General features: G+C 70.8%; 53 protein-coding genes and 1 pseudogene (1 of these 54 only partly in view). 21 read left to right on the plus strand and 33 right to left on the minus strand.

Annotated features, from left to right (window positions below; genetic code table 11):
- The 5 genes from ACFCV8_RS03150 to ACFCV8_RS03170 form a co-directional block, all read left to right on the plus strand.
- Positions 1–2,041, plus strand: a 2,041-nt coding sequence (locus tag ACFCV8_RS03150; protein WP_376683515.1) for an MFS transporter, incomplete at its 5' end; no start/stop codon positions are given.
- A 107-nt stretch (positions 2,042–2,148) separates the two neighbouring features.
- The gene (locus ACFCV8_RS03155; protein WP_376683516.1) at positions 2,149–2,721 is read left to right on the plus strand and encodes a dihydrofolate reductase family protein; all 573 of its coding nucleotides are present in this window, start codon (positions 2,149–2,151) and stop codon (positions 2,719–2,721) included.
- A gap of 133 nt (positions 2,722–2,854) precedes the next feature.
- The gene (locus ACFCV8_RS03160; RefSeq protein ID WP_376683517.1) at positions 2,855–3,190 is read left to right on the plus strand and encodes a hypothetical protein; all 336 of its coding nucleotides are present in this window, start codon (positions 2,855–2,857) and stop codon (positions 3,188–3,190) included.
- Between the two features lie 325 nt (positions 3,191–3,515).
- Positions 3,516–3,905, plus strand: a complete 390-nt coding sequence (locus ACFCV8_RS03165; RefSeq protein WP_376683518.1) for a hypothetical protein — start codon at positions 3,516–3,518, stop codon at positions 3,903–3,905.
- A gap of 93 nt (positions 3,906–3,998) precedes the next feature.
- Positions 3,999–4,298, plus strand: coding sequence for a hypothetical protein (locus ACFCV8_RS03170; RefSeq protein WP_376683519.1), 300 nt, complete (start codon positions 3,999–4,001; stop codon positions 4,296–4,298).
- A 205-nt stretch (positions 4,299–4,503) separates the two neighbouring features.
- Here ACFCV8_RS03170 and ACFCV8_RS03175 read toward each other — a convergent pair whose 3' ends face one another.
- Entirely contained in the window at positions 4,504–4,836 is a 333-nt protein-coding gene (locus ACFCV8_RS03175; RefSeq protein WP_376683520.1) for a helix-turn-helix transcriptional regulator, read from the minus strand.
- Positions 4,837–6,344: 1,508 nt separating this feature from the next.
- Here ACFCV8_RS03175 and ACFCV8_RS03180 point away from each other — a divergent pair.
- Positions 6,345–6,685: pseudogene (locus ACFCV8_RS03180) on the plus strand (dihydrofolate reductase family protein); the annotation flags it as partial.
- Here the strand turns inward: ACFCV8_RS03180 and ACFCV8_RS03185 are convergent.
- Positions 6,654–7,277: a DJ-1/PfpI family protein gene (locus tag ACFCV8_RS03185; protein ID WP_376683521.1), complete on the minus strand. Its 624-nt coding sequence runs from the start codon at positions 7,275–7,277 to the stop codon at positions 6,654–6,656. The pseudogene ACFCV8_RS03180 and the gene ACFCV8_RS03185 overlap by 32 nt on opposite strands.
- An 88-nt stretch (positions 7,278–7,365) precedes the next feature.
- Here ACFCV8_RS03185 and ACFCV8_RS03190 point away from each other — a divergent pair, with 88 nt between their 5' ends.
- Positions 7,366–8,703 carry a PLP-dependent aminotransferase family protein gene (locus ACFCV8_RS03190; protein WP_376683522.1) on the plus strand — a complete coding sequence of 446 codons (1,338 nt, stop codon included), beginning with the start codon at positions 7,366–7,368 and terminating at the stop codon, positions 8,701–8,703.
- A gap of 137 nt (positions 8,704–8,840) precedes the next feature.
- Here ACFCV8_RS03190 and ACFCV8_RS03195 read toward each other — a convergent pair whose 3' ends face one another.
- Positions 8,841–9,341 carry an ATP-binding protein gene (locus ACFCV8_RS03195; RefSeq protein WP_376683523.1) on the minus strand — a complete coding sequence of 167 codons (501 nt, stop codon included), beginning with the start codon at positions 9,339–9,341 and terminating at the stop codon, positions 8,841–8,843.
- A 324-nt stretch (positions 9,342–9,665) separates the two neighbouring features.
- Between ACFCV8_RS03195 and ACFCV8_RS03200 the strand changes: the two genes are divergently transcribed.
- Together ACFCV8_RS03200 and ACFCV8_RS03205 are read left to right on the plus strand one after the other, a co-directional pair.
- The gene (locus tag ACFCV8_RS03200) at positions 9,666–10,517 is read left to right on the plus strand and encodes a helix-turn-helix domain-containing protein (RefSeq protein WP_376683524.1); all 852 of its coding nucleotides are present in this window, start codon (positions 9,666–9,668) and stop codon (positions 10,515–10,517) included.
- Between the two features lie 11 nt (positions 10,518–10,528).
- Positions 10,529–10,720 (plus strand): hypothetical protein, encoded by a 192-nt coding sequence (locus ACFCV8_RS03205; RefSeq protein ID WP_376683525.1) that lies wholly within the window; start codon positions 10,529–10,531, stop codon positions 10,718–10,720.
- 39 nt (positions 10,721–10,759) lie between these two features.
- Here ACFCV8_RS03205 and ACFCV8_RS03210 read toward each other — a convergent pair whose 3' ends face one another.
- The 17 genes from ACFCV8_RS03210 to ACFCV8_RS03290 form a co-directional block, all read right to left on the minus strand.
- Positions 10,760–11,146, minus strand: coding sequence for a YrdB family protein (locus tag ACFCV8_RS03210; RefSeq protein ID WP_376683592.1), 387 nt, complete (start codon positions 11,144–11,146; stop codon positions 10,760–10,762).
- Positions 11,147–11,258: 112 nt separating this feature from the next.
- Positions 11,259–11,792, minus strand: coding sequence for a TetR/AcrR family transcriptional regulator (locus ACFCV8_RS03215; protein ID WP_376683526.1), 534 nt, complete (start codon positions 11,790–11,792; stop codon positions 11,259–11,261).
- Positions 11,785–12,207 carry a DUF4260 family protein gene (locus ACFCV8_RS03220; RefSeq protein ID WP_376683527.1) on the minus strand — a complete coding sequence of 141 codons (423 nt, stop codon included), beginning with the start codon at positions 12,205–12,207 and terminating at the stop codon, positions 11,785–11,787. The genes ACFCV8_RS03215 and ACFCV8_RS03220 overlap by 8 nt, the downstream gene beginning before the upstream one ends.
- 145 nt (positions 12,208–12,352) lie before the next feature.
- Entirely contained in the window at positions 12,353–12,955 is a 603-nt protein-coding gene (locus tag ACFCV8_RS03225) for an OmpA family protein (protein ID WP_376683528.1), read from the minus strand.
- Between the two features lie 52 nt (positions 12,956–13,007).
- Positions 13,008–13,622: a hypothetical protein gene (locus ACFCV8_RS03230; protein WP_376683529.1), complete on the minus strand. Its 615-nt coding sequence runs from the start codon at positions 13,620–13,622 to the stop codon at positions 13,008–13,010.
- A gap of 31 nt (positions 13,623–13,653) precedes the next feature.
- Complete coding sequence (locus ACFCV8_RS03235) at positions 13,654–14,271, minus strand: pilus assembly protein TadG-related protein (protein ID WP_376683530.1); 618 nt, start codon at positions 14,269–14,271, stop codon at positions 13,654–13,656.
- The gene (locus ACFCV8_RS03240) at positions 14,271–14,501 is read right to left on the minus strand and encodes a Flp family type IVb pilin (protein WP_376683531.1); all 231 of its coding nucleotides are present in this window, start codon (positions 14,499–14,501) and stop codon (positions 14,271–14,273) included. The genes ACFCV8_RS03235 and ACFCV8_RS03240 overlap by 1 nt, the downstream gene beginning before the upstream one ends.
- A gap of 251 nt (positions 14,502–14,752) precedes the next feature.
- Positions 14,753–15,850, minus strand: coding sequence for a response regulator (locus ACFCV8_RS03245; protein ID WP_376683532.1), 1,098 nt, complete (start codon positions 15,848–15,850; stop codon positions 14,753–14,755).
- Positions 15,851–15,909: 59 nt separating this feature from the next.
- Positions 15,910–17,226 (minus strand): sensor histidine kinase, encoded by a 1,317-nt coding sequence (locus ACFCV8_RS03250; RefSeq protein ID WP_376683533.1) that lies wholly within the window; start codon positions 17,224–17,226, stop codon positions 15,910–15,912.
- A gap of 50 nt (positions 17,227–17,276) precedes the next feature.
- On the minus strand, positions 17,277–18,164 hold the full coding sequence (locus ACFCV8_RS03255; protein WP_376683534.1) for a DUF5936 domain-containing protein: 888 nt from the start codon (positions 18,162–18,164) through the stop codon (positions 17,277–17,279).
- 14 nt (positions 18,165–18,178) lie between these two features.
- Positions 18,179–19,117 carry a type II secretion system F family protein gene (locus ACFCV8_RS03260; protein WP_376683535.1) on the minus strand — a complete coding sequence of 313 codons (939 nt, stop codon included), beginning with the start codon at positions 19,115–19,117 and terminating at the stop codon, positions 18,179–18,181.
- A 10-nt stretch (positions 19,118–19,127) separates the two neighbouring features.
- Complete coding sequence (locus ACFCV8_RS03265; protein ID WP_376683536.1) at positions 19,128–20,465, minus strand: CpaF family protein; 1,338 nt, start codon at positions 20,463–20,465, stop codon at positions 19,128–19,130.
- Positions 20,466–20,523: 58 nt separating this feature from the next.
- The gene (locus ACFCV8_RS03270) at positions 20,524–20,922 is read right to left on the minus strand and encodes a TadE family protein (RefSeq protein WP_376683537.1); all 399 of its coding nucleotides are present in this window, start codon (positions 20,920–20,922) and stop codon (positions 20,524–20,526) included.
- Complete coding sequence (locus tag ACFCV8_RS03275) at positions 20,919–21,401, minus strand: TadE family protein (RefSeq protein ID WP_376683538.1); 483 nt, start codon at positions 21,399–21,401, stop codon at positions 20,919–20,921. The genes ACFCV8_RS03270 and ACFCV8_RS03275 overlap by 4 nt, the downstream gene beginning before the upstream one ends.
- Before the next feature lie 3 nt (positions 21,402–21,404).
- Positions 21,405–22,700: a CpaE family protein gene (locus ACFCV8_RS03280; RefSeq protein ID WP_376683539.1), complete on the minus strand. Its 1,296-nt coding sequence runs from the start codon at positions 22,698–22,700 to the stop codon at positions 21,405–21,407.
- A gap of 7 nt (positions 22,701–22,707) precedes the next feature.
- Positions 22,708–23,415: a Flp pilus assembly protein CpaB gene (cpaB, locus tag ACFCV8_RS03285; protein ID WP_376683540.1), complete on the minus strand. Its 708-nt coding sequence runs from the start codon at positions 23,413–23,415 to the stop codon at positions 22,708–22,710.
- A 75-nt stretch (positions 23,416–23,490) separates the two neighbouring features.
- Positions 23,491–24,375 carry a hypothetical protein gene (locus ACFCV8_RS03290; RefSeq protein ID WP_376683541.1) on the minus strand — a complete coding sequence of 295 codons (885 nt, stop codon included), beginning with the start codon at positions 24,373–24,375 and terminating at the stop codon, positions 23,491–23,493.
- A gap of 764 nt (positions 24,376–25,139) precedes the next feature.
- Here ACFCV8_RS03290 and ACFCV8_RS03295 point away from each other — a divergent pair.
- Complete coding sequence (locus tag ACFCV8_RS03295) at positions 25,140–26,876, plus strand: chitinase (protein WP_376683542.1); 1,737 nt, start codon at positions 25,140–25,142, stop codon at positions 26,874–26,876.
- 201 nt (positions 26,877–27,077) lie between these two features.
- Positions 27,078–29,366: a serine/threonine-protein kinase gene (locus ACFCV8_RS03300; protein ID WP_376683543.1), complete on the plus strand. Its 2,289-nt coding sequence runs from the start codon at positions 27,078–27,080 to the stop codon at positions 29,364–29,366.
- Positions 29,367–29,529: 163 nt separating this feature from the next.
- On the opposite strand, the gene ACFCV8_RS03305 is transcribed toward ACFCV8_RS03300, so the two are convergent.
- Genes ACFCV8_RS03305 through ACFCV8_RS03315 form a run of 3 tightly spaced genes read right to left on the minus strand, consistent with a single transcriptional unit; the run spans position 29,530 to position 31,745 of the window.
- Positions 29,530–29,940: a RidA family protein gene (locus ACFCV8_RS03305; protein ID WP_376683544.1), complete on the minus strand. Its 411-nt coding sequence runs from the start codon at positions 29,938–29,940 to the stop codon at positions 29,530–29,532.
- A 6-nt stretch (positions 29,941–29,946) separates the two neighbouring features.
- Complete coding sequence (locus ACFCV8_RS03310; protein WP_376683545.1) at positions 29,947–30,705, minus strand: IclR family transcriptional regulator; 759 nt, start codon at positions 30,703–30,705, stop codon at positions 29,947–29,949.
- The gene (locus tag ACFCV8_RS03315) at positions 30,702–31,745 is read right to left on the minus strand and encodes a sugar kinase (protein WP_376683546.1); all 1,044 of its coding nucleotides are present in this window, start codon (positions 31,743–31,745) and stop codon (positions 30,702–30,704) included. Before ACFCV8_RS03315 ends, ACFCV8_RS03310 begins: the two co-directional genes overlap by 4 nt.
- Before the next feature lie 413 nt (positions 31,746–32,158).
- On the opposite strand from ACFCV8_RS03315, the gene ACFCV8_RS03320 reads away from it, so the two are divergent.
- Entirely contained in the window at positions 32,159–33,421 is a 1,263-nt protein-coding gene (locus ACFCV8_RS03320; RefSeq protein WP_376683593.1) for an alanine racemase, read from the plus strand.
- Between the two features lie 39 nt (positions 33,422–33,460).
- Positions 33,461–35,089, plus strand: a complete 1,629-nt coding sequence (locus ACFCV8_RS03325) for an amidohydrolase family protein (protein ID WP_376683547.1) — start codon at positions 33,461–33,463, stop codon at positions 35,087–35,089.
- A 7-nt stretch (positions 35,090–35,096) separates the two neighbouring features.
- Here the strand turns inward: ACFCV8_RS03325 and ACFCV8_RS03330 are convergent, their stop codons facing one another.
- Entirely contained in the window at positions 35,097–35,957 is an 861-nt protein-coding gene (locus ACFCV8_RS03330) for a siderophore-interacting protein (protein ID WP_376683548.1), read from the minus strand.
- 95 nt (positions 35,958–36,052) lie between these two features.
- Between ACFCV8_RS03330 and ACFCV8_RS03335 the strand changes: the two genes are divergently transcribed.
- Positions 36,053–36,868 carry a TetR/AcrR family transcriptional regulator gene (locus ACFCV8_RS03335; RefSeq protein ID WP_376683549.1) on the plus strand — a complete coding sequence of 272 codons (816 nt, stop codon included), beginning with the start codon at positions 36,053–36,055 and terminating at the stop codon, positions 36,866–36,868.
- Between the two features lie 86 nt (positions 36,869–36,954).
- On the opposite strand, the gene ACFCV8_RS03340 is transcribed toward ACFCV8_RS03335, so the two are convergent.
- Entirely contained in the window at positions 36,955–37,818 is an 864-nt protein-coding gene (locus ACFCV8_RS03340; RefSeq protein WP_376683550.1) for a serine protease, read from the minus strand.
- 615 nt (positions 37,819–38,433) lie between these two features.
- On the opposite strand from ACFCV8_RS03340, the gene ACFCV8_RS03345 reads away from it, so the two are divergent.
- The 5 genes from ACFCV8_RS03345 (at position 38,434) to ACFCV8_RS03365 (ending at position 43,895) form a co-directional block, all read left to right on the plus strand.
- Entirely contained in the window at positions 38,434–39,645 is a 1,212-nt protein-coding gene (locus ACFCV8_RS03345; protein WP_376683551.1) for a pyridoxal phosphate-dependent aminotransferase, read from the plus strand.
- Positions 39,646–39,764: 119 nt separating this feature from the next.
- Entirely contained in the window at positions 39,765–40,163 is a 399-nt protein-coding gene (locus tag ACFCV8_RS03350; RefSeq protein WP_376683552.1) for a hypothetical protein, read from the plus strand.
- Between the two features lie 273 nt (positions 40,164–40,436).
- Positions 40,437–41,540, plus strand: a complete 1,104-nt coding sequence (locus ACFCV8_RS03355) for a hypothetical protein (protein ID WP_376683553.1) — start codon at positions 40,437–40,439, stop codon at positions 41,538–41,540.
- 29 nt (positions 41,541–41,569) lie between these two features.
- A complete protein-coding gene (locus ACFCV8_RS03360) occupies positions 41,570–43,261 on the plus strand; it encodes a substrate-binding domain-containing protein (protein ID WP_376683554.1) in 1,692 nt (563 codons plus the stop codon).
- A gap of 43 nt (positions 43,262–43,304) precedes the next feature.
- A complete protein-coding gene (locus ACFCV8_RS03365) occupies positions 43,305–43,895 on the plus strand; it encodes a hypothetical protein (protein WP_376683594.1) in 591 nt (196 codons plus the stop codon).
- A 159-nt stretch (positions 43,896–44,054) separates the two neighbouring features.
- Here the strand turns inward: ACFCV8_RS03365 and ACFCV8_RS03370 are convergent, their stop codons facing one another.
- Entirely contained in the window at positions 44,055–45,878 is a 1,824-nt protein-coding gene (locus ACFCV8_RS03370) for a phosphoenolpyruvate carboxykinase (GTP) (RefSeq protein ID WP_376683555.1), read from the minus strand.
- Positions 45,879–46,090: 212 nt separating this feature from the next.
- Between ACFCV8_RS03370 and ACFCV8_RS03375 the strand changes: the two genes are divergently transcribed.
- Both ACFCV8_RS03375 and ACFCV8_RS03380 read left to right on the plus strand, forming a co-directional pair.
- Entirely contained in the window at positions 46,091–46,789 is a 699-nt protein-coding gene (locus ACFCV8_RS03375; protein ID WP_376683556.1) for a hemolysin III family protein, read from the plus strand.
- Positions 46,790–46,851: 62 nt separating this feature from the next.
- Positions 46,852–47,523, plus strand: coding sequence for a TetR/AcrR family transcriptional regulator (locus ACFCV8_RS03380; protein WP_376683557.1), 672 nt, complete (start codon positions 46,852–46,854; stop codon positions 47,521–47,523).
- A 14-nt stretch (positions 47,524–47,537) separates the two neighbouring features.
- Here the strand turns inward: ACFCV8_RS03380 and ACFCV8_RS03385 are convergent, their stop codons facing one another.
- From ACFCV8_RS03385 to ACFCV8_RS03415, 7 genes are all read right to left on the minus strand, one after another.
- On the minus strand, positions 47,538–49,550 hold the full coding sequence (locus ACFCV8_RS03385) for a thioredoxin domain-containing protein (protein ID WP_376683558.1): 2,013 nt from the start codon (positions 49,548–49,550) through the stop codon (positions 47,538–47,540).
- Between the two features lie 90 nt (positions 49,551–49,640).
- The gene (gene cas6e, locus ACFCV8_RS03390; protein ID WP_376683559.1) at positions 49,641–50,309 is read right to left on the minus strand and encodes a type I-E CRISPR-associated protein Cas6/Cse3/CasE; all 669 of its coding nucleotides are present in this window, start codon (positions 50,307–50,309) and stop codon (positions 49,641–49,643) included.
- A complete protein-coding gene (gene cas5e, locus ACFCV8_RS03395) occupies positions 50,306–51,142 on the minus strand; it encodes a type I-E CRISPR-associated protein Cas5/CasD (protein WP_376683560.1) in 837 nt (278 codons plus the stop codon). Before cas5e ends, cas6e begins: the two co-directional genes overlap by 4 nt.
- On the minus strand, positions 51,139–52,332 hold the full coding sequence (gene cas7e / locus ACFCV8_RS03400) for a type I-E CRISPR-associated protein Cas7/Cse4/CasC (protein WP_376683561.1): 1,194 nt from the start codon (positions 52,330–52,332) through the stop codon (positions 51,139–51,141). The genes cas5e and cas7e overlap by 4 nt, the downstream gene beginning before the upstream one ends.
- A gap of 52 nt (positions 52,333–52,384) precedes the next feature.
- The gene (gene casB, locus ACFCV8_RS03405) at positions 52,385–53,029 is read right to left on the minus strand and encodes a type I-E CRISPR-associated protein Cse2/CasB (RefSeq protein ID WP_376683562.1); all 645 of its coding nucleotides are present in this window, start codon (positions 53,027–53,029) and stop codon (positions 52,385–52,387) included.
- A 26-nt stretch (positions 53,030–53,055) separates the two neighbouring features.
- Positions 53,056–54,636: a type I-E CRISPR-associated protein Cse1/CasA gene (gene casA / locus ACFCV8_RS03410; protein ID WP_376683563.1), complete on the minus strand. Its 1,581-nt coding sequence runs from the start codon at positions 54,634–54,636 to the stop codon at positions 53,056–53,058.
- Between the two features lie 170 nt (positions 54,637–54,806).
- Positions 54,807–56,556: the 3' portion of a CRISPR-associated endonuclease Cas3'' gene (locus tag ACFCV8_RS03415; RefSeq protein WP_376683564.1), read on the minus strand. Its footprint extends 1,082 nt past the window's final position; only the last 1,750 of its 2,832 coding nucleotides appear in the window; its start codon lies beyond the right edge, outside the window — the gene reads right to left on this strand; its stop codon occupies positions 54,807–54,809.

The following is a 56,556-nucleotide window of genomic DNA, read 5'->3' on the forward strand; positions in this document are numbered from 1 at the left end:
CGCCCGGGACTTCGGCCCGCTGCCCGAGCACTCGGTCCGCGTCCTCGCCGACCGGCTGGCCACCGCCCTGGAGTCGGTGCACGCGGCGGGGCTGATCCACCGCGACCTCAAGCCGTCGAACGTGCTGGTGACGGTGGACGGGCCCCGGGTGATCGACTTCGGGATCGCCCGGGCCATGGACAGCCTCGCCGGGGACAGCCTGCACACCCGCACGGGGATGCTGATCGGCTCCCCCGGTTTCATGTCCCCCGAGCAGGTACGCGGTCTCGACCTCACTCCGGCCAGCGACGTGTTCTGCCTGGGCGCGGTGCTCGTGTACGCGGCGACCGGCCGCCTCCTGTTCGGCGCGGCCGAGACCGGCCTGAACGCCCACCTCTTCCGCGTCGCCGAGGAGGAGGCGGACCTGACCGGCGTGCCGCCGTCCCTCGCCGGTCTCGTACGCGACTGCCTGCACAAGGACCCCGCCCGGCGCCCCACGCCCGCCGAGGTCTCCGCCCGGACGGCCACCGGCCCGAACGGCGCCACCGGATCGGACGGCGAATGGCTCCCGGGCACGATCCTGGCCCAACTAGGACGGCATGCGGCACAGTTGCTGGACTTCTCCCCGGAGACCCGGGGCGCCGCGTCCCCGCAGCCGTCCCCTGACCCGCGTGTCCCGGCCCAGCCCCGGCACCCCGCGCAGCCTCTGTCCCCCTCCCAGCCGGTGCCCCCTTCGCCCGCGTACACCCCGACCACACCGGCGGACCGGCAGCCCTCGCCACGGGTCGGCTCCTCGGCGGACGTGTCGCCCGGCACCCCGCCCCCCGGACGGTGGCGCGGGCTGGGTGTCGCGGTGGCGGCGCAGCTGCTGGTCATGATGGGCACGGCCTCCCTCACCACCGCGCTTCCCTACGCCTCCGTCGACCTGGGCGCGGCACCGCGTCTGTTCGCCTTCAGCACCGCGCTGGCCTTCGCCCTCGTGCTGCTGTTCGGCGGGTACCTCACCGACCGGCTGGGGCGCAAACGGGTGCTGGCCCTCGGCCTGACCGGTTCCGCGGTGTCCTTCGCGCTCGGCGGGCTCGCCGTCTCCACCAGCGCGATCATCTGGTCCACCGCCCTGGTGGGCGCGTGCGCCGCGCTGGTCTCCACGGCCGCGCTGGCCCTGGTGTCCGCCGACTTCACCGAACCCCAGGAGCGCGGGAGGGCCTTCGGGCTCTACGCCGCGGCGGCGGGCGGCGGCACCGCTTTCGGCGCCTTCACCGAGGGGTGGCTGCTCCAGGCCGCGAGCTGGCGCATCGGCATGTACGCCATCGGCCTGCTCTCCGTGGTCCTCGCGATCGTCACGGCCGCGGTGGTGCGCGACCGTCCGGCCGACGCACCCGTCCGCGCCGACGTGCCGGGGCTGCTCCTCGGCACCGCCGGGCTCCTCATCGCGGTCAGCGGCTTCGGCTTCGCCGGAGAGATGGGCTGGACCACCCCGTGGGCCACGGTGATCGGGCTCCTCGGCGTCCTCCTTCTCCTGGCCTTCGGGAGGCGGCAGCTCCGCACGGACCACCCGCTCGTACCGGCGCACGCCCTCAAGGAACCGGACCGGCTCTGTGCCGGACTGGCCCTGCTGGCGCTCGGCACGCCACTGCCCCAGCTCTGGTCGTACCCCTTGGGGGACCTGCTGCTGATGGCTCTCACGGCCCTGCTCACCGCCACGCAGGTCTCGGCCCGCTTCCACCACCGGATGGACCCCCGCGCCCTCATCGTGCCGGGGCTGGTGACGTGGGCGCTCTGCACGGCACTGCTCACGTCGGGCGTCGTCGCGCCCTTGTCGGTCCTTCCGCCCATGGGCATCGCCCTCGGTCTGGCCCTGGCGCCGCTCTACGCCACCGCGACCGGCCGGATCGCCCCGCGCCACGCGGGAGGCACCTCGGCCCTGGTCCTCGCCGCACCCCTGATCGGCGGCCGCTTCGCCCCGGGCTTTCCCGGCGAGGTCGTGACCGGGTACGTGACGGTCGGTCTCACCCTGCTCGCGGGTGTCCTGCTCATCAAGGCGAGGCCGGCGCGGACGTAGTCCACCCGACCGGCCGGACGGCCGATGAGTTCTGCCGCGGCCCGCAGTCGTACCCGTAGAAGAATGCTGCTGCACCACGCACACCACCTGTCACGGGAGACTCCGACATGCGCACCCTGATCAGCACCGCCTTCATCTCCCTCGACGGTGTCGTGGAGGCCCCCGGCGGCGAGCCCGGCTACCGGAACGCCGGGTGGACCTTCAAGGACATCGCCTTCGTACCGGAGGCCTTCGAGATCAAGGGCCGCGAGCAGCAGGAGGCCACCGCGATGCTCCTGGGCCGGACCAGCTACGAGGCGTTCAGCCAGGTCTGGCCGGACATGGCGGAGTTCGCCGACTACAAGCCGATGCCGAAGTACGTCGTCTCCACCACCCTCACCGAGAACGACCTGGTCCGGAACTGGGGCGAGACCACGATCCTGCGCTCGCTCGACGAGGTCGCCGCGCTGAAGCAGACCGAGGGCGGCCCGATCATCATGCACGGCAGCGCCTCCCTCAACCGCGCCCTCTCCGACGCCGGCCTCATCGACCGCTACCACCTGCTGGTCTTCCCGCTCCTGCTCGGCGCGGGCAAGCGCCTGTTCAGCACCACGGACAAGGACGCCCAGAACCTGAAGCTCGTCGAGCACGAGGCCTACTCCAACGGCCTCCAGAAGAACGTCTTCGATGTCGTCCGCTGACGCCAACTCTCCTGCCCTGCATCAACCTTGACGTTGATCCCGACGTCTGTCGTGATGAATGCGCCCCTGTGCGCTCGGAGTGGCACAGGGCCCACGGCAGACAACTGCGGACCACGGGAAGGTGAGACACACCATGGAACAGACCCAGCCGAGCCCCGAGCACACGGCACGGGGAGAGAAGAGCACCACCGAGACGCTCTACGAGGCCATGTGGGGCCTCCCCATCCCCTTCGCCGTCCTTTCGGTCCTGCTGTACGTCAAGGCGGACAACGACGACTGGTCCTTCGGCAGGGAAGCGGCGTGGTGGCTCGGCCTGGGTGGCTGGGTTCCGCTCGTCCTGATGGGCGTATGGGCGGTCGTCGGGCGGAGGAAGCCGAAGCGGTCGACCGCCGTCGCCTCTGCCGTACTGCTGGTGGCCGCCTGTGCGCTCCAGTTCGCGCTCAACGGGCCGGCGGCCCCCTGGCACTGACCGGCCCCCAGGGCGGTCGTATCCGGCTGCGAGGTCCGAAGATTCCACCGTCCGCACTACCGGACAGAGGTAGCACTTTCAGGCTTTGCACAAAAGTCGGACGCCCGAAGATTCAATAGAACAAGCGATCCCTTTATCGCGAGGATGCATGCAGCGGCAATCGAGACAAGCCGCTGAATCGCTTTCTCGCAGAGATTTGGGGGATCTTTCCATGAATCGCAAAATCCGCATAACAGCCGCATCGGTGGTCGCCGCAGTCACTCTCGGCCTCGCAGCACCGGCAGCCAATGCCGCGTCCCACCGGACATCCGAGCCCGTCGCGACCGTGCGGACCATCCAGCTCGTCCAGACCGACAGCACCGCTCAGGCTCGAACACTGGTCGCCACGCTGAGGTCCGAAGGCATCAACGCCACCACGGTGGGCCAGGGTTCTACCGTCACGGTCCAGGGCGACCTCTCCACCAAGGGGATCTCCACCCTGGTACTGAAGGCCTGGAAGCTCCTCAAGGGAGTTCCCGGCGCCGTCAAGTGGTCGGCGAAGGTCGCCAAGAAGGCCTACTCGATGGGCAAGGCCAAGGGCGTCGCATACCTCAAGAAGCAGGTCTCCGAGCTCTCTTCCTGGAGCCCCACGAAGTGGGTATGGAAGACCATCATCGGCTTCTCCAACGTCAGCACCCTCTGGGAGATCATCAAGTACATCATCAATCACGCGTAATGCACTGAGGAGATCGACCGTCCCCTGCTGTTCACAGCAGGGGACGGTGTCCGTTCCGAGGAGAAAACGCGTGGCACACAAAAGAGGGTGAAAATGATCAAGAATCCAGAAATCACGGAGACCGAGCCGGAAAAGCCACCCCCGTACATCTATGCGCTTCCTGCTCTGATGCTCAGCGGAGGCCTGGCAGGAATTTGGGTCTCCAGCGCCTGGTGGGCCGTACTGCTCTCCGGTGCCATCATCCTCGCCGGATTGAACGCCTCCATCAATCTCGCACACGCAGAAGTGAAGGCACACAGGGCCGACCTCACCCGGAGTACGCTTCGACCGGTCCTGCTTTTCATCTATGCCGCCGCCGTCACCATCGCCGCGGTCTTTTCTTTCATCGCCTGACCTGGAATGGAACGCCGCGAGGCACCCCGGGCACTTGACACAGCCTTCGCACGCCAGATCGTCACCGGCCAACCGGGGTGCCCCGAGCGCGATGCGGGCCGAATGCAGTACACCCGGCCCGCACCATTCGACCGAATACGGCGGGGCGCCTCGGGACGCCTCCTATCTGCGGGAACCAGAAGGATTCACTCTGGCTCCACGCTTCTTATCGAACCGCAGAGGGAACACCGTGCTGGAGAATCACACGATGATGCGCGAAGGAGAAAATGGCTACCTCTGTCCGGGATCTGACCGCAATCTTCTTCATGATGCTGGTCAGATGAGCCTTCACGGTCCGTTCGGCTATACCTAACGCACGACCGATTTCGCGATTCGACGCGGCGCGCGAGAGCAAGAGCAGCACGTCCACTTCACGAGGCGTGAGGTCAGCGACGGCATCGAGATCACCTTGCACAGCCGGTTGCACATGCCGATCGGACTCCACATCACCCAACCCATCGTACGCATCCCCTGCACCATGAGAGATTTCCTGAAACATACTGAACCTTCCCCATCGATATGCGTTCCCGCATCTTTGAAGACTCTTCACCTTTGAGGAACTTCACTCCTCGAGCCACACTCCGGGACGTCTGGAGAATTACCCGGACCGCAAACCGAAAAGGGGCCTTCGCGGTCCACTCGGATTCAATATCGACGACCCACCGGCCCGCCGAAAGTTCGGACGTTACGCGTGCGACCGTCGATTCCGCGCTCCACCGACGCCGGAGTCCGCAGCCCCTCAGCCACCCGGCCCACCCCTCCCAGCAACGTTGCGAAGCACCACGAAAAGGCGTGCCCATCAACGGCACATGGAGCTTGCTGTTGCAACTTGAGCAAAGATACAAGCAAAGCCTCCACCCATCAAGCATGTTGCGAGAACTGCATGAATTAACCGACAAATGCATGTGAAAGCCATGCAAGCGCCGCGCCTCGAAGAGCAAAACGTGTAGCAGCGAATGCAAACAGACACTTGACGGCGGACGGCGCCGACCGGCCTCGGTCCGCACGGGACCACCGTCGAGCGCTCCACGTATCCGCCTGTCCGGCGGAGTGGTCGCACCGAACCGACCGTAAGGATCGGCGAACGTGACGACATCTGGCACGAACAACCGCCTCGGGTGCCCCGAGGGCACCCGCGCGCCACCGTCCGGCCCGGACAAGGAACCTGGCCCGGCCAAGCCGTAGTCAAGCTCGCCTCACGCCGGGCCGGTGCCCTCGATACCTCACGACGCCTGCTGACGTACCGCTTCCGCCACTGGAACGCGCCGGGGTCACGCTCCAGATCACCCCGCAGACCAGGGGTCGCGCCGACCCCACCATGACGGTCTCTCAAGCACATGTGGAGGAAGGAGGAAGCCCGGACGAGTGGCTCGTGGCCGCGGGCGAGCCGGCAGTTCCGGCCGAAGTAGCGCCTGCCTCTTGGCGCCTCCCGTTGGGTCCGGGCCGGAGCTCTCAGCGCCACAGCAGCCAGGGAGAAGCGGTCAGTCGCGGGCGGCCCGGTGGTGGGCCACCAAGTCGGCGAAAATCCAGCGTGCGGTCGCGCGGAGACCGGAATAATGCAGGGCCGCCCACACTCCGCCGAACACAGTCGGCTCCAGCAGTGGGCGCAGCGAGCCACCGGCAATCCGGACTGGGCCGGACGGATGAGAGGCGGCACACCGCGCCGCGGCATCACGCCGCACGTCCGGCCGACTCCCACACGAAACAGCAACCATGACGCCCGCCCGACGCCCGCAGCGCTGGACCCCAGCGGTCGGGGTGGAGGTGAGTCCGTCCGCTCCGCCTCGGTTCCGGCAAGCTCGACGCGACGGACGGGTGCGCGGCACTCCGGGATGATCACGATGGTTGACACCTGCGGACGAGTGGGATCCCACCGCTGAATCCGCCCGCGAGCCGCGGTCAGACCGCAGTAGTGAGTACACCGCAGCCGCAGAACCCGACAGCTCGGATGCTCACCGAACCGCCGCGAACCAGCCATACGACCTTGGGAGACCTCGGACGCGCACCCTGATCAGCACCGCCTTCATCTCGCTCGACGGTGTCGTGGAGGCCCCCGGCGGCGAGCCCGGCTACCGGAACGCCGGATGGAGGACATCGCCTTCGTACCGGAGGCCTTCGAGATCAAGGGCCGCGAACAGCAGGAGGCCACCGCGATGCTCCTGGGCCGGACCAGCTACGAGGCGTTCAGCCAGGTCTGGCCGGACATGGCGGAGTTCGCCGACTACAAGCCGATGCCGAAGTACGTCGTCTCCACCACCCTCACCGAGAACGACCTGGTCCGGAACCGGGGCGAGACCACGATCCTGCGGGCGGTGCTCAGACGCGCGCCGGTGCCGGAGCGGGCAGGTAGGGGGCGATGTTGCGCCAGGCGCGCTCTGTGTACTCCTGCTTCTCGCCGACCGGGGCGACATAGTGCAGTGCGCCGTCGGCGGCCTCCTTGCCCCTGAGGCGGGCGATGATCCAGGCGGCGAGGTAGTGCGAGGCCAGGCAGCCGCCGGCGGTGGCGATGTTGCCCTCGGCGTAGAAGGGCTGGTCGAGCACCTCCACGCCGGCGGAGACGACCCAGGGCCTGGTGGTCAGGTCGGTGCAGGCGGGGACGGTGTCGAGCAGGCCGAGCCTGGCCAGCACGAGCGCGCCGGAGCACTGCGCCGCGATGAGCTGGCGCGAGGGGTCCAGGCCCCGCAGGACGTTCATGATCGCCGGGTCCTCGACGACCTCGCGGGTGGCGATGCCACTGCCGACGATCACGGCGTCGGCGGCGCACGCCTCCTCAAGGGTGGACATCTGCTCGATGACCACCCCGTTCATCGATGTCACCTTGCGGGTGGGGGTGGCGATGGTGACGCGCCAGTCGTCGGTCCTGACGCGGTTGAGCACGCCGAGCGCGATCAGGGAGTCGAGCTCGTTGTAGCCCTCGAAGGTGAGAATGGCGATGTGCACGGCGGCTGTCCTTCCGGGTGGGCGGGACACGACGGTAGGAAGCCGCGGGCAGGACAGTCAAAGAATTGTCATGGATACAATCCGGCGCATGGCAGCCTCGCGGTACAAAGCACTGGTCGACGCGTTCGCCGCCGACATCCGGACCGGGCGGCTCGCCGCGGGCACAAGGCTGCCGACACACCGGGGGCTCGCCGCCCGTGAGGGCATCGCCGTGGTGACCGCGACCCGGGTGTACGCCGAGCTGGCGGCGATGGGCCTGGTGAGCAGGGAACAGGGCCGCGGCACGTTCGTACGTGACATCGCGGTGCCCGCCGGCCACGGCATCGATCAGCAGGCCGTCGCCACCGACGCGGTCGACCTCAGCTTCAACTGTCCGTCGCTGCCCGGTCAGGCCGATCTCCTCCGGCAGGCCCTGCGCGAGGTGGCCACCTCCGGCGATCTCGACTCGCTGCTGCGCTACCAGCCCCATCGCGGGCGCCCCCAGGACAGGGCCTCGGTCGCACGGCACCTGACACGTCGGGGAATCAGCACCAACGCGGACCGGATCCTGATCACCAACGGTGCGCAGCAGGGCCTCGCCGTCACCGTCATGGCCCTGCTCGGTGCGGGTGACGTCGTCGCGGTCGACGCACTCACCTACCCGGGCTTCAAGGTGCTCGCGCACGCCTTCCGTCTCGACCTGGAGCCCGTACCCACGACCGCCGACGGGCCGGATCTCGACGCCCTCGAGAGGCTGTGCGCGACCCGGCCCGTACGCGCGATCCACACCATGCCCACCCTGCACAACCCTCTCGGCTGGGTCATGTCGGCGGCCGACCGGACCCGCCTGGCCGGGATCGCCCGCCGGCACGGCGCGCTCATCGTCGAGGACGCCTCCTACGCCTACCTGGTCGAGGACCCGCCACCGCCGCTGGCCGCGATCGCGCCGGACATCACCATCCATGTCTCGGGACTGTCCAAGAGCGTCGCCACCGGCCTGCGGGTCGGCTTCGTCGTCGCCCCGCCGTCCGTGGTGCCGTCGCTCGAACGCGCGATCCGGGCGACCACCTGGAACACCCCGGCCCTCACCACCGCGATCGCCTGCCGCTGGCTCGACGACGGCACGGTGGACGATCTGGAGACGCGGAAACGGGACGACGCCAAGGCCCGCCAGGCACTCGCCCGGCAGGAGCTGGCCGGGCTCCCGCTCGTCGGCCACCCCTCGTCCTACTTCACCTGGCTGCCGCTGCCCGACGACGCACGCGCCGACCGCCTGACCGCGACCCTGGCCCGTCAGCACATCTCGGTGTCCACCGCCGAACCGTTCACCACCACCGCGCACACCCCGCAGGCGATCCGCCTCGCCCTGGGCTCGACCGACCTGGACAGCCTCCGCACGACACTGCGTACGGTACGACGGGTCGCCGCCGAGGACGCCCACGCCTGAACGCCCCTCGCCGACCGGCCGGAGAACGCGGTCGCGGGCCGCCAGGTGACGGACCGCCAGGACGGCGAGAATCCGCCGGGGCGACTCCGCCCCCGCACCCCCGTATCAGCCGACGCAGGGCACTCCCGGCACATGCCCTAACGGGGCAGCATCACCCACGACTTGGTCCCGCAATGCGGGAGTTCCGCCTCCCCGGAACCCCACTCCCCGCCCCAGTCGTCCACCACGGCCGCCAGCAGCCAGAGCGCCCGGCGCCGCCGCGCCTCGCAGAGCGCGGCCACATGGGGCCGGTCGTGCCGCGCGTGCTGATCCCAGACCAGGAAGCGCACCCCGTCCTCCCGCTGCCGCAGCGACACATAGAGCTCCCGTCCCGGGCTGATCCGGGCACCGACGGCCACCATCTCGTGCACCACGTGCGTCGCGGGCCACACGTACCGCCCGAGCCCATGCGCCTCCAGGGCGGCGGCCACCACGGTGCGCCCAACAAACGGGCTGCGGAAGTCACCCGGCAGCGTGAAGCTCAGCCTGAAGCCGCGCCCGGAGACCTCCTCCGGGACCGGGACGGGCCGAAGGTACGGAACCGGCGTACCGGCCTCCGCGGCAACCGGGCAGAGCGGGGCGGGCGAAGCTGTGCGCATGACTGACTCCCTTGTACGGGTGGCAAGTTGACGTATCTCTTCTTCGCGTGGGCGCGCACGAATGGCTCACGACGATGCGGCAGCGGCGGACGAGTGGTGGCCTTGTCTCCCCGGCACGGAACCGCCCCTCCCGGGGCGGGAGGCTGCGGGCAGGACCGCGCGATGCACTTCCGACTCGACGACCTTGTGTGAGCGGTGCGTGACCTAACGTAGCGCAGCTCCGGCACATGTGCCTGAACTTTGGAGGCAATTGCCCCCATCTTGTTGGACTGGACACCCCCGCAAACGGCAGACTGTTCCGACCGTCCGCAGGAGAGAGGGCCCATGCCGAGCAGTTCCACTCCCACCGAGCGCCAGAAGCGACTCGGCGCCGAGTTGCGTAAGATGCGCGCCTCCGCCGAGGCCACAACGGCCTACGCGGCCGGGCTGTTGGGGGTCGACCGGACGAAGGTCTCCAACATGGAAAGTGGCGTCCGGCCCATCACGTCCGCCCGGGTACGCACCCTGGCCTGCAACTACACCTGTGCCGACGCGGATTACGTCGACGCGCTCGTGGAGATGGCCGAGCAGCGCGAGCGCGGCTGGTGGGAACAGTACCGGGGCAGACTTCCGTCAGGACTCCTGGACATTGCCGAGCTCGAATGGCACGCGACGCGGATCCGCACGGCGCAGACCGTCCATCTCCCAGGCCTGCTGCATACCGACGGATACGCCCGCGCGGTGTTCGGTGCCGTACTGCCCGAGCTGTCCCGCCTGGAGATCGAGCTGAGAGTCGCGCACCGCATGGAACGGCAGCAGGTACTCGAGCGCGAGAGTCCCACCCACTACGTGGGGTACGTGCACGAGGCCGCCCTGCGCATGCAGTTCGGCGGCCGGGACGTCACGCGCGAGCAGTTGCTTCACCTGTGCGAGATGTCGGAGCGCGAGCACATCGACGTACGGGTGATCCCGGTGAATCGCGGCGCGTTTCCCGGAGCCGGGCACGCGCTCCTCTACGCCCACGGAATCGTGCCGCAACTCGACACCGTGCAACTCGACTCGGCCCATGGCCCCGAGTTCATGCACGCCGAAGCACAGCTCACCAAATACCGCGCGCACCTGGACTGGATGGCAGAGGCATCGCTCTCCTCCTCCGATTCCAGAGACTTCGTGCGCGCGATCTCCCATCAACTCTAAGGATGTTCAGCATGCCCGAGATCAATTGGGAAGAGCCGTACTGCGGCGAGGGAAACAACTGCTTCCGCGTCGGCACCGACGCCGACGGCAACGCATTCATCGCGGTCCGAGGGGCGGAGGACCACTACCTCACCGACACCCGCGAAGCACTCCGCCAGATGATCCTCGACATCAAGGCCGGCAAGGCCGACCACCTCCTGTAGACGGAACACCGCGGAGGGCCCCGGGGGCAGTCGGCCCCGTCAGTGCTGGAGCAGCCAGAGCACGCGGTCGTAGGCGGCCAGGTGATAGAGCACCAGGACGGCGAGGAACCAGTGGGCGGCCCGGCGCATGCCGGAGTGGCGCAGGGCCGCCCACGCCCCGCCGAACACAGCCAGCTCCAGCAGCAGGCGCAGCGGGCCGGGGGTGTCGAAGGTCGTTTCGCCCGAGCGGGCCGCGTCGCCCGCCGTGGCGAAGTCGCCCCACGCGAACGCCACGGCCACGGGTATCGCGATCACCGCGAGGTACCGCAGCCGACCGGGCGCCCTGCGCCAGCCCCACAGCCCGAAGCACACCAGTGCGCAGACCTCGAGCAGGAAGCGCAGCCCCAGGAAGGCCGGGTTGTAGGCCAGGGCCAGGGTCAGGTTCATCGTGCTCACGGTCCGTCCCCTCGTGGTCTTCGGTGCGCCGGCCGTTCCTGTGGAGCCGCGGGCATCGGCCGTAGCGGTGGCGGAGAACGCCGCCCGTCCCCCGACTCCGCCGTCAGCCCGTGAACGCGGCCGCCCCCACCCGCCACGCCTCGTCCAGATCGGCACCGCCCGGGAACCGCCCGTCCAGCTCCAGCGCCACCATCCCGTGCGCGAAGGCCCACGCCGCGCGTCCCGCGTGCTCGTCCAGCCCGAGTTCGCGGAAGAGCGGCGCGGCGGCCCGGTCCTCCAGGCCCGGCGGGAGCGACTCACGGGGCAGTGGCTTCTGCGTGGCCAGGCGGTACAGGCCGGGGTGGTCGAGGGCGTAACGGCGGTACGCCTCGAAGAGCGCCCGCAGCGAACCGGGCGCCGCCGCTTCCGCCGCCTCCAGCACGGCGGCGAGCTCGGCGAGCATCAGCGCCATGAGCTGTACTTCCACCGCTGCCTTGTCCGGGAAGTGCTTGTAGAGGGAGGGGGCCTTGATCCCGACGCTGTCCGCGATGCGGCGCATCGTCAGCGCCTCCGCCCCCTCGCTCTCCAGCAGGTCGCGGGCGGCGCCGACGATCTGCCGGGCGCGGGGGCCGAGTTGTCCGGTGGCCGGGTCAGTCACGCTGGAGTCCTTCCTTCGTCCGCAGACCGTAGCCGAGGGCGCGGTCCAGCGAGATATGGGCCGCCCAGCCGCACAGGCCGGCGAAGAGCGGCGCCCAGGAGAGCGAGGCGACGGTGTACACCACCATCAGCGCGACCGGGACGAGGGCGCGGTGGGCGGCGTTGTAGTACGGCACCGCGCGGGCGGGCAGCTGACCGGGCCGGGTGGTGTGCGCGTCGCGTACGGCGACGAGGAACGTCAGGTCCGGGGCGATGAGGAACACGACGGCGAAGAGACCCGCGAGTACGCCGTGGTTGACCGCCTCCAGCACCGCGAACGCGCCCCAGAAGACGGCACTCGCCGCCCATGCCAGGCGAACGGCATACCTGACGCCCTTGTGGGCCGCGGGGCGGGTACCGGCATCCATGACCGCCATCTCGTCCTCCTCGATCGCTTGGCTAACAGCGTTCACCAAACATACGGCTAACACTGTTAGCCGTCAAGGGCCGGAAAACGCGACGATGCCCACCTCCGCGGGGGAGGTGGGCATCGCTCGGGTTTCTCAGGAACGCTCGGGTCCCTCAGGAAGAGGTGCCGCGCGGGAAGGAGACCTCCACGCGCCGGTTCTTCTTCCGGCCTTCCTCGGTGCTGTTGTCGGCGATCGGGTACTGCTCGCCGTAACCACGGATCTCGAAGCCGATGCCCGGCAGGTCCTTCGCCAGCACCGCGTGCACGGCGTTGGCGCGCTGCTTGGACAGGACGTCCCCGTGCGCCGACGAACCGAGGTTGTCGGTGAAGCCGAAGACGCGCACCTTGGTGGCGTTCTGCTTCTTGATCTCGGCCGCGATGGCCGCGATACGGGAGTTGGCCGCGGGGCTCAGCTTGGCGCTGTCCTTGCCGAAGAGGACTTCGGCCTGGAGCGCGAACTTGACGTTCGCGTTGGTGTCCTCGCGGCGCTCCTCGCCGCCCATGTCCTCGACGACCTGGACGATGTCGAGGACCCGGGCGGGGGCGAGCGTGGCACCGTCGACCATCTTGAGGTCGGGGTCCTTGCCATCCACCGCTACGGGCGGCGTCTCGGACGCCTCGGTACCCGGCGGCACGCTCGGCCCGTCGTCGGCCAGAGCGGCCGAGGCACCCATGACGGATGTCCCGGCCATCAGCACCACAGCCGCGACTGCCATGCCAGTCAGTTGAATCGGACCACGTCGCTTACGGGTGTAGGTCATATCGACGTCACCCGGAAATCTTCAGCGACGTGGTGGCGAACGTCGGCAGGTTGAAGTCGACCTCGGTCGTTGCGGCCGGGGGCGCCGGGAACTGCATGAAGACCGGTACGGACGCGCCGGGTTGGACAGCGGACATGCCGGTCGTGCACAGGCAGCGGCCGTCGGTGTCCCGCAGGATGTAGTAGCGCTTCTTGCCCGTCTTGTCCACGAGCGTCGCACCACCGACGGAGTTGAGGTTCTTACTGGTGATGACAGGCTCGCTACCTGCCCAGGCAGAGGGGTTGACCGGAGCCTGCCCCTGGTTCTTCAACTCGGCCTGGACCGTGACAAAGCCGCCCGCATCCCGCTTCACCTGATTCACGACCAAGAGCATGCCCTTGTCGCCCCTGGCTTCTGCGAGTTTCACATTCGGGTCCACGTTCTCCCCGGCCGCGGTGTCCTCCTGCTTGTCACCCTTGTTCTCGTCGGAGGACTTCGGGGAGGCGGGCGAGGACGGCGTACCGGGATCCTTCGTCCCTCCGCCGTCATCGGCACCGCAGCCGGTGACAGCCAGGGCCAGGGCGGCCACCAGCGAGGCGGCCGCCACTGCCCTTCGAGACTTGATGGAGCGCCGAATGCTCATCGCTTCTGATTCCTTTACTCGTCGTTCACTGTCAGCTGTCGACCAGGTGCACGTCAAAGAGGATCTTGCTCACCTGAGACCAGGGCGGAGGGCTCTCCGGGCTGATCGTGAGCATCTGCCCTCGGCAGAGGAAGAAGTACTGGTCCTGGACGCCGTCGTCGTTGTAATCGACGGACCTCCATTTGGGGCACCGCCACTCGATGACCGCGGTGGCGTGACCATTGGCGAACTTCTTCTTCATGCCGGGAACCACAGACGCACCCACGGGCTTGAGGGTCTTGACCTTGACGCTGATCTCGTCCCGCTCACCCCCGGGCGAAGCGATGCACCCGGACACGGGAGGGTCGATCTTCGCCCCGTTCGCCGCGGCGTACGAGTGGGCCGCAGGGCACCCGAGAACCGGATGCCCCTGGAGGAACACGTCCAATGTGCCTCCAGGCAAAGAGGCATAGAACGGGGCCCCGAAGAGCTCGCGGGACTGCTGAGCGGCGGCCAGTGCGGCGGAGTCCGCCGCTCCCTGGGCTCCATTGCGCAAGGCGGAGGCCTTGCCGACGGTAAAGAAGGCAAACGCGAGGAAGAGCAGGCCCGCCACCATCACAACGTAGATGGGGAAAGCCTGCCCTGCCTCGCCGCGAAGCTTCGCGGTCATTAGCCGGCCTTGATCTGCGAAACCAGGTCGGAGATCTTGCTCGAGATCGAGCCACCGATGCCCGAGGCCGCGATCGCGCCGATGATCGCCACGACCACCAGGATGATGCCCAGGTACTCGAACGCCGTCTGGCCGCGGTCCTTGTTCTCGAAGCGCTTCTGGATGGCGCTGACCGTGGTGTTGGCCCAGCCGTTGACGCGGACGGCGGTCTTCAGGGTGATGTTCGACATGGTGTTCCCCTCCGGGTTCGGCCGACCGGAAGCCGGCCGACTCGCAAGTTTCTTGGGTGTCGCCCGCGGAACCGGCTTCCTCCTGGCCGGTGCCGCTGGCGACATGAGAAACATACGGCGGCGAGCCCTGCTCACCTGAGGGTCCCAGGGCCCATTCCCGGGCCCAAAGCGTCAGTTGGGTCTTCGGTCCCCCTGCGGGCGGCCGGGGCCCACGCCCCGCCATCGGCCCGCTCGTGCTCTCCCTCTGCTGCTCAGCCACGGCGACCACCGGCCCCGTGTGCCCCATGGCCCGCGATGGGCGCCGTGCCGAGCCAGCGGGCGATGGCCTCGCTGCGGCTGGTGCTGTGCAGCTTGGTGAAGATGCGGTTGATGTGGTTCTTGACCGTCTTCTCGCTGATGAAGCAGGTGGCGGCGATCTGCTGATTGCTCATGCCGGAAGCGATCAGCTCCATGACCTCCACCTCCCGCGAACTCAGTCCGTACTGCTGCCTGTTGACCGAGGCATCCGATTCCCCGGCCATGGAAGACTGTGCCACAGTCGGTTGCATCTGCGAAAGACCTTGCGGTGTACGGACCGGTCGCGGCGCAGGTGGCGCCGGTTCGGGCTGGCGTGTGTGCGCGGGTGCGGCATGTTGCTGAACGGAACTCGGGGCGTGGCCGTCGTACCCGGAGCCCTGGTACGGAACGCCGGTGGTCAGCGCCGTTCCGAGTCCTTCGGGCAGGGGGCCGGAGCGCGGCCCGGAGCCTTGGCGCATATGGGCGAGCAGGGCATTGGCGGCGGTGGCGGTGAAGTGGGCCCGGCCGTCCTTGGTGTCGCGTACGGCCTGCACCAGCTGGTCGGCGGTGAACTCGCCGTGGACGAGGTAGCCGCTCGCGCCCAGCCGGAGCGCCTCGTGGACGATCTCGTTCTCCCGGCTGTAGGTCAGCATCATCACGGGTGCAACCCGCACCAGGTGCGGCAGCGCCGATATGCCGTCGACGCCGGGCATGCGGACGTCGAGCAGAACGACGTCCGGGCGGTGCCGGACGGCCATGTCGTAGGCCTGGCGGCCGTCCGTGGCCTCCGCGACGACCTCGATGTCTTCGCGTCCGGAGAGCAGGACGCCGAGGCCGGCCCGGACCACGGGGTTGTCGTCCGCGACGACGACCCGCAGGGCGCTGGGGCCCGCCGGGGGCGTGGCCGCGGGGAAGGGCGGCAGGGACTGGGATGCCGCGGACTGCTGGGGAACGGGGAAGGACGGGGAGCTGGGCTCCGAGGTGAGCGGTGTGACGTGCGAGGACGTGTGCTGGGACGCGTGGTGCGGTGCGGCCCAGTTCTGGCCCGGGGCGCGGGAGACGTCGTCCGGCATCTGCGACCTCCTCTCAGGGTCTGTGGGTCTATGGGGGGTGAGTGCGGAATACGGACGGTTCACTGGGGCGGCTCCGCTCCGGAAGGGGCGAGCAGAGCGACGATCGGCAGTTCCAGGCGGACCTCGGTGCCCTTGGCCGCCTGGCCCTTGCCGATACGGATGCGGGCGCCGATGGAGGCGGCGCGCTCGACCATGCCGACCAGGCCGAAGTGCCCGGCGTGCCGGAGGTCGTCGAGGGTCGTGCCCGGGGGCAGGCCGCGCCCGTCGTCGTAGACGCTGACGCGCAGCACGTCGCCCTTCACCCCGGCGAGTACGACGAGGTAGGTGGGGTGGGCGTGGCGTTGGGCGTTCTCCATCGCCTCGGAGGCGATGGTGAGCAGCTGGCGGGCGACGACCTGGGGTACGGGCGGGATCGGTGCGTCGTTGAGCAGCCGGAAGGTGGCGGCGAGTTCGTGCCGCTTGGTGAAGTCCTGGACGCGGGCCCGGAGTTCGCGTACGACGTCGATGCCGCCGTCGAGTCCGGACTCGCGGCGCAGGTCGGAGAGGAGCTCGCGGGACTCGGCCGCGGCGCGGCGGGCCGAGCGGGCGACCAGTTCGGCCTGGTGCTTGACGGTGAGCGGGTCCATCCGGCCGGAGGAGGCGGCCAGCCCGTCGGCGGCCAGGGCCAGACCGTGCAGGGTCTTGGCCACCGAGTCGTGCATCTCCCGGGCGAGGCGGGCCCGTTCGCCCTCCACGGCCTCGCTGACGGCCAGCCGGGCTCTGGTCTCGGTGAGGGCCTGGCTGGCGGATCCGAACCGGAGGAGGAGATTGCGCAGGGTTACTCCCACCGCTCCGGCGATCACGCAGAAGCCGGGAAGGAGGAATGCCGTCGCCCCGGCGGCTTCCAGCTTCGGGTCGGTCCCGTACACACCGAGCACGATCGCGGTCTGGAGTGCCGCGAAGACCGCGGCGCCGCGCCAGCCGTATACCAGCCCGGCCAGCAGCGGGGTGCAGACCGTGACGTAGGCGAGAGTGGATTCCGGCGTGGCGGTGATCAGCAGCAGTGCGCCGAAGAAGGCGTCTATGCCGAGCAGCCACGGGTGACGCAGCAGGACGGGCCCGAACCGTTCCCAGTCACGGAAGAGAACGTAACTGCCCATGAAGGTGACGAGTACGGCGGCACCGATCAGCCAGGTGGCGAGGCCCGAGGCGGCGTGGTCGATCGCGAAGGGCGTGGCCACCGCGATCATGGCGAGCCGGAATCCGAAGACCTGGCGGCACATCGCCTGGAGCGCGTTCAGCTGGATCGCGAACGCCGGACGTGAGCCGGGGTCCGCGATCGCCTGACGCACCTGCGCGTTCAGTCCGGCGTGGATGCCGCCGAGCTGGAAAGACATGAGCCTGTCACCTCCCTCCGGTGGCTCTGCCACCACCCGCCGCGTTCACGTCATCCGCCCATGAGGGTGCTGAAGTCGACGTTGACGCCGTAGACGAAGCCGACGGTCAGCATCACGAGCGTGCCGGGGAGCAGGAACGTGGTGACGGCGAAGGTTGCCTTGGGCACCGCCCTGGCCGCCTTCCGCCGGGCGTTCTGGGCATCGGTGCGCCGCATGTCGTTGGCGATCTGGATCAGCGTCTCGACGATCGGGGCACCGAGCTCCTCGCCCTGCTGGAGCGTGGTGACGAACATCGCGACCTGCTCCGAGTCGTTGCGCTTGCGCAGCTGGTCGAAGGCCTCACGACGGCTGACGCCCATGTCCATCTGGCGCAGGGTGATGCGGAGTTCGTCGGCCCAGGGGCCCTCGTACTTGTCGGCGACCCGGGCCAGCGCCTGCCGGAAGCCGAGTCCGGCGGAGACGACGACGGCAAGCACGTCGAGGAAGTCCGGAAGGGTCCGGTCGATGTGATCACGGCGAATGCGGACCGCGGACCAGATGCCCACCTCGACCCAGAAGATGCCGAAGGCGATCAGCACCAGGGAGAGAAAGATCTGACCGCGGATGATCATTGAGAAGGCCCCGAGCAGGCCGAGCCCCCCATAGACCGCCCGGCGGGCGGCATAGCGGTCGATGGTCAGACCGCCGGGGTTACCGGCCATGTCGATCTGTCGGCGCTTCTTGTTGACGGCCTTGGGACCCATCATGCGGAGCACCATGGGCGCCCAGCGCATGCCGAGGCGGTCGATTCCCGAGCCGACCGCGCTGGTGCGGGTGGAACCGACCTCCAGCGCGATCGCGAGGTCGCCCGGGAGTTTCGCGTCGGCCCGGTACATGCGGATGCCCGCGACGGCCCCGAAGACCGCGAGTCCTACGACACCTGCCAGCAGCAGATCCATGTGTGCGTCGCCCTTCAGACGTCGATCTTGGAGAGGCGGCGGATCACGATGAATCCGATCGCGTACAGGGCCAACGAGACGATCACCGCGACCTGTCCGATGAATGCTCCGGTCATGCGGTCGAGCGCGCCGGGCATGACCGCGTTCATCAGGAGCATGGCGCCGAGGCCGAAGGCCGGAACGGCGTACGCGGTGACGGTGACCTGGGAGAGCTGGGTCTTGACCTCGCGCCGGGTCTCCTTGCGCTCCTCCAGCGTCTCGGTGAGGTTGCGCAGCGAGCTGACGACCGTACCGCCGGCCCGGTTGGACAGGACGAGGGTGGTGACGAGGACGACGAGCTCGCGGGAGGGGAGCCGGTCGGTCAGCTCGCTCATCGCGTCCTCCAGCGGCTCGCCGACGGCCAGGCGCCGGGAGACCCGGGCCAGCTCCTCACCGGCCGGGTCCTCCATCTCGTCGGCCGCCATGCCGATGGACGTGCGCAGCGCCAGACCCGCCTGGGTGGCGTTGGCGAGGATGCGGGCGAGTTCGGGGAGCTGGTTGATGAAGTGCTCGGTGCGCTTGGTGCGTTGCCAGTTCAGGAAGGCGTTGGTGCCCCAGAGGCCGATGAGGGCGGCGACCGGGCCGAAGAAGCTGGCGAGCAGGGACGACGCGATCATCCACAGGCCCGCCATGGCGACGACGGCGTAGACGAAGAACTCGCCCGGGGTGATCTCCAGACCGGTGGCCGCCAGTTTCAGTTCGAGCTTGCGGCCCAGGCCGGTCTTCCGCAGGCGGCTGTCCAGTGCCCGGAACCGGCGTCGGCGGCCGGTCTCCGGTATGTGCCCGGTGTGCGAGAGGCGGTCCACCAGGGCGTCGCGGTCGGCCTTGCCGCCGCTGTAGGCGTGCAGGCCCGCGACGCCGGTGACTCCGGCGATCAGCGTCACACCGATGGTGAGCAGTGGGAGATTGGTCATGGCTCGGTACCTAGTTGGCCTCTCGGGTGGCGAGCTGTTCGGCGGAATCGGCGACCCCGAAGGCCTGCGGGATGGGCTGGCTGGCCATGTAGAGACGCTCGGCGATCTTGCGTGGGAGCGGGAGGTACGAGAACTCGCCGTTGATCCGTCCTTCGGCGTCCATCGGCTGGGCGTTGAACTTCGCGACGGTCACGATGCGGTAGGGGTCGCGCCCGTGCGAGTCGAGGACGGCGATCTCGGTGATCTTTCTGGAGCCGTCGGCGTGCCGGGTGAGCTGGACGATCACGTCGACGGCGCTGTTGATCTGGTCGTGCAGGGCCTCGAAGGGGATCTCGATCTCGGACATCGACGCCAGCGTCTGCAGACGCATCAGCGCGTCCTCGGCGTTGTTGGCGTGGACGGTCGCGAGCGAGCCGTCGTGACCGGTGGACATCGCCTGGAGCATGTCGAGCGACTCGCCGCCACGGACCTCACCGACGACGATGCGGTCGGGGCGCATACGCAGGGAGTTGCGGACCAGGTCACGGATGGTGATCTGGCCCTTGCCCTCGACGTTCGCCGGACGGGACTCCAGCCGGATGACGTGGTTCTGCTGGAGCTGGAGCTCGGCGGAGTCCTCGATGGTGACGATGCGCTCGCTGTTGGGGATGAGGCCGGAGAGCGCGTTGAGGAGCGTGGTCTTCCCGGTGCCGGTGGCGCCGGAGACGATGACGTTGAGCTTGGCCTGGACGAGCCCGGACAGCAGGATCAGCATCTGGTCGTCGAGCGAGCCGACGTTGATCATTTCCTGGAGCGTGAAGGCCCGGGGGAACCGTCGGATGGTGAGCGTCGCGCCGGTCAGGGAGAGCGGCGGGATGATCACGTTGACACGTTCACCACTGGGTAGACGCGCGTCGACCATGGGGTTCGACTCGTCGACGCGGCGGTTGACCGTCGACACGATGCGTTCGATGGTCTGCATCAGCTGCTCGTGCGAGCTGAACCGCATCGGCAGCTGCTCGACCCGGCCGCTGCGCTCGACGAAGATCTGGTCGGGCCCGTTCACCATGATTTCGGTGATGGACGCGTCCTCCAGGAGCGGCTCCAGGATGCCGAGGCCGAGCGCCTCGTCGACGACCCGGCGGATCAGCTGGGTGCGTTCGACCGTCGAGAGGACGGGCCCCTCGCGGCTGATGATGTGGCTGAGTACGCGCTCCAGCCTCGCCCGCCGGTCTGCGGCGGCGAGCGAGGACATCTCCGCCAGGTCGATCTCCTCGAGCAGCTTGGCGCGGTAGGTGGCCACCATGTGGCTGTCCTCCCGCGCCCCGCCGTTCTTCTCGGGGGCGGTCATGCGTGCCCGCAGACTCATTGCGTAACTCCTCGTTCGGAAAAACTGTGGTGCCCTGGTCGTGCGGGATGGGCGCCGGTCAGCCTCTCGGCATGGTGGAACTGCGCTCGGCCCAGCCCCAGTCGTCGATCCCGGGCACGACGGAGGGAATCCTCACGCGGGTGGTGTACGTGACTTCGCTGTCCCCACCGCTCCGCCTGAACTTCGAGTTCTTGTAGCTGCCCAGCCAGTCGCTCATCGCGTCGCGGCCGGCCCGCTCGGAGCTCCCGCGCGGAACGTCCTGCGTGGCGGTACGTGCCGCCGCGCGAGCGCCCGTGCCCGCCTGGTTGGCGGCGTACGCGGCCACGCCCAGCTGGATCGCGAAGAGGCCCACCAGGAGCAGCAGCGGGATGAAGCCCATGTACTCGATGGCGACCTGGCCGCGGTCCCGGCGGGCCGCGGCGGCCTTCCGGCCCCGTACACGTACGCGCATGCTCATCGCTTGGCCTCCAGCGGCGACGCGGCATTGCCCTCGATGGTCATCGGCCAGTTGAGTACGCCGGGCACCAGGACCGGCACCTTCAGCTGCACCGTGGCCTTGTACAGGGCCCCGGAGTTCTCGCACCTGGTCCGCTTCATGGACTTCCGCCACACCGGCGGCAGGTCCTCCTCGGCCGCTTCCCGGCACGCCTGGCCGCGGTACGAGCCCTGGGTGATGGCGCCCTTGTGCGCCGCCTGGTCCGCCGAGTTCCCCGCGAGGGAGAACGTGTAGCCGATCAGGGCGCACTGCCAGAGCGCCACCAGCAGCAGGATGATCAGCGGAGTGACGCCCAGGAACTCGATCGCGGTCTGGCCGCGGTCCCGGTCCTGGTGGCGGGTGAGGAGGCGGATACGGGTGCGGGTCCCGGGGCGGGCCGGGACGGCGTCACCGTGCTGCCCGCCGCGTATCTCCGTGTCTCTCGTCTCGGTGAGTGTCATTGGTCAACTTGCCCCCTGGGTCGTCGCCCGGTTCCGGTTGCCGTCGCGGTCGCGGCGGCGCCCGATCGAGCCTCGGTCGTTCTTGAACTTCGCGTTGCTCTTCGCGCTGTTCTTCTCGGCCTTCTCAGGAACCTTGACGATGCCCAGCTCGCCCGCAAGGGCCCAGAGGGCCTGTTTGACCGTGCTCTTGGAATCGAGCTCGTGCAGTCGACCCGCGTCGACCACGCTCTGCAGTTCCTTGAAGTTGGCGGGAACGGCCGTGTTGGCCGTGGTGGTGCCGGTGATCTTCTCGATGAGCTGCGGCTGGATCTCGGTGTTGCGGATGAAGCGGTTGACGACGGTGACCGTCTCCTCCGCCTTGCGGATCTGGAGCCGGTCCCACATCCGTACGACCCGCTTGGCGCCGCGCACCGCGATCACGTCGGGCGTGGTGATCAGCAGCGAGGTGTCGGCCATCTCGATGGCCGCGGCGTTGGCGCCGTTGAGCTGGCTGCCGCAGTCGATGATCACGACCTCGTGGCGCGAGCGCAGGGCGCTGACTATCTGCCGGGCCGAGCGGTCGCTGACCTCCTCGGCGCTCTCGCCCTCGCCGGGCGCCAGCAGCAGCGCGAGGCCCGTGGCGTGGCTGAACACGGCATCGGCCAGCACCCGCGGCGAGATGTCGGTGATCGTCGACAGGTCGACGATCGACCGGCGGAACTGAACGTCGAGGTACGAGCCGACGTCACCGGCCTGGAGGTCCATGTCGACCAGGGCGACGGTGCGCCCGGACGCCTGGGCCGCCAGGGCCAGCTGCACGGCGGCGACGGTGGTGCCGACCCCGCCCTTGGCGCCGCTGACGGAGATGACCGTACCGCCGGGACCGGTGAAGACATCGTTCCCGGAGGTGAGGTGGCGGCGCACGCCGAGGGACCACTGGGCCGCGGATTGAACCCGGTTGGCCAGTTCTTCGTAACTGAGGGGGAGGGTGACGACGCCGCGCGCGCCCGACTCCATCGCGGACGAGAACAGACCGGGGGTGACATCGGCGGTGATCAGTACGACCCCGATGGCGGGGAAGCGGAGGGAGACCTCCCGGATCAGTTCCAGCGCCGGCACCGGCCCGATGCGCTCGTGGACCAGCACGACCTCGGGCAGATCGTCGAGCGATTCGCCGGCGAGCCGGGCGAGGGTGTCGATGAGCTGCGTCGAATCACTGACCGGTGCGGCCGGCTCCGCCTCGGGGAGCTGGCTGAGCAGGGTGGTGACGGATCTGGCCGCGTCGATGTCACCGACGGCCGGGAGGATCCTCGTGGTCATTCGATCCTCACTTGTCCTTGTCGAGGGTGTAGGTGCGGTCCCCCGGACGGATGGTGCTGTCGCTGCCGGAAGCCAGCAGCGCGAGGCGTACGTGCTCCGCGAAGGACTCGGCGTAGGCGATGCGCTGGGTGTCGAGCGTGTTCAGCGCGAAGGTGATCGGCACGGCTTCGGTGCCCATGTTGGACTTGCCGTCCTGGCTGGGCTCCAGGGGCGTGAGCTTGCCGACGTCCAGGACCTTGGCGTTGGAGACGATGACCTTCGACTGGGAGGCCTCGCCGTCGCGCTCACCGGCGAAGGTGGCGTAGATGTTCACGGTGGCGCCGGGGGTGATCTTGCCCGCGACACCGGTCGCGGCGTCGATCATGATCGCGATCTCCTGCTCACCGGGCTGGAGCTCGGGGCGGCGCTGCATCATGTCGGACTGGAGCAGGGAACCCTTGCGCAGCTGGGTGACGGCGATCTTGCCGTTCACCTCGGAGAGGTCGGTGACCGCGTTGCGGGAGAGCCAGCGCTTGGGCATCGAGACCTTCTCGAACTGCCCGGTGGACAGGGCGGTGTAGGGCGCGACGTCGGACTTCAGCTGATAGGCCGAGACCTCGGGTCCGACCTTGGAGTTGACGTCACTGATCACCGAGAGCACGCCGGCGAAGGCGCCGAAGGCGCACAGAACCGACAAAAGCAGGAGTATCACGCCGCGGCGCTGACGGGAGTTCATGGGCCGGACAACCTCGTTCGATTCGGATGCATGGGGCAGCGGACGGAAGGGCGTCTACGGAGGAAAGCGGAAGCGCTAGGAGTGCGGTGGTGCGAGCGCTTCGTGGCTGAGGACACCGGCGGAGTGCATTCGGTTCTCGGTCGCGGGAAGCGGGGAGGAGCAGAACCCGCAACGATCACCGATGAGTTCCATGCGGCACCAGTGGCAGGTCTCACGGCGTACGGAGGCCACCAATTGGTACAGGACGGAGAGGTCTGGCAGATAGGCGGCGAATTCCACCAGCTTCCCGGTCCCCCACCACGCCGGGGACTGGGACGGAAGGGCGGATTCGTGAATGGCCTGGACCTGCCACGCGGGTGCGAGGGTCTCCTTCACCCACTCGGACTGCGACTGGCCTTTGGCGGTCATGAGGTGGGTGCCGAATTCGGGGCCGGCCGGCGGATCGGACTTCGGGCCGATCTTGACCAGTTGCGGCTCGGGGCCCGCGACGACGGCGAACTGGGAGCCCGGCACCCAGGACTTGGCATGGGTCTTGAGGTCGACCGGAACGCGGTCGAACCTGGTGACCGAGTGGAGCAGGGCGCCCGCGTGGATGTAGTGCGTCAGCAGCCGGGCGGCGGAGGCGACCACCCCGGGGCTGAAGTCACATATCGACAGCTGGCGCAGCTGCCTGACGAGCACGGCGACACCCAGCGGCGGGAGGTCCACCTTGACCAGGGCGATGCGGTCGCTCTCCAGGACCGAGCGCACGGAGTAGAGCCGGCGCTCGTGGGCGGGCGAGATGCCTGACGGGTAGACCGCGACGACGTAGCCGTGCTGCTCCAGCAGTACGTGCATGTCACCGATCGCCATCTCCAGCGCCTGGGCGTCCGGAGCCTGCAGCAGGGCGGCTGTCGGTGTCTGCTGATCGGTAGGAGGAAGTACCAGATCAGCATTGGTCACTGCTATTGCGGTCGGCACGCTGTTCCCCGTTTCGGCTCCGGCCTGACGCCGGTCATGGCGTCGGCCGCAATCGCTCCTGCTCCGCGGTCTGGCTCAGCACTTTATCCACGTCCTACCTGGCAGAGAACACTTTTCGAGGGGCAGTCCGACAACACATGCGAGGCGCCCGCGTAACGCCCGTGTGCTAAATCGGAGCAAATCGAAAATCGTCAAATTCTGTACCACTGCGGAGGGTTACCGACCAGCCTTCCCGCGTTCCGGACCGGATATTCATCGGCGCACGTCAGCGCGGACACGGAACCGGCGGAACATCCCGCACGGCCGCCGCCGGCCGACGGGACGCTCACTGTCCGAGCACCCTCGCATGATCGCCCGGACAAGGTTACGGAAGGTCAACAAAACGTCAATGTGTGGCCACGAGAACGTGACTTCGAGCCTGCCGGGCGGGTCCGGCGGGGGTACGGGCGGCTCGGCGCGGGGCGTAAGCGGAGCGGGCCGGGGGCGCGGGCAATGTGAGTGCGGGACGGATCCGGGAGCGGCACGAAGGACCGCCCGGGGGCCGTCCGGCGCGAGCGGCGAACCGGGTTCCCGCTGCCAGAGGTCTTGACAACTCTATTGGTCTGGACCAGTTTTGTCGGCCAGCGGTGGCCACCGTTCCCTCTGCTCCACATCCCCGTCTTCCCCCCCGTCACCTGCCGGCCGCCCCGGGCGGCGCCGGACCACCCCGCCGGCCCGCCCGGCCGCTCCCGGCAGGCACCACCGACTCCCCACGGAGGCAGCAAGTGGAACGTTCCCCCCTCGGCGCCCACAGAGTCCGCGGGCGCCGCGGCCGCATCCGGCGCGGTGCCGCCACGGCCGTCCTCGCGACCGTCGCACTGACCGCCACGGGCCTGGTCTCCAGCGCCCAGGCCGCCGACATCAACGTCGCCAAGAACGCGGGCTTCGAGTCCGGACTCGCCAACTGGACGTGCACCAACGGCAGCGGCGCCACCGTCTCCTCCCCCGTGCACGGCGGCACCGCCGCCCTCAAGGCCACCCCGGCCGGGCAGGACACCGCGCGCTGCTCCCAGACCGTGGCCGTGAAGCCGAACTCCACGTACACGCTCAGCTCCTGGGTGCAGGGCGGTTACGCGTACCTCGGCGCGAGCGGCACCGGGACCACCGACGTGTCGACCTGGTCGCCCGGCTCCTCGAACTGGACGCAGCTGAACACCAGCTTCAAGACCGGTGCCAATACCACCTCCGTGGAGATCTACACGCACGGCTGGTACGGGCAGTCCGCCTATCTGGTCGACGACGTCTCGGTGAACGGCCCCGACGGCGGGGGCGGTTCGGACCCCGACCCGACCGTTCCGTCCGCCCCGGCCGGTCTCGCGGTCGGCGCGACCACCACCACCTCCGTGTCGCTGTCCTGGAACGCGGTCTCCGGCGCGACCGGCTACACCGTCTACAGAGACGGCCAGAAGGCGACCACGGCCACCGGCAGCTCCGCGACCGTCACCGGGCTGAGCGCCGACACGGCGTACCAGTTCACGGTGACGGCGACCAACGCGGCCGGTGAGTCCGTGAAGTCCGCCGCGGTGAGCGCCCGTACGGCCAAGGAGGGCGGCGGCAACCCGAACCCCGGCACCTCCGTGCCCAAGCACGCGGTCACCGGCTACTGGCAGAACTTCAACAACGGCGCGACCGTGCAGAAGCTCAGCGACGTGCCCGCGAACTACGACATCATCGCGGTCTCCTTCGCCGACGCCACGACCACCCCGGGCGGGGTCACCTTCAACCTGGACACCGCCGGGCTGAACGGCTACACCGTCGACCAGTTCAAGGCCGACATCAAGGCGAAGCAGGCGGCCGGGAAGAACGTCATCATCTCGGTCGGCGGCGAGAAGGGCACCGTCTCCGTCAACAGCGACACCTCGGCGAACAACTTCGCCAACTCCCTCTACTCGCTCATCCAGGAGTACGGCTTCAACGGCGTCGACATCGACCTGGAGAACGGCCTCAACTCCACGTACATGACGAAGGCGCTGCGCTCGCTGTCGCAGAAGGCGGGCTCCGGTCTCGTCATCACGATGGCCCCGCAGACCATCGACATGCAGTCGACCGGCGGCGAGTACTTCAAGACGGCGCTCAACATCAAGGACATCCTGACCGTCGTCAACATGCAGTACTACAACAGCGGTGCGATGCTCGGCTGCGACGGCAAGGTCTACTCGCAGGGCTCGGTGGACTTCCTCACCGCGCTCGCCTGCATCCAGCTGGAGGGCGGCCTCGCCCCCTCGCAGGTCGGCCTCGGGGTGCCCGCCTCCACCAGCGCGGCGGGCGGCGGCTACGTCTCCCCCTCGGTGGTGAACGCGGCCCTGGACTGCCTCGCCTCCGGCACCAACTGCGGTTCCTTCAAGCCCGCGAAGACGTACCCGGACATCCGCGGTGCGATGACCTGGTCGACCGCCTGGGACGCCAAGTCGGGCAACGCCTGGTCCAACGCGGTGGGCCCGCACGTGCACGGCCTGCCGTAACCACCGGCGGGCAACCACGACCAGCAGCGCCGCCGCTCCCCCGGCGGCGCTGCCGCACGTTCGGGACATGTCCCGGACCGGCAACAGAGTGACCGGGACGGCCCCCCTCCATGGCTGTTCGGGCATGCTCGTGTCACCGTGAGGAGGCTCAGGTGCGGTGTGACGGGGGGACAGGACATGACCGGGGCGCGGATTCAGGCATTGAGTGACGACGATCCCGCGACGCTCGGGCCGTACCGGCTGATCGGACGGCTGGCGTCCGGCGGCATGGGGCGGATCTATCTGGCCGCGGACGACGCCCGCGGCGGTCCCCGCGGCGGCAGGGCCGCGGGCGGCGAAACCGGCGGGCGGGGGCTCGTCGCGGTGAAGACCCTGCTGGCCGAGGGAGAGGTCAGCGCGGTGGACCGGCGGCGCTTCGCCCGCGAGGTGGCCCTGGCCCAGCGGGTCGACAGCGCGTTCACGGCACGGGTACGGGACGCCGACGCGGACGCCGAGCGGCCCTGGATGGCCATCGACTACATCGCGGCCCCCTCCCTCGCCGAACTGGCCCGCAGCTGCGGGGTGCTGCCCGCCTCGGCCGTACGGTGGATCGCCGCCGGGACCGCGCAGGCACTGGTCACCCTGCACGGGGTGGGCATCGTGCACCGCGACGTGAAGCCGCAGAACGTGCTGCTGCCGCTGGAGGGCCCCCGGGTCATCGACTTCGGCATCTCGCACGCCAGCGACCTCACCCTCACCGGGCTCACCCTCGGCACGATCGCGTTCACCTCGCCCGAGCAGGCGCGCGGCGAGGCGTCCACGGCCGCCTCCGACGTCTACTCGCTGGGCGCGACGCTCTTCCTGCTCGCCACCGGACGCCCGCCGTACCGCGCGGACGGGGACACTTTGAGGCTGCTGGCCCGTGTCCAGCGCGGCGAACTCGATCTGACCGGACTGCCGAAGGAGCTGGTCGGGACGGTCCGGCCGTGCCTGGACGTCGACCCGCAGCAGCGCCCCGAGCCCGCCGAGCTGCTCGCCCGGTTCCGCCGGGCCCAGGCCGGGATGCCCGCCACATGGAGCGGCGCCCGGTGGCTGCCGCCGCGGTGGACGGAGCTGATCGGCGCGTACGCCGCGCAGGGGCTGGAGCTGGCGGAGGGGCGGGCCCGGCCGGACGTCCCGGCCGACGAGCGGCGGACCGAGCGCCGCGCCCCCGGGCAGCACACCGCCGGACAGCGCACCCGGGTGGTGCCGCCGCCCCGGCCGACGCTGATCTACTCGCCCGAGCGGCAGGCCCGCGCGGATCGCGACCGGGCCCGCCGCCGCGACCGTACCCGGCAGGAGATGGCGGCCCTCCTGGAGCTGGCGGAGCGGCAGCGCGAGGAGCAGGCCGAGCGGGAGCGCGAGGAGCGCGAACGGGCCGAGCACGTCGAGCGGGAACGCGCCGAGCGCGCGGAACGGGCGGAACGCGAACGGGCGCAGCGGGCCGAACGGGAACGCGCCGAGGCGGCCCGCAAGGAGGCCGAACGCCTCGAACGGGAGAGGGTGGCGCGGGAGAAGGCCGCACGGGAACGGGCGGCGCGGGAGCGGGCCCGGCGGGAACGCGAGGAGCGCGAGCAGGCCGAACGGGCCGAACGGGCCGAACGCCGACGGGCTGAGCGGGCGCGGCGGCCCGCACCGGCGCGGGCGGCCTCTTCCTCGGCCTCCGGCCCGTCTTCGTCCTCCCCCTCGAATTCGAAGAGTTCGTCGGGCGGGTCGTCGAACTGGGGCTGGCTGGTCGCCCTGATCGTCATCGGGCTGCTGCTCTGGCAGCCGTGGGACAGCGCGAAGTCGTCCGACGGCCCGGGCTCGTCCGGCTCGACCGGCGCCGGTTCCGTCGCGGGCACCAGCCTCGGCGCCCCCACGCACGGCACCGGCGCCGACGACTCCGGCACCGGCGGTTCCAGCACCGACGACTCCGGCGACGACGAGGAGTCCACCCCGACGCCCACTCCGACACCGACGCCGACGCCCACCCCGGACGCCACCGACCTGGCCTTCGCCGCGGTGCGTGCCGGTGACTGCCTCGATGTGTACAACGACGGGCACGGCGGCATGAGCACCGGCCGCCCGATCCGGGTGGGGTGCCGGGCGGCGAACGCGTACATGCACGTCAGTCGGGTGAGCACCGCCGCCGGGGCCTCCGGCTCCTGCGACAGCGGGGCGGGCTTCACCTGGTGGCGCAAGTCCGGTGCGGACGGTGTGGTGCGCACGCTCTGCCTGGACCGGGTGTACCAGGTGGGCCAGTGCTTCCCGGCGAAGGTCAACGGGGCCACCAACGCCGATCTGACGGTGGTGTGGAGCTGCGACGCCTCGACCGTGCCGGTGGCCGGGCAGTCGATCCTGCGGATCACCGGCTACTACCGGGCGCCCGCGCCCGGCGCGAACTGGACCTGTCCGTCCGGGAGCGGCGAACGGTTCTGGTACTGGCCGGTGAACCACGGCAAGAGCCTCATCTGCGCCTCGGCGGCCTGACCGCTGCGGCCACCGTCACGGCGGACTCGACGGCGGACTCGACGGCTGGCTCGGCGGCGGGGCTCGACGGCGGTCGATGCCGCGGGTGCGGGGAGCGCGGCACGGCGCCCTGCGAGGCGGGGCGCCGTGCGGTGGTGCGGGTGCGGCACATGGGCCGGCTGGTTCAGCCGAGGACCGCGAGGGCGTCGATCTCGATCAGCAGGCCCTTGGGGAGGCCGACGTAGACCGTGGTGCGGGCGGCGGGGGGCGCGGTGAGGTTCTGCTCGGCGAAGTACGCGTTGTAGATCTCGTTCATCTCGGCGAAGTGGTCCACGTCCGTGAGGTAGACGCGCATCATCATCACGTCGTCCCAGCTCGCGCCGCCCTCCTCCAGGATCGCCTTGACGTTGGCGAAGGTCTGGAGGGTCTGCTCGCGCAGGGTCGGACCGGCGGGGGTCGGGGCCCGGCCCTCCACGGCGGGCAGGAAGCCGACCTGCCCGGCGACCTGGAGGATATTCCCCTTCTTCACCCCGTGCGAGAACTTCGCGGGGGGCGTGGTGTGGGTGCTCGGGGTGAGGGCGGTCTTCTCGGTCATGGCAGTTCAGGCCTTCTCGGGTCGGGTGGTGCCGGAGTACTCCCGGCTGATGGACTCGGCGGTGCGGCGCACCAGGGGGAGCAGGGTGAGGAGTTCCTCGGCCGTGACGACGACGTTGGGCGCGGAGACCGACATCGCGGCGACGACCCGCCCGTCCGCGCCCCGGACGGGGGCGGCGACACAGTTGATGGACTCCTCGTGGCCACCGAGGTCGGTGGCCCAGCCCTGTTCGCGGACGACGGCCAGTTCCTTGAGGAACGCACCGGCGTTCGGGGTCGAACGGGACGTGTACATGGGGTAGTCGAGCTGCTCGGCGACGGTGCGCCGCTCGGCCTCGGGAAGGTCGGCGAGGAGCAGTTTCGCGACGGCGGCGACGGTGATCGCGACGGGCTTGCCGATCCGGGAGTACATCCTGACCGGGTAGCGGCTCTCCACCTTGTCGATGTAGAGCACCTCCTGCTCCTCGTAGACCGCGAGGTGCACGGTGTGGCCGCAGTTCCCGTTGAGCTCGGCGAGGTAGGGGTGGGCGATCTCCCGCACGTCGAGGTTCTCGACGGCTTCCTGGGCGAGGGCGAAGAGGCGGGCGCCGAGGCGGTAGCGCTGGTCCTGCTGGCGGTGGACCAGGCCGTGCTCGTGGAGCGTACGGAGCAGGCGCAGCGCGGTGGACTTGTGGACGCCGAGCCGCTCGGCGACCCGGCCGAGGTCGGCGGGCCCCTGGGCCAGCAGGGGCAGGATGCTCAGCGCCCGGTCGACGGTCTGGCTCATGTCGTACGTACCTCCTGGTCGTCCCCCGTCCAGCCGGGGCCGAGACGAAGTCTCCCCCAGGCCGTGTCGTCGAGTGCGGCAAGGGCGTCGGCGTGCGCGCGGGCGGGGGGTTCGGTGAGGTCGCCGGGGACGGTGAGGACGGCGGCGGCCATCAGGTGGCCGTGGCGGGCGCGGTCGCGCACCGGGAGGCCGCGCAGGGTGGCGGAGAGGAAGCCGGCCGCGAAGGCGTCGCCCGCGCCGACGGGGGCGACGACGTCGACGCGGAGGGCGGGGACGGTGGTGACGGTGTCGGTGCCGGGCCCGGATCCCGCGAAGACCGTCACGCCGTCCGCGCCGCGCTTCACGACCAGGACGGACGGCTCCGGCAGCGCCGCCCGTACCGCCTCCGTGCCGCTCACCCCCCATGCCTCCTGCGCCTCGTCCTCGCCGACGAAGACCAGGTCGGCGCGGCGGGCCAGGTCGAGGAGGACCCGGGGGGAGGCGTCGGTGCCGCGCCACAGGCCGGGGCGGTGGTTGACGTCGAAGGAGAGCGCCGGGCGGCCGGGGCGGGGCTCGGTCAGGTGGTGGAGCAGGGCCCGGCAGTCGGCGGAGAGCGCGGCGGTGATCCCGGACAGGTGGAGCACCCGGGCCGTGGGCAGCGTCTCGCGGGGGACGGTGTCCGGGGACATCGCGGAGGCGGCGGAGCCGGCCCGGTAGTAGGCGACCTCGTGTGCGTCGGTGGCCCGGTCGGTGGCGGTGCGGAAGTAGATCCCGGTGGGCCGGGAGGGGTCGCGGCGCACCCCGGAGGTGTCGACCCCGTAGCCCGCGATCGCCCCGACGAGGTGGTCGCCGAAGCCGTCCGCCCCGACCCGGCCGACCCAGGCCGTCCGGTGCCCGGCGGCGGCCAGCGCGCAGGCCACGTTGGACTCGGCGCCGCCTATGCCCCGGTCGAAGGAGGGGACGTCGGCGAGGCGTCCGGGCCGCGACGGCAGGAACGTCACCATGGACTCGCCGAGGCACACGACGTCGACGGCTGCCGTCCTGGCCGGGGTTCCGGACACGCGGGGCTCCTCAGAGGTGCGGCGGACAGTGGTCCGGGACACGGCACGGGCGTACGCCGTGGACCTCGGGCGTCGGCTCGGATCGTAGACACTGTCGAGCGTCATACGCAACGATCGTTGCACATGACGCAACAAAGAGACGGAACCGGCACGGGCCGTACGGGCGCGGCCGAGGGGTCGTTCCGGGCGCCGGCGTCCACCATTGACCGGGTGCCGGCCCGAGTGCTAGACACCCGTGAGCACTGCACGCAATGATCGTTGCGTAATATGCAACGGACGAGTTCCCGAGGAGGGTCCCCTTGGCCGCCCAGCAGTCCGCCGAACAGGTCGCCCAGCAGCCCGTCGCGCAGTCCGTCGCGCAGTCCGCCGAACAGCCCTCCGCACGGGCCGCCGAACAGGCCGCCGAACAGGCCCTGACGGCTCTCGACGGCGAAGTGGTCGACCACCGTTTCAAGGCGCTGCCGCCCGACGCGGCCGGCCTGACCGTCGGGGCCCTCGCCGCCCAGCGGCGCAACCTCCACACCGGCGGATTCACCACCCCGGTGCTCGCCCTGTCCGCCGAGTCGGTCGAGCACAACCTCGCCCTGCTGCGCACGTACACCGAGCACCACGGCCTGGCCTTCGCCCCGCACGGCAAGACGTCCATGTCCCCGCAGCTCTTCGCCCGCCAGCTGGAGCACGGCGCCTGGGGCATCACCGCGGCCGTCCCGCACCAGGCCCGGGTCTACCGGGCGTTCGGCATCCGGCGGATCTTCCTCGCCAACGAGCTGGTGGACGCCGCCGCGCTGCGCTGGCTCGCCGGGGAGCTGGACGCCGACCCGGAGTTCCGCTTCGTCTGCTACGTCGACTCGGTGCGCGGCGTCGAGCTGATGGACACGGCGCTGCGCGCGGCGGGCGCCTCCCGGCCGGTGGACGTCGTCGTGGAGCTGGGCGCGGGCGAGGGCGCCCGCACCGGGGCGCGTACGGAGGCGGAGTGCGCGGAGGTGGCCGACGCGGTGGCGGCGGCCGGGACGCTGCGGCTGGTGGGCGTGGCCGGTTACGAGGGCGAGGTCCCGGACGCCACCGCCGAGCGGGTACGCGACTGGCTGCGCCGGCTCGTCGCGCTGGCCGCCGCCTTCGACCGGGCGGGCCGCTTCACGCCCGGCGAGCCGATCGTGGTCAGCGCGGGCGGCAGCGCCTGGTTCGACGCGGTGGCGGAGGTGTTCGCCGGGATCCCGGAGCTCTCCGCGCCCGTACTGAAGCTGCTGCGCTCGGGGGCGTACGTCTCGCACGACGACGGGCACTACCGCCACCTCACCCCGTTCAACCGGGTCCCGGAGGAGGGCTCCCTGCGGCCGGCGTTCCGGCTGTGGGCGCAGGTCGTCTCCCGCCCGACCGCCGACCAGGCCTTCCTCAACGCGGGCAAGCGGGACGCGGCGTACGACCTCGACCTCCCCGAGGCCCAGGTGGTGCGCTCCGGCCGGGACGGCGAGGTCCGCCCCGCGACGGACATCACGGTCGACCGCCTCTCCGACCAGCACATCTGGCTGCGCACCGGACCGGACGCGGAGCTGGAGGTGGGCGACTGGGTGGGGCTGGGCCTCTCCCACCCGTGCACCGTCTTCGACAAGTGGCAGCTGATCCCGCTGGTCACCGAGGACGGAACGGTCACGGACTACGTCCGCACCTTCTTCTGATCCCGGCGTCCCGCTCCCCCCGCACGAAAGGCGCCCCCCATGGACCTGGTCATCCGCAACGCGTACGTCGTCGACGGCACCGGCACCCCCGGCTACCGCGCCGACGTGGGCATCAGGGGCGGCCGGATCGCCGAGATCCGGCCGGAGGGCGCGGCGGGTCCCCGCCCCTCGGGCCGCCGGGTGCTGGACGCCGATGGGCTGGCCCTGACGCCCGGCTTCATCGACATGCACGCGCACAGCGACCTCGCGCTGCTGCGCGACCCCGACCACAGCGCCAAGGCCGCGCAGGGCGTCACCCTCGAAGTGCTCGGCCAGGACGGACTGTCGTACGCCCCGGTCGACGACCGGACACTCGCCGAGGTCCGCCGCGCCATCAGCGGCTGGAACGGCGGTGCGCCCGAGGACACGAGCATCGACTTCGACTGGCGCACCGTCGGCGAGTACCTGGACCGGCTGGACCGCAACTTCGGCGGGCGGGGCATCGCCGTCAACGCCGCCTACCTGATCCCGCAGGGCACCGTCCGGATGTACGCGACGGGCTGGGAGGACCGCCCCGTCACCCCCGCCGAACTGGACCGGATGCGGGAGCTGGTCGCGCAGGGCATGAGGGAGGGCGCGGTAGGCATGTCCTCCGGCCTCACCTACACCCCCGGCATGTACGCGGACGACTCCGAACTCACCGCGCTGTGCCGGGTGGTGGCCGCGCACGGCGGCTACTACTGCCCGCACCACCGTTCCTACGGGGCGGGGGCGCTCGACGCGTACGCGGAGATGGTGCGGCTCACCCGGGAGGCGGGCTGCCCGCTCCACCTCGCCCACGCCACCATGAACTTCGGCGTCAACAAGGGCCGGGCCCCCGAACTGCTCGCCCTGCTCGACGAGGCGCTCGACGCGGGCGCCGACATCTCCCTGGACACCTACCCGTACACCCCCGGCAGCACCACGCTCTTCGCCATGCTGCCGAGCTGGGCGAGCGAGGGCGGCCCCGGGGCGGTGCTGGACCGCCTCGCCGACGACGCCACGGCGGAGCGCATCCGCCACCATCTGGAGGAGCTCGGTTCGGACGGCTGCCACGGGGTGCCGATCGAGTGGGACACCATCGAGATCTCGGGGGTGGGCACGCCCCGCCTCGCCGGCCACGTCGGGCGCACCGTGGCCGAGTCCGCCCGGCTGCGCGGCGAGACGCCCTGGACGACCGCGCGCCGCCTGCTGGTCGAGGACCGGCTCGGCCCCACGATCCTCCAGCACGTGGGCCACGAGGAGAACGTACGCCGCATCATGCGCCACCGGGTGCACACCGGCGGCAGCGACGGCATCCTCCAGGGCGACCGGCCGCACCCCCGCGCGTACGGCACCTTCCCGCACTATCTCGGCCGGTACGTAAGGGAGTTGGGCATCCTCTCGCTGGAGGAGTGCGTCGCCCACCTGACCTCGCGCCCGGCGCGGCGGCTGCGTCTGGCCGACCGGGGGCACGTCCGCGAGGGGCACCGCGCCGACCTCGTCCTGCTCGACCCGCTGACGGTGGCCGCGGGCTCCACCTTCGAGGCGCCGCGCACCGGGCCGACGGGCATCCCGCACGTCCTGATCGACGGCCGCTTCGTGATCGAGGACGGCCGCCGCACCCAGGTCCTGGCGGGCCGCGCCGTCCGCTCGACGGGGACCCGCTGAGCCGCGGCTACTCCCCCGCCTGCTCGCCCGCCTGCTCCTTCGCCTGCTCCTTCGCCCAGGCCAGGTCCTCCGCGGTCGGGGCGTCGTCCTGGGTGAGGCTGCGGCGCCAGTAGCCGGTGAACTCCACGGCCCCGCGATCCATCCCGCGCTCCTCGACCAGGTGGCGGCGCAGGGCCCGCACGGTGCCCGCCTCACCGGCCAGCCACGCGGCCCCGGCCCCCTCGGGAAGCCGGGCCGCCCGCACCGCGTCCAGCAGCGACCCGCCGCGGTCCCGGTGCACCCAGTGCACGACCACCTCCGCCGCCGAGGGCAGCGGGCGCTCCTCCGCCGCGTCGGCGACCTCGGCCCGTACGAGCGCACGCGTCCCGGCGGGCAGGGACTCCAGGAGGGTGGCCAGCGCGGGCAGCGCCGCCTCGTCGCCGGCCAGCAGCAGCCAGTCGGCGGCGGGCAGCGGGCGGGCGTACAGCGACGAGGGCCCCACCATGCCGAGCACATCACCCACGCGCGCCTCCCGGCCGAAGCGGGCGGCGGGCCCGTCGTCGCCGTGGAGCACGAAGTCGACCGTCATCACCCCGGCCGCCCGGTCGTGGCCGCGCACGGTGAAGCTCCGCATCAGCGGGCGCTCGGCCTCGGGGATCGCCAGGTACGCCTCGTACCACCGCATGCCGTACGTGTCGTCGGCGTCCGGCTCCGGCAGCCGGGGCAGCGCCTGGCCCGGCCTCGGGAAACAGAGCTTCATCTGCTGGTCGGGCCGGTCCTCCAACACCTGCGCCAGCGCGTCCCCCACGAAGGCGACACGCGCCGTCCGCGGGGTGACCCGCTCGACCCCGACGACCCGTACGTACGACACGGCCAACGCCTGCCCCATAGCGGCCCCCACCTCTCCGATGACCCGTCCGACTGATACTTTACGGCGTAAGGAATTGCTCGGGAGAAGTTACTTTACGGCGTAAGGAGTCGCAAGTGGTGGTCTTTGCCGGACAGGGCGACGCCCGCCGCTCGATGTCCCTGCTGTGGCGCGCCGGGCAGCCGGAGCAGCCCGCGCGCCGCCCCGGTCCCGGCCCGAGGCCGGGGCTGAGCGTGGACGCGATCGTGACGGCCGCGATCGCGCTCGCGGACGCGGAGGGGATGGCCGCGCTGTCGATGCGCGCGGTGGGCGAGCGGCTCGGCCGCACGGCGATGGCGCTCTACACCTACGTCCCCGGCAAGAGCGAGCTGCTGGACCTGATGTACGACCAGGTCCACGCCGAACTGCCCGCGGACTACCCGGAAGACGGCGACTGGCGGGCCGGGCTGACCGCCTGGGCGCGCGACGGGCTGGAGTTCCACCTCCGCCACCCCTGGGTGCTCCAGGTCTCCCAGGCCCGTCCGGTGCTCGGCCCGCACGAGTACGCGGGGATGGACACCCTGGTGCGCCTGCTGCGGGCGACCGGACTGGACGCCCGTCAGCTGCGGCGGCTGATCGGCACGCTGTCCCACTTCGTACGCGGCTGCGCGGGCACGGTCGCCGAGGCCCGGCAGGCCGCGGCGGCGACGGGCGAGCCGGACGAGCAGTGGTGGTTCGCGCGCTCGGCGCTGCTGGCCGAGGTGGCGCCCGATTTCGCGGGGCGCTACCCGAGCCTGGCCGCGCTGGAGGGCGAGAGCGCGCCCGGGGAGTTCACGCCGGGCGAGGAGTCGGTGCCGTACCTGGAGCGGGAGGCGCGGGCGACCTTCGAGGCCGGGCTCGGGGTGCTGCTCGACGGGATCGCGGCGGCGGTCGCCCGTACGGCGGAGGGCTGAGGGCCGCGGGAAGGGCCGGGCGGCACGCCGCCGCCGCGACACCCGGCGGCACGGCGGGCATCGCGGCGGCGAAGAGGGTCACACGGTCACGGCTTGGGCAGGGCGCACCCGGCGCGGTTCAGGTCGAACTGGTTGCCGGGGCCGATGCACGGCACGATGCCGTACGTCTCCTGGGCGTAGTTGATGCCCTGGCGCACCGTCACGTTGCCGCTCTCGTCGACCTCGCACGGGTTGTTGTCCGTGCACCGCTGTCCGTCCTCGTTGCCGGTGTTGTTGACGGCGACGACCTTGCCGGTCGCGTTGTCGATCACCGGCGAGCCGGACGTGCCGCCTATGGTCTGGCAGGCGGAGGTGTAGCGGACCGAGTCCTTCCAGGTCCACGAGCCTTCCTTGACCCGGTAGACGAAGCCGTCGATGTTGCAGGCGTACGTGCGCTTCCAGTAGCCGGAGACGACCGTGATCGCGGTGCCCTGGACCGGGTGCGAGGCGTTGAGCTCCAGCGCCTTGATGCCGTAGGTGCTCTCGATCTGGGCGTAGGTCTTGGTGAGCTGGTAGACCGAGATGTCGGTGTCGGTCATCGTCCCGTACGCGATCTTGCTGGCGCGCAGGGTGCCGACGCCGCTGCCCGAGGCGTTCAGCAGGGTGAAGCTGCGGGTGGACGGCTGGTCGCGGACGACCTCGCCGGGCCCGGGGAAACCGGTCTCCATGCAGTGCCCGTTGGAGAGCACCAGCGCGGGGTCGCCCGGCTGCGAGGTGGGCGTGCGGACGACGGAGCCGGAACAGTTGCTCAGCGCCACGGTCCCGGCGAAGTTGACCGCCTTGGCCTTGGCCTTCACCGCGACGGGCGGCGCGGCCGCGTCGCCGGCCGGGACGGTCGCGGCGGTGGCGGGTGCGACACCCGCCCCGAGGAGCAGCACGGAGAACAGCGCACCGACGAGAGGCTTCTTCATGTGGGGGTCCCCTCAAGTGACCTGGGCAGAAGCCCGACGGCCCCGCCCACCGAAGTCTTGCTCGGATTTGACATGCGCATGTTTGCGTATGAGGGGACCCCCCAACAAGGGTCGGTTTCAAGCCGTCCGGACGATCCCGCCCGCCGGCCGCCCGGCGTGACGTGCCATCAGCCGGATCCGGCCCCGCACGGCACCGTCACGCCGGACCGGGCGGCCCCGCCCGCCGCCCCCGCGCACACCGTCCGGCGGCCTCGAAGTCCAGCCATCGCACCCCGCTCCCCCCGGCGTCGCGGTCACCGGTTCATGACGTGCGAAGCCGTACGGACCGCTCACGCGGCGGCCAACTCGGCGGCGAGCCCCCGCGTTACGCGCCGCGCTCCGGCGCACCCCCGCCCCGGACGACCGCCCCGTGGCGCATCTCACCCGTCCGGCTCCGCCACGGCCGCGTTCCGGTGCATTCGAAGCCGTGGCGGCGCTCCCGCCCGGCGTTCCCACGGCGCGGGACGGCGGGCGCATGGCGATGGAAGACGGCGCCGGACCGGCCGGGCGGCCGGGCGGGGCGTTTGGGGACGAAAGCCCCGGCGACGGGCGCGGGGCGGCCGTAAGCTCCCGGACATGCAGGTCAACCAGTCCACGAAGCTCGCCAATGTCTGCTACGAAATCCGGGGCCCGGTGCTGGAGGAGGCGATGCGGCTGGAAGCGGCCGGTCATCGCATCCTCAAGCTGAACACCGGCAACCCCGCCGCGTTCGGTTTCGAGTGCCCGCCCGAGATCCTCGAGGACATCCTGCGCAACCTCTCCGGGGCGCACGGCTACGGCGACGCGAAGGGGCTGCCGTCCGCGCGGCGGGCGGTGGTGCAGCACTACGAGACCAAGGGCATCGATCTCGACGTCGAGGACGTCTACCTGGGCAACGGCGTCTCCGAGCTGATCCAGATGTCGATGCAGGCGCTGCTCGACGACGGCGACGAGGTGCTCGTACCCGCCCCGGACTATCCGCTGTGGACGGCGTCCGTGTCGCTGGCCGGCGGCACGGCGGTGCACTACCGCTGCGACGAGCAGGCCGACTGGATGCCGGACCTCGCCGACATCGAGCGGCGGATCACCGACCGCACCAAGGCCCTGGTGATCATCAACCCGAACAACCCGACCGGCGCGGTGTACGACGAGGAGATGCTGCGCGGGCTGACGGAGATCGCCCGCCGCCACAACCTGGTGGTCTGCTCCGACGAGATCTACGACCGCATCCTGTACGACGGCGCGACCCACACCCCGACCGCCGCGCTCGCCCCCGATCTGCTGGTGCTCACCTTCAACGGGCTCTCCAAGAACTACCGGGTGGCCGGCTACCGCTCGGGCTGGCTGGCGGTCTGCGGCCCCAAGGCCCACGCCGCCTCGTACATCGAGGGGCTGACGATCCTCGCCAACATGCGGCTCTGCGCCAACATGCCCTCGCAGCACGCCGTGGCCACCGCGCTGGGCGGCCGGCAGTCGATCGACGACCTGGTGCTGCCGGGCGGACGCATCCTGGAGCAGCGGGACGCCGCGTACGACGTGCTGACCGCGATCCCGGGCGTGACCTGCGTGAAGCCGAAGGGGGCGCTGTACCTCTTCCCGCGCCTGGACCCCAAGGTCTACCCGGTCAAGGACGACCGGCAGATGGTGCTCGACCTGCTGCGGGCCGAGAAGATCATGGTCGTGCACGGCACCGGCTTCAACTGGCCGGAACCCGATCATTTCCGGGTGGTGACCCTGCCCACGACCGAGGACCTGACCGACGCGATGACCCGGATCGGGCACTTCCTGGACGGATACGGCCAGCCCTAGGCAACTTCCCCGGAAGTCCTCCAGGGAAAGTCTTCCCGACCGAAAAGATCTTCGATCGCAGACAACTTTAGACTAATTCCAATGTAGGATGGTCGCACTGCAACACCAGGAGGCCATCCATGTACGAACCGATCCGCACCAAATCGGTCCACACACCGGTTGACCACGCCGACGACTTCCCGGGCCGTTCCCGGGAGGAAGAGCTGGACATCCAGCTCGCCGGGCACCTGGCCGCGCTCCTCGCGGTCACCGACGAACTGGGCCTCGGCGTGGCGGGCGACCGCATCGCCGCGCAGGTCGCCCGGCTGCGTGGCGCACCGCCCGCCCGGCACGCCGGCCGGACCGACGCCCCCGCGTCCGCCCTTCACCACCGCGCCCACGCCCTGGCGGGCCGCGCGCTGGTGGTCGCCGCGTCGCGCGCCGACACGGCCGCGGCGATCCTCGCGGCCGAGCGGATGGACGCCCACGCGGCGGCGCTCGCCGCACCCGCGCCGACCCCGCTGGTCGGCGCCCACTGACGGCCCCGGTCCCCGCGACGTCCAGGCGCGCGGACCGGGCGCCATCCACTTCCGCCCCGTGCCACGAGGGCGCGCGAGCGGGCGCACCCATGACGCGGGCGCACCCATGACGCGGGTGCGCGCACCCGCATCGCGCGGGCGGGCGCACCCGTAGTACGGGATATGAGTACGGATCGCCCGTAGCTCGGGAGCGGGCGTTCGCGCCCCCGTTCCGCCGCCGTTGCGTACTGGGATCAGCGCTTCACCTCCCGTCCACCCGAAGCGGCCCGGAATGTGGGTTTCCGCGAGCAGGCTGCGGCTGTGAGACGCATCGTGGGAATCGTTCTGGCGGTGCTGCTGATCGGCGGAGTGGCCATAGCCGTCGCAGCGGGCCGCGACAGCAAGGACCCGGGCACGGCAACGAGGACCGTGCGTGGAGTCATCGGTTCGGAGAAGGCCGAGTTCTTCGCCGATCCCGACGTGGCGAAGGCCCTCGCCGACCGGGGAATCGTCGTCAAGGCGGAGACCTCCGGGTCCTGGGCGATGGACCGGCTCTCCCTCAAGGGGTACGACTTCGCCTTCCCCGGCTCCAAGGCCCCGGCCGACGACCTCCAGCGCCGCTCGGCCGTCACCGGCGGACCGCTGCGGCCCTTCTACTCCCCGCTGGTCGTCGTCGCGCACCGGGCCGCCGCCCAGGTCCTGGCCGCCAACGGCCTCGCCGCGCTGAACGGCCGCACCAGCGGAAAGCTGCTGATGGGCCCCTACCTCCGGGCCGCCCGCGACGACCGGACCTGGCAGCAGCTCAAGGGGTCCGGCAGGCACGCCGAGCTGACCGGCACGGTGTTCATCACCAGCACCGACCCCGTCTCGTCCAACTCCGGCGCCCTCTACCTCGCCGCCGCGTCCTACGTGGCCGACGGCGGCCGGGTCGCCGCCGACGGCGCCGCGATCGACCGCACCGCCCCGCTCCTGAGGAAGCTGATCCAGGTCCAGGGCGCCCAGCAGACCAGCAGCGACGCCCCGTTCCGGGACTTCATCAGCGGGGTCGGCAACCCCCTGGTGCTGGTGTACGAGTCCCAGGTCGCCTCGTTGCTGATGCAGCGTCAGGATGCCGGCGACCTGGTCCTCCTGTATCCCGACACCACGGTGTCCAGCGACCACACCCTCGTACCGCTGACCGCCGAGGGCCGCAGGCTGGGCGAGCTCCTGTCCATCGACCCGAGGCTGCGCGAGCTCGCCGTACGCCACGGCTTCCGCCCGCAGGGCGCGGCCGCCGAGTTCACCGCCGCCACCGCCGGCCACACCGACTACATCGACCAGAAACTGACCGGGGTCCGCCAGGCTCCCGTGCCCACCGCGACGGTGCTGCGCGCGATGGCCCGGCGGACCCGCGGCTGACACCCCACGCCTCCCGGGAGACCCCAGCCATGACCGAAGAGCCCCGGCCGCTCGCCCCCGGGTGGCCCCGGACGACCGCCGGCCGCCCCAGGAGACGGCCCGGAGGACCGCGCCGCCGGGCACTGCGCCCGCTCCTGGCCGCACTGTCCGTCGCCGTACTCGTCCCCCTGGCCGCCTGCACGGGTCCGGGCGGCGGCACCGGCTCCGCCGGAGCCTCGGGCGGCCCGGGCCAGGACGCCGGCGGACCGCGGCCCGGCACCCTGCGCATCCTGGCCTCCAGCGAACTCGCCGACCTGAAGCCCCTGCTGGAGGAGGCCCGGAAGGCGACCGGGATCACCGTGCGGCCCACCTGGACAGGCACCCTCGACGCCGTCGAGCAGCTCGGCTCCGGCACGGCGGACCGGGCGTACGACGCGGTCTGGCTCTCCTCCAACGACTATCTGCGGCTGCATCCGGACGCCGCGGCGCACATCACCTCGGAGACCCCGCTGATGACGTCGCCGGTCGCCCTCGGGGTCCGCCCGGCGACCGTGCAGCGGCTGGGCTGGCGGCCCTCGGAGGTGACCTGGTCGCAGGTGCACCGGGCGGTCGCCGAGGGCCGTCTCACGTACGGGATGACCGACCCGGCCCGCTCCAACTCCGGTTTCTCCGCGCTGGTCTCGGTGGCCTCCGGGCTCTCGGGCGCCCAGTCCGCGCTGACCGACGCCGATGTGCGCGGGGCGAGCGGGAAGCTGAGGGAGTTCTTCGCCGGGCAGCGGCTGACCTCCGGCTCCTCGGGCTGGCTGGCCACCGCGTACGCCCGGCGCGGCACCGTCGACGCGCTGATCAACTACGAGTCGGTGCTGCTCTCGCTGAACCGCGACAGCCACACCGGGCTGACCGTGATCCGCCCCCGCGACGGGGTGGTGACGGCCGACTACCCGCTCAGCGCGCTCACCGCCGCCACCCCCGGGGCCAAGGACGCGGTCCGGGCACTGACCACGTACCTCCGCACCCCCGGCGTCCAGCGGAAGCTGACCCGGGACACCTTCCGCCGCCCGGTCGTGCCCTCGGTGCGGCCCGCGCCGCCGCTCGCCGCCGACGCCCGCCGCGAACTCCCCTTCCCCGGCACCCGGTCCGTCGCGGACGGGCTGCTGCACGCGTACGAGAACAAGCTGCGCCGCCCCTCGCGCACCGTGTACGTGCTGGACACCTCCGGGTCGATGGCCGGGGACCGGCTGGCGGCGCTGAAGGCGGCGCTCACCGGGCTGACCGAGGACTTCCGGGAACGCGAGGAGGTCACCCTGCTGCCGTTCGGCTCGTCGGTGAAACAGGTCCGCACCCACACCGTCGACCCGGCCGACCCGCGCCGCGGCCCGGCGGCGCTCCGGGCGGACACCGCCGCGCTGAGCGCCGGGGGCGAGACGGCGATCTACTCCAGCCTGAAGTCTGCGTACGAGCGGATCGGCGCGGACTCCGAGTCCGCTTTCACCTCGATCGTGCTGATGACGGACGGCGAGAACACCAGCGGCGACACCGCCCGCGACTTCACCTCCTACTACCGCGCGCTGCCCGGGGCGCGCCGGGCCACCCCGGTCTTCCCGGTCGTCTTCGGCGACTCGGACCGGGCCGAGCTGGACCGGATCGCCGCCCTGACCGGCGGCCGCCTCTTCGACGCGACGAAGGAGCGGGGGCCGGGTTCGCTGGACGGCGCCTTCGAGGAGATCCGTGGGTACCAGTAGGAGCGGGCCGGGAGCGCCGGGCGGCGGGGTCGCGGGCCGGGCGCTGGCGTATCTGGAGTCGCGGAAGAACATCGCCGGGAGCGCCGGCGGGCTGGCGGGGCTCGCCCTGACCTTCACCGGGCTCGCCGGGACGTACTGGCCCGCGGTGGTCGCCGGGCTCTACGCGGCGGGCGCGCTGATCGCCCCGCCCGAGCGCCCGCCGGCGCCGGAGTTCGCGGACGCGTCGTCGCGGCTGGAGGCGGTGCGGGAGGACTTCGGGACGCTGCGGGACTACCTGGACGCGGTGGAGCTGCCGCCCGCCGCCTCCGGCCGGCTCACCGAGCTGATGGAGCTGCTCGGCGGGCTCCTGGCTCCCGGCTGGGTGGCCATGGCCCTGGCCACCGACCCGGAGGGCGTCCACGTCCTGTCCCGCGCCGTGCACCAGGACGTCCCGGAGGCGGTCGACACCTTCGTACGGACCCGCTGGTGGACCCGGATCGCGCCCGGCGCGGAGCCGCCCGAACGGCAGTTGGAACAGCAGCTGGCCCTGCTGCACCGCGAGGCGGCGGCGCTGGCCGCCGGGCTGCGCGAGGCCGAGGCCCGGCGGCAGCAGACCCACACCCGCCACCTGGAGGACCGGGGCCGAAACGGGTAGTGCGGGGCCCGGAAAGGGAGCGGCCCCCGGAATCGTGAGGGGATTCCGGGGGCCGTCGTACCGCGGCGGGCTTGTCGGCCCCACAGGTCAGGGCGGATGTCCGGGGCCCGGCCGCGGGGGCGTGCGGGGCGCACTCGCGCGGAGTGCGCCCGGCGGGCGTCAGCCCAGGCGCTCGACCAGCGCGCGGTACTCGTCCCACAGCTCCTTGGGCGTGTGGTCGCCGAAGGTGCTGAGGTGGTCGGGGACCAGCGCCGCCTCCTCGCGCCAGACCTCCTTGTCGACGCTGAGCAGGAAGTCCAGGTCGGCCTCGGAGAGGTCCAGGCCCTCGGTGTCGAGGGAGCCCTTGGCCGGCAGGACGCCGATCGGGGAGTCGACGCCCTCGGCCTTGCCGTCGAGGCGCTCGACGATCCACTTCAGGACGCGGCTGTTCTCGCCGAAGCCGGGCCACACGAACTTGCCCGCGTCGTTCTTGCGGAACCAGTTCACGTAGTAGATCTTCGGGAGCCTGGACTGGTCCTTGTCCGCGCCGACCTTGATCCAGTGGTTCATGTAGTCGCCCATGTTGTAGCCGCAGAACGGCAGCATGGCGAACGGGTCGCGGCGCAGCTCGCCGACCTTGCCCTCGGCGGCGGCGGTCTTCTCGGATGCCACGTTGGCCCCGAGGAAGACGCCGTGCTGCCAGGTGAAGGACTCGGTGACCAGCGGGACGGCGGAGGCGCGGCGGCCGCCGAAGAGGATCGCCGAGATCGGCACGCCCTTCGGGTCCTCCCACTCCGGCGCGATGATCGGGCACTGCCCGGCCGGGACGGTGAAGCGGGCGTTGGGGTGGGCGGCGGGCGTGTCGGACGCGGGCGTCCAGTCGTTGCCCTTCCAGTCGGTGAGGTGGGCCGGAGCGGTCTCCGTCATGCCCTCCCACCAGACGTCGCCGTCGTCGGTGAGCGCGACGTTGGTGAAGACGGAGTTGCCCCACATCGTCTTCATGGCGTTGGCGTTGGTGTGCTCGCCGGTGCCGGGCGCGACGCCGAAGAAGCCGGCCTCGGGGTTGATCGCGTAGAGACGGCCGTCCTCGCCGAAGCGCATCCAGGCGATGTCGTCGCCGATGGTCTCCACGGTCCAGCCGGGGACCGTCGGCTCCAGCATGGCGAGGTTGGTCTTGCCGCAGGCGGACGGGAAGGCCGCCGCGACGTACTTCGCCTCGCCCTGCGGCGGGGTGAGCTTGAGGATCAGCATGTGCTCGGCGAGCCAGCCCTCGTCACGCGCCATGACGGAGGCGATGCGCAGCGCGTAGCACTTCTTGCCGAGCAGGGCGTTGCCGCCGTAGCCGGAGCCGTAGGACCAGATCTCGCGGTCCTCGGGGAAGTGCGAGATGTACTTGGTGGAGTTGCACGGCCACGGAACGTCCTCCTGGCCCTCCTCCAGCGGGGCGCCCAGGGTGTGCACGGCCTTGACGAAGAAGCCGTCGGTGCCGAGTTCGTCCAGCACCGCCCGGCCCATGCGCGTCATGGTGCGCATCGAGACGGCGACGTAGGCGGAGTCGGTGATCTCGACGCCGATCGCGGAGAGCGGCGAGCCGACCGGGCCCATGCAGAACGGGACGACGTACATCGTGCGACCGCGCATCGAGCCGCGGAAGACGCCCTTCTCACCCGTGAAGATCTCCCGCATCTCGGCGGGGGCCTTCCAGTGGTTCGTCGGACCGGCGTCCTCCTCCTTCTCGGAGCAGATGAACGTACGGTCCTCGACGCGGGCGACATCGCTCGGGTCGGACGCGGCGTAGTAGGAGTTCGGGCGCTTTTCCTCGTCCAGCTTGGTGAAGGTGCCCTTGGCGACGAGCTCCCCGCACAGGCGCTCGTACTCGGCCTCGGAACCGTCGCACCAGACGACCTGGTCCGGCTCCGTTATCGCCGCGATCTCGTTCACCCAGGAGATGAGTTCCTGGTGCTCGGTGGGAAGAGTGGGGGGAGCCGCGATGTCGCGCGCCACGATCGCTCCTTGTTGAGGGTGTCTGCTTGGTAGTTGCCCCGTGGGGGCTGCGACCCGGATGCTTCGACCCCTTCGAATCCCGCTGGCGCTCATCCGGTGCCGACCGCACTCATTTGATCATCCGCCCGTTCCGCCCATATGTCCAGGGGGGCGCACACGTGAGCATCGCCACTCGTACCGGTTACCTACGGTTGCGTAGGTACGATGCGGGAATGACTGCTGCCGCTGCCGCATCCGCGCCCGCCGGGCCGGAATCAGCCGAGTCCGACGCCCTCCCCGCGAAGCCGCGCATGCGCGGCTGGCTGCATGCCGGGATGTTCCCCGCCGTGATCGTCGCCGGAGTGGCGCTGATCGCGTTCACCGACAGCTCCCGCGGCCGGATCGCCTGCGGGATCTACACCCTGACCGCCTGTCTGCTCTTCGGTGTGAGCGCGCTCTACCACCGGGGCACCTGGGGGCCGCGCGGCGAGGCGGTGCTGCGCCGCCTCGACCACGCCAACATCTTCCTGATCATCGCGGGCACGTACACCCCGCTGACCCTGCTGCTGCTCCCCGACTCCACCGGGACGCCGCTGCTCTGGGCGGTCTGGGCGGCGGCCGCGGCGGGGATCGCCTTCCGGGTGTTCTGGGTCGGCGCCCCGCGCTGGCTGTACACGCCGTGCTACCTGGCGATGGGCTGGGCGGCGGTCTTCTTCCTGCCCGACTTCATGCGGACCGGCGGGATCGCCGTCCTGGTGCTGGTGGTCGTCGGCGGGCTGCTCTACAGCGCGGGCGGGGTCATCTACGGCATCAAGCGCCCCAACCCCTCCCCGCGCTGGTTCGGCTTCCACGAGGTGTTCCACTCGCTGACGCTGGCGGCCTTCGTGGTGCACTACGTCGGCATCTCACTGGTCGCCTACAACCACCGCTGACCGCGCCCGCGGCCCGTCGCGGGGCGGTGCCGGCGGCCGCCGGATGCCCGACAATGGCGCCCATGGCCGCCACCCCCCGTACCCCTTCCGTTTCCCTCGCCTCTTCCGTGCCCCTCGCTTCTTCCGTGCCCCTCGCTTCTGCCGTTTCCGCGCCGGGACTGCGCGAGCGGAAGAAGCTCCGGACAAGGGTCGAGATCCGCCGGGCCGCCTACCGGCTCTTCGCCGAGCAGGGGTACGAGGCGACGACGGTCGAGCGGATCGCGGCGGCGGCCGAGGTGTCCCCCAGTACCGTCTTCCGCTACTTCCCGGCCAAGGAGGACATCGTCCTCACCGACGAGTACGACGCGGTCCTGGAGGCCTCGCTGCGGGCCCGCCCCGCCGGTGAGCCGCCGCTGGATTCGCTCCGGCACGTGCTGGCCGAGGCCCTCGCCGCGCTGCCGGCCGCCGAGAGCCGGGAGCTGCGGCAGCGCGCCGTGCTGCTGGCCCGGGTCCCCGCGCTCCGGGCCCGTACGGCGGAGAGCATCCCGGGCACCGCACGGGCCCTGGCCGCCGCCTTCGCCGCCCGCTCTGGCCGCGCCACCGGTGATCTGGCGGTCCGGGTGTCCGTCACGGCGGCGCTGGGCGCACTGCGCGAGGCGGTGCTGTACTGGGGCGAGCGGGACGGCGAGGACGACCTAGTCGCCCTGGCCGACGAAGCGATGGCGGCCCTGGCGACCCCGCTCGCCACCGGCTGACGCCCGTCGGCCTTCTACCGCACGCCGATCTTCCGGGCCAGCTCACCCGCGTCCGTCGTCGGCGCGTCGCACACGAAGCGGCGGCAGACGTACGCCGTCGGCGCCCCGCCCACCATCGGCCGGTCCGCCAGCAGCGGGAACTCCGCCCCGCCGGTCTCCCCCGCCGCGACCACCGCCCCCGGTGCCGTACCCAGCAGCGCCGTACGGTGCAGCTCGCCGCCGACCGGCCCGGCCACCGCGATCTCCCGCACCCCGTCGAGCTGCGCCTCGGCCACCGCGAGCCCCCAGCCGATGAACCGGGGCGCCCGGGGCCCCAGCGCCTTCACCACACCCAGCGCCTGCTCCGCCGCGGTCCGGTGCGCTTCGGAACCGGTGTGCGCGGCGTACGAGAGGAGCGCCCCGGCCGCCGCCGTCCAGCCGGCCGGGACCGCGTTGTCGGTGGGGTCCTGGGGGCGGCGGATCAGCTGTTCGGCGTCGTCGGCGGTGTCGTACAGCTGGCCGCCCTCGCCGGTGAAGTGCACGAGCACGATGTCGAGGAGGAATCCGGCGAAGTCCAGCCAGGCGCCCTCCCCGGTGACCGCGGCCAGCGCGAGGAAGCCCTCGGCGACGTCGCCGTAGTCCTCCAGCACCCCGGCGTTGCCGCCCGCCCGTCCGTCCTTGGAGGTACGGGTCAGCCGCGCGGTGTCCCCCATGTGGACCCGGACCAGCAGGTCGGCCGCCTCGGTGGCACGCTCCACCAGGTCGGGCCGGTCGAAGTAGGCCCCGGTCTCGGCGAGCGCGGCGATGGCCAGCCCGTTCCAGGCCGCCACCACCTTGTCGTCCCGGCCGGGGCGCGGGCGCTCCTCCCGCGCGGCCAGCAGCCGGGCCCGCACGTCGGCGACCCGGTCCGCGTCCGCCACCCCACGCCCCACGAGCCGGAGCACGGAGGCCCCCTCCTCGAAGGTGCCCTCCTCGGTCACCCCGAAGTACTCGGCGGCGAAGGCGGCGTCCGCCTCGCCGAGCACCTCCCGCAGCCGCGCGGGCGTCCAGACGTAGTACGCGCCCTCGACGTGCCGGCCGTCCACGTCCTCACTGTCGGCGTCCAGCGCGGAGGCGAACCCGCCCTCGGCGGTGCGCAGTTCGCGCACCATGAAGTCGGCGGTCTCCAGGGCGATCCGCCGGGCCTGCTCCGATCCGGTGGCCCGCCACAGATGCGCGTACACCCGGCAGAGCAGCGCGTTGTCGTAGAGCATCTTCTCGAAGTGCGGCACGATCCACTCCCGGTCCACCGCGTAGCGGGCGAAGCCGCCGCCGAGCTGGTCGTAGATCCCGCCCTCGGCCATCGCCCGGCAGGTGTCGGCGGCCATCTGGAGAGCGCCCTCCGACCCGGTGCGGGCGTGATGGCGCAGCAGGAACTCGACGGTCATCGACGGCGGGAACTTGGGCGCCCCGCCGAACCCGCCGTACTTCTCGTCGTAGTCGCGGGTCAGCCCGAGCAGCGCCTGCGACAGCTCCGGCTCCCCGGGCAGCCCGTCCCCACCGCTCACCAGCGAGCGCCCGCCCAGGTCCCGCACGATCCGCGCGGCCACCTCCGCGACCTCCCCCCGCCGCCCGCCCCAGGCGGCCGACACCCCTTCGAGCACCTGCCGGAAGGACGGGCTCCCGTGCCGCGGCTCGGGCGGGAAGTACGTGCCGAAGTAGAACGGCTCCCCGTCCGCCGTCATGAACACGGACATCGGCCACCCCCCGTGCCCGGTCGCCGCCTGCACCGCCTCCATGTACACCGCGTCCACATCGGGCCGCTCCTCGCGGTCCACCTTCACGTTGACGAAGTGCTCGTTCATGTACGCGGCGGTCGCCCCGTCCTCGAAGGACTCGTGCGCCATGACGTGACACCAGTGGCACGAGCTGTAGCCGACGCTCAGGAACACGGGAACGTCGCGCCGCCGCGCCTCTTCGAAGGCCTCAGGGCCCCAGGGCCACCAATCGACCGGGTTGTCGGCGTGCTGCAACAGATACGGTGACTGCGCTTCGGCAAGGCGGTTCATACGGCCACCCTTGCACGATCCCGATCCACCGGCCCAGCTCTCAGGGGTGGATCCCGGAGCCGGTCCACCGAAAAGGGCAGCCGCCGGCGTCTACTCCTCCACCCGTAGCGGCGCGATGGTCAGCAGCCCGCACCCGTATGCCCGCCCCTTTCCGACGCCACCGGTCATCGCGGCTCGCAGGGCGTCGGGGTCGACGATTTCAGCGGTTCCCTCGAAGCGGACCCGGTGGTGACGCACCTTCTGGGCGTCGCCGCCCTTGCCGCGGCGGCCGACAGCGGCGTCCAGCGGGTGGGAGAGGTGTGTGTGGATCTTGAGACCTGCGATGCCTGCCCGCCGGTGCCACCAGTCATCGGCGTGGCGGCCCTGGAGGGCGACGACCGAGGGCAGGTTCGTGTACAGCTCCCGCGTGGTGCGGCCGGGGCGACGGATGGGGTTGGCGTCGCAGCGGTAGGACAGAAGGCGGCCATGGGCAAGGGCGTCCAGGAGCGGCTCGATGCTGCGTGAGGCAGCGCCGACCGCGTACCCGTCCGGCAGCCGTTCCGGGGTGATCTCCCTGTTGCTCTGGACCATGAGCACGGCCTGCCGCTCGGCCCGTTCGACCCGGTGCAGTACGCCGAAATGCCTGCGCGGCTCTTCGAGTTCAGGGAGGTCGGGGAAGAGGGACATCACGCGTCGGTGCATGGCCACGGCGTTGCGCAGCTCCTCGCGTACGTCGGTACGGGACGTGTCGAGAACGAGGCGGGCGAGCCAGGTGGTCATACGGCGGCCTCCGGACTGTCGGGCGAGGGCACGTTGGCGGCGTTCAGATGCCGGGCGAGGTCGTCGAGGTAGTCGGCGCCGAGCTTGTTGGTGTACAGCTGCTCGGGCGGATGCCAGGAGCCCCGGTAGAGCCTGCGGGTGCGGAAGACGCGCCGGTGCGACGCGGTGTCGACCGGTTCGTCCTGCACCTCGGAACTGGGACAGGAACCGTCGTCGGTGTCCTCGGGATGGCGTGGGAGCCAGCCGAGGGGGCGGTCGGCGAGCAGCGTCACGGCGGCCGGGGTCCTGGGCCGCGCCGGCAGGGGAAGCCGAAGGAGGCTGCCGAGGACGTCCGGGCTGCTTTCGAGCAGAACAGGGCCCTCGGGCGGACAGCCACGGCGGCCCAGGTACAGGGGCCAGCGCGGAGTAGTCAGCGCGTCGGCGCAGCGGTCGAGGACCGCCTCTTCCGGGCAGGTGAGCGCACAGACGAAGGCGGCGTCGGCAAGGTAGAGGCGGTGGCCGTACAGAGTGGACCTGTTCTCGCCGCGGTTACCGCCCTTGGCCGTTCGGACGGTGTCCTTGGGGGCCAGGCCGCCGCCGACGGTGTGCAGGTCGCGCAGCACGTAGCCGGGCCGGTCGATGCGCACCGTGAGTCCCAGTCGCCGCAGATCGCTGTTGTCCTGCCCGCGGGGCCGGCCCAGCGCGCAGGACAACAGGCCGAGTACGCCGGACTTGGTGGGGAAGGAGGCGGTGTCACGCTCTTGGGTGAAGTGGCTGTGCTCTCCCCAGGACTGCAACGGCGCGGCGAGGCGCAGCAGCAGCCCGGGCTGCCGAGGCGGCTGTGGCACGGTCACGCTCCGCTCCCCAGCGGGGCGAACGCGGCTCCGACGCCGGCTTCGACCAGCGCGTCGAAGGAGTCGACACGTGCCCCCAGTCCCTCGATGTCCTGGCCGGTACCGGCCCAGTGGGCGGAGAGGATGCGGTTACTGCCCATGAGAGTGGTGGCGGTTCGTGCGTACGCGACGAGCTGATCGCGGGACGCGGCGCCGTGTCCGCCGCCCTGCGCGAAGCGCACCGGGGTTTCGAAGGCGGCGGCGAAGGAGAGCGGGCGGTCGCTGCGGACACTGATGTGGACGAGGTCCGGTGCGGTGTGCGGTGCGGTGGAGTTCTTCTTGGCCTGCGGCAGGGAGCGGATGAAGGCGGAGAGGAAGGCCCCTGCGATGTTACGGGCGTCCTCGGAGGCGTCGCGGGGGCCTTGGGAGGTGTGGACCTTGCCCATGTTGGCGATGAGTTCGCGCAGGTCGATCGTGGCGAAGCGGTAGAAGGTGCCGGCGGAGAACTCGGCCTCGTTGAGGTGGCCGCTGCCGGTCTCGCCCCATGCGGCGGTCAGGTCGTCGACGGCGGTGAAGTAGTCGACCTGGACATCGCTGCGGTGGGTGGTGAAGGCGTGGGCGACCTGGACCGCCCCGTCGACATCGGCACCGTCGACCTCGGCGAGCATGCGGCCGAAGGTGTGGATGACGGCGTTGCCCCGGCGGATGATCTCCTGGATTTCGGCTGCGGGAAGCTGCGACTTGTCCGTCGCCTTCTCGATCTTCTTTTTCTTGATCTTGTCCGGGTGCTCGGCGGCGAGGGCGGCGAGTTCCTCAATCGATTCGGAGGACAGATAGACGAGTCCGTTGGTGATGGCCTCGTAGTCCTCCTGGTCCGGCTTCCCCTCGATGGCGAACTTGATACCGGAGGCCGCCACGACATGAGCACCGGCCCGGCGTGCTTCCTGGTGACCCCACCCGTGCTTCTCCTTCAGCACATCGGCGACGGCCTTGCCGATCCGGCGGGTCCGGGTGGCGTACTGGCCGATCTCCTTCTGGAATTCCTCGCGCAGCGCCCTCTTCCACGACTGGCTGCTGACACGGGTGCGCCGCACACCGCCGTAATCCACCGTCTTGACGGCGTTGAGGTCGTCGCGGTTCAACGTGGACACGGGGACGCTCTGGAGGACGTGGACGTCCACGAAGCAGGCGGGCAGGTGCGCGGTCGCCACGGAGGGCTCCTTCTGGAGTGGTGTGCGGGTACGGCGGTCGGGCTGTGGGTGATCAGGCTTCCGGGACGGCCTGGGCCGCGTCGGATTCGTCCTTCTTCCCCCACTCGTCGCGGTGGAGGGTACGGAAGTAGTCCTGCTGCCACCGGCTCCCGATCTCGGCGGCGTTCCACGGCCAGCGGATCAGGTCGCTCAGCATCTGGGCCCAGTCGGGTTCGGTCTCGTACTGGCGCAGGAGGCGGGTGGTCTGGGGGAGGTAGCGGTGCAGCCCGGCGGGGCTCTGGCGGACGAGGAGTTCCAGACGTCTGCGGGTGTTGTCCCGTCGGCGTGAGCGTTCCTGCGCGGGAGAATTGAGAACGGACTCGGCGAGAGTGTGACCGAAGCTGACACCGTAGGCACCGTTCAGCTGCTCCGCCCTCGGCTCCTCCACCGGCCGGTCGCGAACGACGTGACGAGGCTGGTCGGCGATGAGCGCGGCGACCGCGTAGTAGGCGCGGTCCCGCTCCCGGTTCCGCCTCTCGGGGAGCCAGTGCGCGATGAACTCGTGCATCCCGGAGGCCTGGTCGATGTCCTTGCCCAGGCCTCGGCGCAGGCGCCCGTGCGCCCCGGGGTTGTCTGCGCACAGCTGCCGGATCTCCCGTACGAAACGCAGGTTCTCGGCACGGCGCTCCTGCGCCGTGGCCCTGCGGTCTTCTGCCATGGGGCACCTTCCGGTCGGCGTGGTGACTACTTGTTCTTGCGCACGGGACGCGTCGCCCACAGCAGGCCATAGGCTTCGACCACTGCCTGGTTCCCGCGGGTGGAGCGGGTGAGCGGTTCGGTCGCGTGCTTGTAGGCTTCCTGGGCAAGTCGCAGGAAGGCGTCGCGCGCACCACGGATGTCCAGGCCGCCGTCGGGGTCCTCACGGGTGCGTTCGAGGCGGTCGAAGCGGGACCAGAACTCGCGCTCGGCGGCCGGCCAGTACAGCGCCTCGGCCTGCGGGACGAGTTTGCCCGCCTGCTTGGGATCGCCCCTCGTGTACAGCTCCCATGCCTTGCGCACTGCTCCGACGAGGTTCTCCCCGTACCGTTCGCCCAGCCTGCGCAGCCGTCCGACCGCGACCTGGGCTTCGGGGATCCGATCGGTCAGGTGGCCCACGGTCGAGGGGGTGAGGCCGCTGACGAACTGGATGTTCTTGGACTTGTCCTGGTCCAGGCCGAGTGCCCTGATACGCAGTTGTTCGGTGAGCTCGACCGCCGTCGCGAACAGTCTGGGGCGCTCCACCGTGGTCGCCTCGCCGTCGGCCTCCGGGGGCTGGTGGCCCAGCAGGCCGTCCAGATCCCTCCACAGGGCCCTGTTTGCCCTGGCGGGCCGGGCAGAACGGATGTCCTCGTTCTTCACGGTCCTGTGTTCCCAGACGAGGTACGGGTCGTCGAAGGCTCCCGGGAGGCGGTACGCCCAGGTGATGCGGGCGTCGGTGACGTGCTCCCCGCGGTCGTCGGGCTGGAGCAGGAGAGCGTGCCGCGAGATGTCCGTCCACCAGCCGCAGGGGCCGAGCGGAACCGGCGGAGCACCCGTCGGGTCTGTCGGCTCGTCCCGCTCCCAGGAGCAGAGGTCTTCCGTACGCCGCACTTCCGTCCCTGGGCGCACGAGCCCGGCGAGAAGGGTGACCAGCAGCGATTCCCCTTCCGGGTGGTAGGAGAGCGATCCGTGCAACGGTCCGCGCCTGGCCTCGGAGATCCGCTCTCCGTGGAGCAGCCGGGGGGTGCACTTGCCGGGGGCGCCGTAGTAGTGCCACATCAGCAGGTACAGCACCGCCGTGGCCGCGGAGAGCGGATGCGGGGCGTCGTCACGGACGTGACCGAACCAGGAGTGGTTGTTGCCCGAAGGGCGGGTCACCACCAGTTTGTTCACGCCGCTCGACTCGGTGCACTCCTCCGCCAGACGCGGGTCCTGCAGCCACGGACGGCCGTTCGCACCACCGTCGAAGAGGAAGAACCGGTGGTGCCACTGATCGATGTAGCCCTCGATACGGCACTGCGGCAGTGCTCCGCTTTCGAAGACTTCCTCACGTCGGCACAACCAGTCGATGTCCGGGGCCTCGTCATCCCGGTACTCGTCCAGTTTGGTGACCCGTGCGGTGAGCGCGTACAGCACCCGCAGGAGTGCCGAGTGGGCGGCGGCGAGCGGGATGTCCAGGGCCTCGATGTCCTGGCAGCGCTCCAGAAGGCCCCGGAGCCCCAGGGAGTCGGGGCCGTTCCGGCCGGGGAGCCAACGCACCGGAATCCACGGCTCGTCGAAGAGATTCATCGCCCGTGACGGTTCCATGGCTCCCCCGGTCTCCCACATTCTCTTCCGCTCCGGAGAGCCGCACGGCAGCCCTGTCCCGGAGCGGCGCGCACTCACCGTGCCCCCAATGGAACTTTACGTAGTCCTGGGTTGTCGGCGAGCGTAGACGATCACGATTCGCGGTGTGACTCATTCGGGGAATCGGGCAGTCAACTGAGCCTGATCAAGCCGGTCCTGGTGAGCCCGAGCCGCATGTTCCCGAGGAAGCCCGTGGAGGGGTCGCCGTCCGCGCCCAGCACTACCGGGAACACCCTGTTCAGCCACGTCCGCTCGTTCCATTGCCGGAACTTGATGTTCTCGACGCCGTCGAACCGCTTGCGGTCCATCTGCGCCGAGAGCCCACCCTCGGGCACCCACTGCGGCGGAACCGGAATCGCGTGCCGGGCCAGAGCGGCCACGGCCGAGCCTCCCCCGTCCTTGAGGCGCGGCACTTCCTCCTTCCCCTCGGGATCCAGGAAGGCAACCATGCCCCGGAGATGAATGAACAGCACATATGCCTCCTCGAAGCCCATCGTGGCCGCGAGGCGCTCCTCCGTGAGGCCATGCTCGGTCCAGGTCAGCTCGTACAGGTCGCCATGGACATCCGCCGGGCCGCGGATACCGGCGCGCCGGGCGTCGTACAGCAGCCAGGCCTCGTGTCCTTCGGCCTCCGCGGCCAGAAGGCGGTCATCCGGCCTGGCTCGGATGTCCTCGAACGCGGCCAGATAGCTGTCCGAGTCGTACACCTGACGGATCAACCGGGCCGTGTCGCCGGGAAGTCGGAGCTGCGGGCCGTGCGATCGGAGCGCTTGAACCGTGTGCTGCCGCAGGGCCCGGTCCATCGGCGAGTCGGCATGCTCCCCGCCGTCCAGGATGGTCAGGCACCGGCCGTGAGAAGCCCGGGCCAGCAGCGACGGCAACGGGGCGGAACGAGTGACGACCCGTTCGAAACGGAACGGAAGGTACTCGGCGAAGGCGGGGGTGGTGACAAGAACCGAACCGTCCCGCGCCGGGTTCTCGTGGGCTGCCGTGCATTCCTCCATCAGTTCGCGGAAGTGGTGTCGACGGAATCGCTGGTGCAGCAGCCGGACCTCGCCGGGCGTCGCGTGCCCGCGACGGTGCTGTTCGATCGCGGTGAAGGTCCGCTGGGCCTCCTCCACACTGTCGCAGCACACAAGGGTTGAGCCGGTGCCCCCGGACCGATCCGTGACGGCGTCCACGTACGGGCCCGTGCCACCGGGTCTCGGCCGGACTTCGAGCAGGGACACGGACAGGACCGAATCCTCGGGGGCTTCGTCGGCGACCGCGGTGACCGAACCGTCCAGCCCGTCGACGTACAGCCAGCCCGGCTTCGGCAACTCCGCCGACGGCGGCGCACCGCCCTCCCAGGTCTTCGGCCTCCGGGCCACTCGCACGCCGCTCTGGTAGGCCTTCACCAGACGGTCGGCGCTCTCCCCGGCCAGGGTGTCGGTCAGCAGGACCACGGATGTCCCGAGGGCCGCCAGCCACTCCACCAGCAGGCACAGGAGCTGGTGCAGCGCCGGCTCCTGCGGGCGCACGTCGTCCACCACGAAGACCTTCTCGCTGAGCCCGAAAAGCCGTACCGCGTTGTCCGGAACGGGCAGGACGGCCAACAGGAACTGGTCGAGCACGCCCACTCCGAGCGAGGCCAGCCACCCACGGCGCTGCGGGGTGAGCCACTTCTTCGCGACGGCTTGGTCCTCCGGGGCGAGGCTGAGTTCGGGGACCTCCTCGAAGGCCGTCTCCGGCCCGGCGTCGAAGGACAGCGCGTGAAGGCGGACGAGCATGCCGGAGCCCTCCAGAAGCGTGCCGGCCAACGACGCCAGCTCCTTCGACGCATCGTCAAGGTGCATCTCGTCCGGCAGCGCGAGAGCGATGCCTCGGGCTTTGGACGCGCGG

The organism is Streptomyces sp. NPDC056347 (assembly GCF_042262625.1).
GTDB lineage: Bacteria > Actinomycetota > Actinomycetes > Streptomycetales > Streptomycetaceae > Streptomyces.

Coding starts and splice junctions, on each gene's coding strand:
- ACFCV8_RS03155 (WP_376683516.1), top strand. CDS start 2,149: ATGCGCACCCTGATCAGCACCGCCTTCATCTCCCTCGACGGTGTCGTG.
- ACFCV8_RS03160 (WP_376683517.1), top strand. CDS start 2,855: ATGGAACAGACCCAGCCGAGCCCCGAGCACACGGCACGGGGAGAGAAG.
- ACFCV8_RS03170 (WP_376683519.1), top strand. CDS start 3,999: ATGATCAAGAATCCAGAAATCACGGAGACCGAGCCGGAAAAGCCACCC.
- ACFCV8_RS03175 (WP_376683520.1), bottom strand. CDS start 4,836: ATGTTTCAGGAAATCTCTCATGGTGCAGGGGATGCGTACGATGGGTTG.
- ACFCV8_RS03190 (WP_376683522.1), top strand. CDS start 7,366: ATGGCAGCCTCGCGGTACAAAGCACTGGTCGACGCGTTCGCCGCCGAC.
- ACFCV8_RS03195 (WP_376683523.1), bottom strand. CDS start 9,341: ATGCGCACAGCTTCGCCCGCCCCGCTCTGCCCGGTTGCCGCGGAGGCC.
- ACFCV8_RS03200 (WP_376683524.1), top strand. CDS start 9,666: ATGCCGAGCAGTTCCACTCCCACCGAGCGCCAGAAGCGACTCGGCGCC.
- ACFCV8_RS03205 (WP_376683525.1), top strand. CDS start 10,529: ATGCCCGAGATCAATTGGGAAGAGCCGTACTGCGGCGAGGGAAACAAC.
- ACFCV8_RS03210 (WP_376683592.1), bottom strand. CDS start 11,146: ATGAACCTGACCCTGGCCCTGGCCTACAACCCGGCCTTCCTGGGGCTG.
- ACFCV8_RS03220 (WP_376683527.1), bottom strand. CDS start 12,207: ATGGCGGTCATGGATGCCGGTACCCGCCCCGCGGCCCACAAGGGCGTC.
- ACFCV8_RS03225 (WP_376683528.1), bottom strand. CDS start 12,955: ATGGCAGTCGCGGCTGTGGTGCTGATGGCCGGGACATCCGTCATGGGT.
- ACFCV8_RS03230 (WP_376683529.1), bottom strand. CDS start 13,622: ATGAGCATTCGGCGCTCCATCAAGTCTCGAAGGGCAGTGGCGGCCGCC.
- ACFCV8_RS03235 (WP_376683530.1), bottom strand. CDS start 14,271: ATGACCGCGAAGCTTCGCGGCGAGGCAGGGCAGGCTTTCCCCATCTAC.
- ACFCV8_RS03240 (WP_376683531.1), bottom strand. CDS start 14,501: ATGTCGAACATCACCCTGAAGACCGCCGTCCGCGTCAACGGCTGGGCC.
- ACFCV8_RS03245 (WP_376683532.1), bottom strand. CDS start 15,850: ATGCCGGACGACGTCTCCCGCGCCCCGGGCCAGAACTGGGCCGCACCG.
- ACFCV8_RS03250 (WP_376683533.1), bottom strand. CDS start 17,226: ATGTCTTTCCAGCTCGGCGGCATCCACGCCGGACTGAACGCGCAGGTG.
- ACFCV8_RS03255 (WP_376683534.1), bottom strand. CDS start 18,164: ATGGATCTGCTGCTGGCAGGTGTCGTAGGACTCGCGGTCTTCGGGGCC.
- ACFCV8_RS03260 (WP_376683535.1), bottom strand. CDS start 19,117: ATGACCAATCTCCCACTGCTCACCATCGGTGTGACGCTGATCGCCGGA.
- ACFCV8_RS03265 (WP_376683536.1), bottom strand. CDS start 20,465: ATGAGTCTGCGGGCACGCATGACCGCCCCCGAGAAGAACGGCGGGGCG.
- ACFCV8_RS03270 (WP_376683537.1), bottom strand. CDS start 20,922: ATGAGCATGCGCGTACGTGTACGGGGCCGGAAGGCCGCCGCGGCCCGC.
- ACFCV8_RS03275 (WP_376683538.1), bottom strand. CDS start 21,401: ATGACACTCACCGAGACGAGAGACACGGAGATACGCGGCGGGCAGCAC.
- ACFCV8_RS03280 (WP_376683539.1), bottom strand. CDS start 22,700: ATGACCACGAGGATCCTCCCGGCCGTCGGTGACATCGACGCGGCCAGA.
- cpaB (WP_376683540.1), bottom strand. CDS start 23,415: ATGAACTCCCGTCAGCGCCGCGGCGTGATACTCCTGCTTTTGTCGGTT.
- ACFCV8_RS03305 (WP_376683544.1), bottom strand. CDS start 29,940: ATGACCGAGAAGACCGCCCTCACCCCGAGCACCCACACCACGCCCCCC.
- ACFCV8_RS03310 (WP_376683545.1), bottom strand. CDS start 30,705: ATGAGCCAGACCGTCGACCGGGCGCTGAGCATCCTGCCCCTGCTGGCC.
- ACFCV8_RS03325 (WP_376683547.1), top strand. CDS start 33,461: ATGGACCTGGTCATCCGCAACGCGTACGTCGTCGACGGCACCGGCACC.
- ACFCV8_RS03330 (WP_376683548.1), bottom strand. CDS start 35,957: ATGGGGCAGGCGTTGGCCGTGTCGTACGTACGGGTCGTCGGGGTCGAG.
- ACFCV8_RS03340 (WP_376683550.1), bottom strand. CDS start 37,818: ATGAAGAAGCCTCTCGTCGGTGCGCTGTTCTCCGTGCTGCTCCTCGGG.
- ACFCV8_RS03345 (WP_376683551.1), top strand. CDS start 38,434: ATGCAGGTCAACCAGTCCACGAAGCTCGCCAATGTCTGCTACGAAATC.
- ACFCV8_RS03350 (WP_376683552.1), top strand. CDS start 39,765: ATGTACGAACCGATCCGCACCAAATCGGTCCACACACCGGTTGACCAC.
- ACFCV8_RS03360 (WP_376683554.1), top strand. CDS start 41,570: ATGACCGAAGAGCCCCGGCCGCTCGCCCCCGGGTGGCCCCGGACGACC.
- ACFCV8_RS03375 (WP_376683556.1), top strand. CDS start 46,091: ATGACTGCTGCCGCTGCCGCATCCGCGCCCGCCGGGCCGGAATCAGCC.
- ACFCV8_RS03380 (WP_376683557.1), top strand. CDS start 46,852: ATGGCCGCCACCCCCCGTACCCCTTCCGTTTCCCTCGCCTCTTCCGTG.
- ACFCV8_RS03385 (WP_376683558.1), bottom strand. CDS start 49,550: ATGAACCGCCTTGCCGAAGCGCAGTCACCGTATCTGTTGCAGCACGCC.
- cas6e (WP_376683559.1), bottom strand. CDS start 50,309: ATGACCACCTGGCTCGCCCGCCTCGTTCTCGACACGTCCCGTACCGAC.
- casB (WP_376683562.1), bottom strand. CDS start 53,029: ATGGCAGAAGACCGCAGGGCCACGGCGCAGGAGCGCCGTGCCGAGAAC.
- casA (WP_376683563.1), bottom strand. CDS start 54,636: ATGGAACCGTCACGGGCGATGAATCTCTTCGACGAGCCGTGGATTCCG.